The sequence below is a fragment of the Terriglobus sp. 2YAB30_2 genome, assembly GCF_052114765.1.
GTDB lineage: Bacteria > Acidobacteriota > Terriglobia > Terriglobales > Acidobacteriaceae > Terriglobus.
In genome coordinates this window covers 346,030-402,020 of record NZ_JBFRFJ010000004.1, presented here as the reverse complement: position 1 = coordinate 402,020, position 55,991 = coordinate 346,030, and the positions used below count along the sequence as shown (strand labels likewise).

The following is a 55,991-nucleotide window of genomic DNA, read 5'->3' as shown; positions in this document are numbered from 1 at the left end:
CTGTGATGTTTCAAGAGGTTGTTGTCCATCCGTTTGTATCTGGAGATTCTGTTTGTGACGAGCAAATAGAAGTTTCCGGAGGAACGGATGGACTATCACTATCATGCCCGATTGACGGTGCATGGTCGAAGAGCGATGTGTGTAGCCGTGGTGGAGGGAGGGCTGAGCGTGTGCGAGGCGGCAGCCGAGTACAAGGTCAGCCGACAGACCGTATCGAAGTGGGTYCTCCGGTATCGGTCGGAGGGGCTGGGAGGGCTGCAGGACCGTAGATCGCGTCCTCATCGTAGCCCGCGGCGCATCCCGGAGGAAGTTCGGGAACGTGTGATCGAGCTGCGCCGTGGGCGGCGTGCTGGCTGGCTGATCGCCCGGCAGATGGGGCTAAGTACAGCAACCGTAAGCCGTATGCTGCGGAGTGCACGGCTGAGCCGGTGGCGCGATCTGGAGCCGTCCCCACCGGTGGTTCGCTATGAGCACGAGCGCCCAGGCGACCTGCTGCACCTGGACATCAAAGGGATGACCCGCTTCGGAGAGGTGGTGGTACGTGGCGACGGGCGCTTGCGCGGCAAAAAGCAACACCCTGGCGTGCTGGCGCTGCATGTGGCTGTCGACGATCATTCCCGGGTCGCCTTTACCCGCGTACTGGCAGACCAGAAGGCGGAAACCACCATCTCTTTCCTACTGGGAAAACTCAGAACAAAGAGACACCCAACTCGCCCCTTGGACAGACTTCTACAACCAACAAAGACCTCATGCTAGCCTCAACCTACGCCCGCCCATCAGCAGGCTCCAGATGTCAACAACCTCTTGACCTCCTACAGGCACCCAGTGAATGGGCGGCGAATATTCCAACTAGCAACCAGGAACTAGCAACCAGCAACTGCCTTACAGCGCGCTCGCCTTACACAGCTTCACCGTGTCATCACGATGCAGCTTCAACTCGCCTGCGGCCAGCACTTCATTCAGCTGCTCAAGACTCGTTGCACTCGCAATGGGAGCAGTAACAGTACGGCGGCTCAACAACCACGCCAGCGCTACCGTTGCCTGCTTGGCTCCTGTTGATGCGGATACCTCCGCAAGCGCCTTCAGAATGCGCTCTCCACGTTCGTCGAAGTACTTGGTCACATAACCTGCGCGTGCTGCGCCTTCCGCGTCTGCCTTTGACTTGTACTTCCCGGTAAGAAATCCGGCAGCGAGCGAGAAGTAAGGAATGACACCGATGTTGTGCTTGTCCACCACCGGCTCTACGCCCTCTTCGTACTCCTGGCGCACAACCAGGTTGTAGTGCGGCTGGATCGACTCGTATCTCGGAAAGCCGTTGTGTTTGGCGATATCCAGAGCGACGGCAAGACGCTTGCCGCTGTAGTTCGAGGCGCCGATCGCACGCACCTTCCCGGCCTGCACCAGCGATGCGAAGGCCCCAAGCGTCTCCTCCAGAGGCGTCTCTACATCATCCGTGTGCGCCTGGTAGAGATCGATGTAATCCGTCTGCAGCCGCTGCAGAGAGCCCTCTACGGCCTTCACGATGTGTGCCTTGCGCAGACCCTTTCCTTCGGCGACCTCCATGCCGACCTTGGTGGCGAGCACGACCTTGTCGCGTGTGCCGCTGCGGGCGAACCAGTTGCCGAGGATCGTCTCGCTCTCGCCTCCCTTGTTGCCCGGGAACCAGCGCGAATAGACATCAGCCGTGTCGATGAAGTTGAAACCGCGATCGACAAATGCATCCAGGATGGTGAAGGACTTCTGTTCATCGATTGTCCAACCGAACACATTGCCACCCAGACAGATCGGTGAAACCATCAGGCCCGAACGGCCAAGCTGCTTCTTCTCCATCCCAACGTTCTCCTCAGTTCATCCACTTTCTGTCGCGAGGATCGCGGCGCTCGTCATCAGGCGCGATGTAACGGCCCTCTTCATCGAACTTCACCACGCGGTTCTGCTTGCGCATGTAGACCTCAAACTTACGTGCGGCCCGGCGGCGCTTCCAGCGATAGTAGCCATTGCGCAAGCCGAAATACCCCTCGCTGGCGCCATAGACCAACCCACGCGTCGGCGCGAACTTGAAGTAGAGCCAACCGCACAAGGCTCCGCAGAGCTCGGCCAAAGCACCAAGACGATCGCCACCCTGAATCACCGTTGCCAGTTGCAACAGGATAAAGATGGAGACCGCATACTTCGCCTTCATCCGGATGACGAAGAAGACATACATCTCGCTGTCGCCCATCAACGAGGCAAACGCTGTCATCAGCCCCATGACCGCAGGCCATGGACCGGCGGCGACAAGATCCGGGCGCAACCCGAAGACATGCGTGTAGCAGATCGCCGAAGCCAGCAGCCCCGCTCCAACGGCAGTGAATAGATAGAGCTCGACCAGACGCCGGCTGCCGAAGGTTCCCTCCATCCACACCCCGAGGAACCACAGCGAGAGTAGGGCGAAGATCATCCCCAGAAGACCAATCGGGTAGAAGATGAAGGTCAGCAGTTGCCAGACGTGGCCGTGGAAGACGCTCTGCGGCACCAGCACTACATATCCGGTCAGCAGGTGCGCGATATCCCGGGCTGCCCATTCCAGCACAAGGAAACCGAAGAAGGACGCCAGGTGGATGAGGATGAGCTTGCGGGTCGCGCCGGAAAAGTGTGGAAGGTTCAGCGTGATGGGTCCGGTGCTGCGCATGCACTCCATTTCATCACAGCGGCCTAGCCCCCGTCCCGGCCTTCCCGAGGACTCTTCTGCCGGCCGGCCGCCCGGAACGATTCACCGCATCTTCCGGCTTTACCGGGTGTTTATACTCAGTGATATGCGTCGCCCGTCCCTAATTCGCCTTGTCCTCGCCGCCGGCCTCACTGCCGCGGCTGCTCTGCCGATTGCAACGCCGACCGCTGCCGTGGCACAGCAGAAGCAGCGCACTGTGGAAGGCAAGGTCATCGACGGCTCTGACGGCGCCCTGAAGGGGGCCGTGGTCTATCTGAAGGACACCCGCACCCAGTCCGTAAAGAGCTTTATCACCAGTGAAGACGGGGCGTACCGCTTCGGCCAGCTCTCCCAAAACACCGATTACGAGCTGTGGGCCGTGCACGAGGGCAAGAAGAGCAACACCAAGACGGTCAGCTCCTTCGACAGCAAGAATGCCTTCCAAATCAACCTGAAGGTCAACTAGGCAAATCCCCTTTTTAGTTGTCATCCCGAAGGGATCTGCTTTTCAGGTATGCCCGAGTTAGAAATCGCGGTTGAAAAGCAGATTTCCCGCTCCGCTTTGCCCAGACAGCAGAGCTGTCCGGGGACCCCATCGCGACGAAATGACAAACAAAGATTGATAGCCATAGAAAAAGCCCCGCTTTGCGGGGCTTTTGTCATGTTGGCAACAAATCGTCTACCTATGCCCTAATCCACTCTGGCGAAGGGACTTGATGAAAATTCCACCCACTACCGAACGGGCCTGGAAGCCCTCCTGCTTGCCGGTCTTCGTGTCGTACCAGTCGGTCAGCGGGACACGTGTCGGTGTCTCGTCCAGCCACTTCCCCAGTGGATCGACCAGCGTGTGGAAGGTCACATCATCATCGGCCAGCGTGGCGGTCCACAGCTCCCAGTCCAGCTTGGTGTAGTCTCTGCGGCTGTCGAGCGGAAGGCCGTACTGATTCAACTTCGTCTTGTAAAACGCCAGCTCGGTGTTCTTCACCGACGCCGGGAAGAGCTTCAGCCCCAGCAGGTCGTCCCACACCAGGTTGTACTTCTGGCTCCACGTATTGGCCGCATCAAAGGCCAGCTTGTAGTGGTCTCCTTCGCGGGCAAGGTCGCTCCATTTCTTCGCCATCTCCGCCGCCAGGCCGGCATACTCCTTTGCAAGCCTGTCGTCGCCCACGCCTTTGGCCATCTCCGCGAACGCTCCCAGAGCATCAATCGCCTTGATGGACAGGTTGGCGTTGTGCGCCAGATGGCCGGCAAAGTCATCGGTCGAGAGTTGATTCTCCGGGTCCAGACCTTTGTCCTTCAGATACGCCGCCCACTTCACCAGCAGCGGCCAGTACTGTTTAGCAAAGTGCCAGTCACCCTGGGCGCGCCCCATGGCCGCAATCATCAGCAGCATGTTGCCGCTCTCTTCCACCGGCATCTGGTCGTCCTCGGTGCGCTCTCCGCCGCCATAGACCTGTCCATTGGCAAGCGGATACGTTCCCAGGTCATGCGGCGCGAAGGGGAACTTCCACCGCGACAACGCCGCATACTCCATCACCGGCTTGAGTTGAGCCTCCAGCAACGCCGGATTGAAGTACAGAAAGAACGGCGAGGACGGATACAGCACATCCACTGTCGCGATGCAGCCGTTGGAGAAGTTCTCCTTGGGGAACTGCAGCGGCGAACCATCCAGATCGGCTGCCAGCCCATTGGCCGCCAAGGTCTGGCGGAAGGCCAGTGTAGCCAGGCGCGCATACACCGGGCCGCCATCCTTCAGCAGTTTCGCTGTCAGTTTCTCGTCGAAGTCCTTTGAGCGCTTGGCCACTGCGGCATACTCCTGCATCGCCTGGGTCAGCATTGCCTGCGGCGTCTTCCCGTCGCGTGCCCAATAGGGCTTGAGGCGGCGGTTTAGATACTCGATCGCCAACGGCTGCGTAAAGGCGAGGCCGACGTGACGCTCCACCGTCTGCGATGCGGGAACCTGCAGCTTCATCTCCACCGCAAGCTGGGGAGAACGGTCGGCGGCGCGCGGCTGGTCCAGATCATCGTCCTGCGGCAGGTTTCCTGACTTCAGGAACACCGCTGCGCTGTCGGCACCGATCGAGGTTATCGCCTGCGTCTCCGCAGGAACCGCAAGATGGAAGTATCCCCAGTCGGCGCGCAGATTATCGCCCGCACGCGCCAGGGCTCTCTGCTCCACGGAGCCAGCACTCAACACATCCATCCCGCCCACTCGGGCGCGATGCCACGTCACTTGCTGGTCCGGTGAATCCACTGCAATACGCGTATCGACACCCAGATAAAGCTCGACTGCGTGCGGCTTGCTGTCGGTGGCAGAAATCTGCCAGGTCAGATAGGTGACCGGCCGTGCCAGCAGCTCCAGATCATTTGGCAGGCTCGGAGAAAGAAAGATCGCCTGCAGCCGAACTCCGCCACCCTCAAAGGTGTACTCCGTCTGCGTCGGTGTCACGTGCAGAGCCTTCTGCTCCATCGCCGCAACCGATCCCGGGCTCCGCCCCATCCAGCGATACGCGTTACCGTCGACGCGAAGATAGCCGCGCATCGGCATCTCCGTTCCGGTCCAATGCCTGGTGTTCTGGTCAGTGAGATGATCTGCCATCGACCAGACGCTGAAGTAAGGATCAAACGCAATGAGAGGAGTTGCCGGGTTCCGTTCATTCTGGGCGAACGCCGCCGCAGACAGGGGGAGCAGGGCGGCCAGTGCCGCCACAAACGTCTTTATGGCCATGCCCAGCAGGGTACAGGAGCGCTCGCCGAAATGACCACTAGAGCATTTCTCCTGTTGCTGGGTAGCCCGGAAGGGGAGTGCAGCGGCGTTTTCATTGCGGAAAACGCCCATAGATACGGAATCCCTACACTACACCTACAGGAGAAATGCTCTAGCCGACAGAGCCGTACGGCACGCTCACACGAAATTTTTCATGCGAGAGAAACAAAAAGAAAATTCATTCTTCCGCATCTATCTACGGATGATCCTGCGCCCTCCTCCACGCGCGGTCGCCTGGAGCTTGCTCGCTTTCGTAGCGTTTGTCGTCGTCTTCTGGCTGGGACGCCAAAGCCGTGCATACATTCTGCACGCTGACTCCGCGGCTCCTGCGGGCACACTGCCTGCAATGGATGCTCACGAACCTACACGCCTCTACGCGCATAACCTGATCCTTCGCAAAGGCCCGCACTTCCGCGTCTACGTCCGCTGGATCCGTGGGCAGTTGCGCTCTACCCGTACAGGCCAGAATCCTTCCTTCGACCTGCCGGAGTCATTCCTGCTAGAGATTGAAAAAGGCTTCATCCATGTCAAACTGGCCGATATCGCGGACTACATCAACTCCGGAGAGTCGGGAAAACCGCCGCTGACCGGCGTCTCCATTGAAAACAAGGACGGGCAGATTCAACTTCATGGAACGCTGCACAAACTGATGCCACTGCCAGTGCAGCTCCAAGGGGCCCTGTCTCCTCTCCCGGATGGACGCCTGAAGTTCCATCTGAACAAGATCAGTGTCCTCAAGATTCCGATGAAGGGCCTGCTCAGTGTCTTTCACGTCAACGCCGAAGACCTGGTTCCCAAATCCGGTGTCGCCGGCGTTCTGGTCTCGGACAACGATCTCTACCTCGATACGCAACGCTTTCTGCCGCCGCCCCACATTCATGGACAGATCAGCAGCGTCACACTTTCGAACGACGATCTGAAGGTCGTCTACGGCAACGCCAACATGGACGAGGAGAAACTGGCGCAGTGGCATAACTTTCTGCGGCTGGTTGGCGGTTCACTCGACTTCGGCAAACTCACCATGCGACAGGCTGACCTAACCATGATCGACGCGTCCGACGATCCATGGTTCGATCTCGATCTGACCAACTACCAGGCGCAGCTCGTCTATGGAACCACCCGCATGACAGAAAAGGCCGGTATCGAGGTATACATGCCGGATTTGAAAAACCTGCCGCCGGAAAAGAGCTCCGCCAAGGGCGTCACCGTGGAATGGCTCAGGAACCGCACTACGTCCCCGCCACTTGATGTAGCGGAGAAGGTTGCTACGACGAAAAATCCTTAGAGCATTTTCCCTGTAGGTGCAATGTAGGGTCTCGACATCTATGGGCGTTTTCCGCAATGAAAACGCGCTGCACATCCTTTTCGGGCTACCCAGCAACAGGGAAAATGCTTTAAAACAGCAAAAGCCCCGCAGAGCGGGGCTTTTGCTCGACTACGAACCTGGTTAGGCCGAGACAGTCTCAATCGAGACGAAGCGTCCCATGCGGCCACGGTCGGTGAACTTCACGCGGCCGTCGATCTTGGCAAACAACGTGTCATCGCTGCCGCGGCCGACGTTCAGACCGGCCTTCAGCGGTGTACCGCGCTGACGCACGATGATGCTGCCGCCCGTCACAACCTGACCGGCAAACGCCTTGACGCCAAGCCGCTGTGCGTTTGAATCGCGTCCGTTAGAAGAACTACCGCCACCTTTTTTATGTGCCATCGCCTTGAACCTCGTTCATGGGCCGGGCATTCCCGGCCGAAATCAAATCTTAAGCCTTGAAGCTCTTACCGTTCACCTGGATCTCGTTGATCTTGACCTCAACGAAGCTCTGGCGGTGACCCTGCAGCTTCTTGTACTGCTTCTTGCGCTTGTAGTGGAAGACCAGAATCTTGTCGCCACGGCCTTCGCTGACAACCTCGGCCAGTACCTTGGCGCCGTCCAGCTTCTCGAACTTACCCTCTTCAGGGCTCACGGCCAGAACGTCGGAAAACTCAACTGCGCCGTCAACGGCCAGCTTCTCGATCTTTACGGTCTCGCCGGGAGCAACGCGGTACTGCTTACCGCCGGTGCGAATCACTGCGTACATGGTCATACCCTCCACAGACAGTCGCACCCTCTGGCACGCTGCCCGGAAATCTCATTGGTATTGCAAGGGGCGAAACAGGCCTGCTTCCAAGCCGCCTTCTATCCTTCACCAAGTCCATTCTTCAGGACTCCAGCCCCAGGACAAACGGCCGCATCGCCAAACTTAGAAAGTTTACCCCACTTTGGGGCCCGGTGCAAATGGAGATCAGGCCTCAAATCAGGTTGCACCATGCATTGTGCAACCTCTCGGCCCCTTCAAGCCCCGGAACAATCCTGAGCTTCTCTTCCCGCAGTCGAACAAAAGCAACTCTCTGCGGGATGACGAATAAAAGCGTTCGCGCGTAGCGCGAATACCCACGCCCCAAAATCGGGACACCACCCCAACGAAACAAGTTCGTTGGGGACCCCGGGACATGGGGCATCCACGGCATCGGCTCCTCTTATGGTTGCGGCGACGCAATAAACGCAGGAGTCTGCGCATCGCTGCCGAACCTCCACGCCGAGAGATACGCCAGCTTTAGAATCTTCTCCATCTTGGGATAGTCGATCTTCTCCACCGTATCGGAGGTGTGGTGATAGTCCGGATGGAAGCCGGTGAACCACCAGAACGCCGGAATGTTATGCAGCACGAATGGAAACTGGTCGGAGCGGAAGAAGACGTTCAACGCCGACTCACGATCGAAGCGGTCATCCAACACCAGGCCGACCTGCTTGTTCTCTTCCACCACCACGCGGTTGTACTCCGGTGAGTAGAGCGCGCCGATCAGGTTCAGGCGGTTCGACGTATCCGCAGGAATCTCGATAAGACCATCGGTCTGCGGGCTCGGCTTCTCGTCCCGCCCGATCATGTCGAAGTTAATCTGCGCCCGCGTCGTCGCCAACGGACGCACCGGATGTGCCGCCATCCAGTACGCTCCCAACAGACCTCGCTCCTCAGCGGCAAACACCACAAACAGAATCGACCGCTTCGGCCGCGACGGGTTCGCTGCAAACGCGCGCGCCAGCTCCACCACACCGACCGTACCGGAGCCGTTATCGTCCGCTCCATGCCAGACCTGCATGCACTCTGGGCTCGCCGGAGTCGACTTTCCCTGTTCGTCGACATCGCCCTTACCCGCGGCGCACGGCGTTGCTCCATCGTGATCGTGATGTGCCGTAATCAAAATGGTCTCGACAGCCAGCTTTGGATCTGATCCTTCCAGCAGACCGGCAACATTCTCCGTCGTTCCGACATGTTCCCTGGTATTGCGCAGATGGAGCGTGAGCTGTGTGTCCGGCAATGCCCGGCTCTGCGGCTTCAGATCGTGATCGATGGCCGTCTGCAACTCACTTCCCGTTGCTCCCGCTGTCACCAGCAACTGTTGCAGCACCTCATCGCGAATCAGTATTGACGGGATATCGATCTCATCCTTCTCGATCGCTTGCAGCGGAAGCGGTTGGGTGCGAGTTACGCTGCCGCCGATACGGGCAGAGCGTTCCGCATTGGTGAGATGTTTGCGATTTGGCTCGGCGACGACCAAGAGCGCCACGGCTCCGTGAGCCTGAGCATTCTTCAACTTGACGCGCGTCGTCGCATATCGCGTGTTGCCGGTGCCATTGAAGACCGAATGAGGATCATCCTCCTGCGGCTCATGATCGAAGACCAGAGCGATCTTTCCCCGCACATCGATGCCCTTGTAGTCGTCATATCCGAGCTCCGGTGCCGTGATACCGAAGCCCGCAAAGACTACTGGAGCAGTGATATCCACCGCGCGCTTGAACGCCCCCGTCGCCTCGGGCGCATGAAAGGCAATCTCTTTGCCTGCGCGTGTGAGCGTAACCGAACTCGCTGCGCGGTCCGGAGCATACTCGACCAACTGGAATGGCTGGAAGTAACCGCGCGTTCCCGGTTCTTTCGTGATCGGCTTCAAACCAGCGGCAGCGAACTGCTTCGCTATCCACTCGGCAGCCTGATCGTCCCCCGGCTGCAGACTCAACCGCCCTTGCAGGGCATCGCTTGCGATATACGCCAGGTCTTTGCGCACATCGCTCTGCGTGATGCGATCGAACCCCTTGCGTTCCGCGGCGGGAATACCGTTCTGCGCGTAGACGAAGGACGGCAGCAGTAAGACTGCGGGCAGCAGCGCTCTCTTCATGGCGTTATCCTAGGCGGTCTCGACTATTTGGGGTAGTCCAAATCTGGAGTTCGAAGACGTTTGTTTGTCATTTCGTAGCGACCAGCGGGAGCGGAGAAATCTGCTTCTCTAACGTAGAGCCCTCAGCGGCTAAAGCCGCGTCTTTTGCCAGATATTACGGCACGGCTGAAGCCGTGCCCTTAAGCAAAACAAAAGCTCATCCTCATCCCTTGGATCTTGCGATGGACGGAGCACCCGCCGATCTCCAAACAAGTGTTCCGTAACTCACCCCATCGACGTTGCTTCTTGATTCGCGCAACGCGCGAATGCCTTGCTTAAGGGCATGGCTTCAGCCATGCCACACCCCGCCGCGATAAGACGCGGCTTTAGCCGCTGAGGTACCTGATCGACCTTGGCTCAGCGAAGAATAAGCTCAAGTCACTTCACTACGAAACGACTTAAGCAAATCACACTTCAAAGGTTATGCGCGCAGCTTGTCCTGCAACTCCGCGAACGCCACCTTCACCTGTTCACCGGTCGCGAAGGTCTTCACCGTCGCTGTTCCGCTGGCCACCTCATCCTCACCAAGAATCAGGATCGTCCGAGCAACGCGGTCCGCTGCCTCAAAGCTCTTCTTCAGACGGAAGCTTCCATCGCCGACTTCAACCGACAGCCCAGCACGACGCAGATCGCGCGCCAGCTTCAGCGCAGCCGCATTCTGCCCTTCGCCCATCGGGGCGATGTACGTGTCCATCTTCTTTTCCGGAGCCGCATTGCCGGCAGCAGCTTCTGCCTCTGCCTGCGCCTGCAGCGTCAGCACCAGACGGTCTTCGCCGATGGCAAAGCCAATCCCCGGAGCCTTCGGGCCGCCGATGATCTCGCTCAAACCGTCGTAACGTCCGCCTCCCAACAGCGCATTCTGCGTTCCCAGACCAGTCTCGGTCACGAACTCGAAGGTCGTACGCGTGTAGTAGTCCAGGCCGCGCACCAGTCGCGGATTCACGGTGTACGGAACGCCGCAGGCATCCAGCGCCGCCAGCACCTGCGCGAAGTGCGACTTCGAGCTCTCGTCCAGATAATCCGCGATCTTCGGCAGGCCGTTGATCAGCTCCTGATCCGCCTCTTCCTTTGAGTCCAGGACACGCAGCGGATTGGTCTCCGCGCGGCGCTGATTATCCGGCGACATCTTGTCCTTGATCGGCTCCAGCGCGTCTCGGAGCGCGGCCAGATAGCGTGGACGATCGGTGGAGCTGCCCACCGAGTTGATCATCAACTTCCAGTCCTTCACGCCCAGCTCATCGAGGAAGGTGGCCAGCATCTCCAGGATCTCGGCATCGCGCAACGGTGACTCCGACCCCGAGCTCGACGGCCCAATGACCTCCGCACCGATCTGGAAGAACTGGCGATAGCGACCCTTCTGCGGACGCTCGCGGCGGAACTGCGGACCGATGTAGTACAGCTTCTGCAACTGCCCGGTCTCGCCCAACTTGTGCTCGATATAGGCGCGAACAACACCAGCGGTATTCTCCGGACGCAGCGTCAGCGACTGCGACTTCTCGCTCGCAGCACGCGCGCGATCTTCCCAGGTGAACATCTCCTTGGAGACGATGTCGGTCTCTTCCCCCACGCCGCGGGCAAAGAGCTCTGTCGCTTCGAAGATTGGTGTACGGATCTCGCCGAAGCCGTAACGTGCGAAGACAGAGCGTGCGACCGAATCAATATGGTTCCAGAGTGCGGTATCAGGCGGCAGCAGATCGCGCGTGCCGCGGGGTGCTTTAAGCGTTGCCATCAAGGGTTAAGTTTACCGGAAGGGCTTACCCCGCCACAGATTGGGGCACCGGTTTGGTGGCTACTCAAATCTCTCGATCCCGCTATCATGACAATCGATGGCAGCCCCAACCCTCTCGCTCTCCGGCAAAGTCGCTCTCATCACCGGCGGCTCGCGTGGCATCGGCGCGGCCACCGTCCGTATGTTTCGTCAGGCCGGAGCACAGGTCGTCTTCAACTACCGTGCCGCCGCCACCCGCGCCACCCAACTGGTCGAAGAGTGCGGCGCTGACGATACCTGCCCCGTCCAGCAGGAGCTCGGCACCGTCGAGGACGGCCGTGCACTGGTCGAGGCCGCCGTCCGTGCCTTCGGGCGCCTCGACATCCTGGTCGCCAACCACGGCATCTGGCCGCCGCACGACCAACCCATCGCCTCCATGGCCGACGAACAGTGGCGTACCACCATCGGCGTCAATCTCGACTCCATCTTCGGCCTGGTCTCCGCCGCTGCGGCGCAGATGCAGATCCAGCAGCCCGACTCCAACGGAACCCGCGGACATATCGTTCTGGTTGCTTCCACGGCCGCACAGCGAGGCGAAGCGTTTCACGCCGACTATGCCGCCAGCAAAGGCGCGCTGCTCTCGCTGACCAAGAGCCTTTCGTCGGAGCTGGCGCCTCAGGGCATTCTGGCCAACTGCGTCGCACCCGGCTGGGTGCGGACCGAGATGAGCGCTGAAGCCCTGAACGGCCCTTCCGCGTCCAAGTATTTGGCGACCATTCCCCTGGGCCGTGCCGCACGGCCGGAGGAGATCGCCGGTCCGATCCTGTTTCTCTGCACGCCGCTGGCCGGCTTCGTCTCCGGCGAGATCTTCAACGTCAACGGCGGCGCGGTACTTATCGGTTAACCTTTCCTTGGAGTCTGAATGCGCCTGAAGACCAGGTTTGCCACTGCCTTACTCGTCGCCACCCTCGCCGGTCCGTGCGCCTCCATCATGAAGGCGCAGGCCGCACCCGCCACCGATGCCTCCGGCGAGCAGAAGGCCCGTGATCTGCTCGACAAGATGGTGATCGCGCTCGGCGGCGACGGCTGGTTGAACCGCCGCGACTGGCTGCTGGAAGGCCAGGTCGGCTACTTTTTCCGCGGAGCGCCCACCGGCGACGTCTCCGTCTTCTGGGATTTCCATCGGCAGACCAACGGTCCGGAAACCGAGGTCGAGCGCATCGAGTACACCAAAAAACGCGACATCGTGCAGATGTTCACCGCCAACTCCGCAGACGAGGTCACCTTCCGCGGCAAGGTCGCTCTTCCTGAAGATATCTCGCAGGATTACTTCCGCCGCCGGAAGCATTCTATTGAAGTCGTACTCCATGACTGGCTCAAGCTGCCCGGCACCATGGTCGTCTTCGAAGGCACCACCATGGTGCAGCGCCGCGTCGCCGACAAAGTGACGGTCATCTCGCCGACAAACGACGCCATCACCATCGAGCTCGACGCCAACAGTCACCTTCCCCTCGCCCGTACCTTCCAGTACCGCAACGAAAAGTACAAAGACTTCGATATCGACCGGGAAGAGTACGACGGCTACCACAGCGTACAGGGCATCCAAACGGCCTACACCATCACCCGCTTCCGCAACGGAGACATGGTGAACCAGAAGTTCTATACCGACGTGAAGTACAACCAGAACCTCTCCCCGGAGCTCTTCGACATCCAGGCCACTATCGCCGCCAAGCAGAAAGTTGGAAAGAAATAGCCCAGGACCGAGCCCTTCGCGGCGGGCCTGAAAACGAAATTCGGTAGAATCGGGGATGTTATGGAGACCGTAGCCACCCCGGAAGCGCAGGCCGTCGCCACGGCGAAGCGCACTATGGACATCAACGAAGTGATGTCCTTCCTGCCGCATCGCTATCCCTTCCTGCTGATCGATCGCGTCCTCGACCTTCAGATACGCGAACGCATCCTTTGCCTGAAGAACGTCACCCGTAACGAGGAGTTCTTCCAGGGCCACTTTCCCGGCCAGCCCATGATGCCCGGCGTGCTGATGGTGGAAGCCATGGCGCAGGCAGGCTGCATCCTGATGCTGAGCGAGTTCGAAGACCATAGTGACAAGCTCATGGTCTTCACCGGTATCGATGCCGCCAAGTTCCGCCGCCCCGTTACGCCCGGCGATCAGCTTCACATCGAAGCCAAGGTACTGAACTGGCGCAGCCGCGCCGTAAAGATGCAGGGTACTGTCCATGTCGACGGAAAGCTGGTCTGCGAAGCTGTCATTACCTCGCAGATGATCCCCCGCACCAAGAAGCAAGAGGGCGCGGAGTGAGTATTCATCCCACGGCCATCGTCGCCGAAGGCGCCGTTGTTCCAGCAAGCTGCACGGTAGGTCCCTATTCCACCATCGGTCCGAATGTGGTTCTCGGCGAGAACTGCACCCTGGTCTCCCATGTCGTTCTGGACGGCCACACGACCATCGGCTCCGGCAATCGCATCTCCCCCTTCGCCTGCATCGGCGTTCCTCCGCAGGACCTGAAGTACCGGGGAGAAGCGACCCAGGTCATCATCGGCGACAACAACGACATTCGCGAGAGCGTGAACATCTCCCGCGGCACTGCAGGTGGCGGCGGTCTGACCCGCATCGGATCCAACAACCTGTTCATGTGCTTCGCGCATATCGGGCACGACTCCCATGTCGGTGACCACTGCATCTTTGCCAACAACGCCACGCTCGCAGGCCATGTTGTCGTAGAAGACTTTGCCACCGTCGGCGCTTTCAGCGCCGTGCATCAGTTCTGCGCCGTAGGCAAATACGCTTACATCGGCGGCGGCACCATGGCGACGCAGGACGTGATGCCCTACTCGCTGACCAGCGCAACCCGCGAGAACCATGCCTACTCCATCAACAAGGTCGGGCTTGAGCGCCGTGGATTTACGCTCGAAGAGATCAAAGAGCTCCGCGCCGCCTACCGGCTGATCGTCGGTTCCAAGCTGAATATGAGCGATGCCCTCGCGTCGATCCGCGAGAAGGTAGCTGCGGGCGAGTTCGGTGACAAGGTTGCCTACCTGGCGGAGTTCATCGGCCGCAGCCACCGCGGAGTCATTCGGTGAGCGAGAGCGGCAACGGAAAACTTGGATTGATCGCGGGGAACGGAAGGTTCCCCTTTCTCTTGCTCGAAGCCGCGCGTTCGCACGGCCTGACCGTCGTTGTGGCCGCGATCAAAGAAGAAACCGACCTCGAGATGAATGAGATTGCCGCTCGCGACCCTGGTGTGCGCGTGCACTGGCTTTCGCTCGGTGAGCTCTCGAAGCTGATCGAGACCTTCCAGAAGGAAGGTGTCACCCGTGCCGTGATGGCCGGGCAGGTGAAGCATAAGCAGATCTTCTCTTCCATCCGGCCGGACTGGCGCCTGGCCAAGCTGCTGCTGAATCTGCGCACCCGCAACACCGACATGCTTCTGGGAGCCGTGGCCAAGGTGCTGGGCGACGAAGGCATTGAGCTGATCTCCTCCACCACCTACCTCGAGCCTCTTCTCGCCAAACCAGGCGTGCTCACCAGCCGCCACCCCGATGAGCAGGAGCTCGCCGATATCGAGTACGGCAGGAAAGTTGCTCTGGGCATCGCCGGCTTCGACCTTGGGCAAACAGTCGTTGTTGCCGCCCAGGCCTGCGTTGCGATTGAGGCTATGGAGGGTACGGATGCAACCATCGCCCGGGCCGGGGAAATTTTTCGCACGCTCGAGGATGAGTCTTCTACGCTGGCCCGCCGTCTAACAGTCATCAAGGTAGCCAAGCCCCGTCAGGACATGCGCTTCGACGTGCCTGTGATCGGCCTGAAGACCATTCAGACCATGATCGCGGCGGGAGCGACATGTCTTTCCATCGAGGCTGGGCGCACCCTGGTATTCGATCAGACCGCGATTGTTGCCGCGGCCGATGCCGCGAACATTACCATTTCGGTGACATCCGTCTGATAGGGCCAGGAATACACTAGTGACGCTTCACTCAAGGAGAATTGCAGCATGCGTAAAGGTTTGTTTGCCGCAGTCGTCATCGCAGGCCTCGCCCTGTCCGGAACCTTCGCTCTGAAGGCAAGGGCCGCGAGCGATTACCTTCCGGTCGGCTCGAAGGCGCCGGACTTCTCAGCCATCTCGCAGGAAGACAAAGCTGTCCACCTGAGCGATTACAAGGGCAAGTGGGTCGTCCTGTACTTCTACCCCAAGGATCAGACCACGGGCTGCACGATTGAGGCCCATAACTTCCAGCGCGATATCAAGAAGTACGAAGCCGCCAAGGCAGTGGTTCTGGGTGTAAGCCTTGACACCGTGGAGAGCCACAAGACCTGGTGCAGCAAAGACACCTTCGACTTCAAGCTCCTCGCCGACCCGGATCACAAGGTCATCGATGCCTATAACGTCCCCATCGCCGAACGCGGCACCATGAAATTTGCCGCCCGCACCACCTACCTGATCGATCCCAAGGGCAAGGTGGTCAAGGTGTGGGAGGTAAAAGACATCCCCAACCACTCCGAACAGGTGCTGGCCGAGATCGCATCAGCACACAACTAGATCGCATCGTTCCCTTGAAAGAGGCCCGCTTCGGCGGGCCTCTTTTGCTGCTTCAAACTCCCCCTCGCGTTTATCCGACATGTTCGTTTTGTATTTGTTCGGGACTCGGGGCTCCCCGCCCACCCTAACTCCGTGAGGGTGGGGCACCCGGGCGAGATAAGCATTAAGGGTCGGGACCAACGAACCAGCTCGCTTGACGGAGCTGCTCTCTATGCCTACCTGGGTGCCCCACCCTCGGGGTCCCCAACGAACTTGTTCGTTGGGGTGAACGCTCGCAACGCTAGAGCATTTCTCCTGTAGGTGTAGTGTAGGGATTCGTTATCTATGGGCGTTTTCCATAATGAAAACGCCGCTACACTCCACTTCCGGGCTACCCAGCAACAGGAGAAATGCTCTAGGGTGGGCGGGGACGACATAATTCCCAGGTAAGACACAAGACGAATCTGCCGAGACACCGTCGTACAGACGCAAAAAAGCCCGGGCCTCATTCGAGGAACCGGGCTTTTTTGCTTGCCTTAGGTTACAGAGTTACTTCGTGGCCTTCTTAGCGGCCTTCTTGACGGCCTTCTTAGCAGCCTTCTTGACGGCCTTCTTCGCGGCCTTCTTCGCCGGAGCCTTCTTCACAGCCTTCTTAACAGCCTTCTTTGCAGCTTTCTTCGTTGCCAAGGTAATACCTCTCTTCAATGATTTTTGAGCGCCCTTTTTAGCGGCGGCCTTTTTGGGGGTCGCCTTTCCGCCGCGTAGAGCGCTCGACTTCTTCGCGGCAGATTTCGTAGAAACTTTCTTCGCAGCCTTCTTCGGCGCGGCTTTCTTAGCGGCCTTCTTCACGACGGCCTTCTTGGCGGCTTTCTTCGCCACCGTTTTCTTGGCTGCTTTTTTCGCTACAGCCTTCTTAACGGACTTAGCGGCGGTTTTCTTTACCACCTTCTTGACCGCAGCCTTCTTGACCGCGGCCTTCTTCGGCGCGGCTTTCTTAGCAGAAGCCTTCTTCGCCGGAGCCTTTTTCATCGGTGTGGGCGCGGAGGCAGCAGCAATGGCAAGCCCGGGCTCCTTCTCCGCAGGCTCGTAGGTATGAACCGCATCGGCCGGTGCCGTCGGGATGCTTACCTCTTCGGCGTGCAGCACCTCATGCAGCAAAGGCTCGGCGTCATCATCATCAGAGGTCACCTCGACCTCCTCTTCTTCATCGACTTCGTCGAGGTCGTCTTCGGACTCGTCGTCGTAGTTGTCTTCTACAGCCGATGCATGAAGCTTGATGATCTCGTCGTCGTAGGCCATATATCTCCTCCACCCTGTCTGCAGTCATTATGACGCAGCGTCAGCGGAACGAATTCTAGCTAAAGAATGCAACGATGAGGAAGCGTTGGCAAGAAGAAGTTGCGTTAGAGGAACTCTTTTTGCTTACCGTCGCTTCTTGGCAGCCGAGCTCGACGGCTTCTTTGATGTCGTCACAGTCTTCTTCGAAGAGCTCTTTGCTGATGTCGAAGCCTTCGCGTTCGATGATTTCTTGCGAGCTCCACGCCCCTGTGGAGCAAGCCTTACCGGCTCACTCACGATGAGCGATTTGCCTGCGCTTACCTGGCTTGAACGCAATGTATTCCAGCGCCTCAACTGCTCCACGCTGACACCGAAGCGGTCTGCCACGGTGATCAGCGTATCGCCCCTGCGCATCGTGTAACGCTGGATATGGACCGCGCCCGATGCGCTGGTGGTGCTCACCGGGGCAACTGGGATCACGAGCTCGTCGCCGAGATCGAGCGCGCTTCCATCGGCGATGTCATTCACGCTGGCGATCTCGGATGCATGGACGTGGAAGCTCTCCGCGATCGAGTTCAACGTCTCGCCGCCACGCACCTCATGGAAGCGCCAGCTCACGCGCTTGTCTTCCGGAATGGCGCTGATGCGCTTCTGGAACTCGTCCTTCGTCCCCGCCGGGATATGGAGATCGAAGGTCATATCGCGCGGCGTCACCAGCCGCAGCAGACTTGGGTTCAAGCTCACCAGGGTCGCAACCGATGAGTTCGTCACGTCCGCCACCAGGCGAAGGTCCACCTGCGAGCTGACCGATACCGTGTCATACACCGCCGGCGGCTCCGGATTGATCTCCGTCAGGTTGTACTGCTGCGGGTTCTTCGCCATGATGATGGCCGCGATGATGCCAGGCACGTAGTTCCTGGTCTCGCCCGGAAGATTGCCGCGCCGGTACAGTTCCCAGAAATCCGCATAGCCGGTGCGCATCACCGCGCGCTGCACATTGCCCGGGCCCCAGTCATAGGCAGCCAGAGCCAGGTACCAGTCACCGAACTGGTTGTAGAGCTCCTTGATATATCTCGCATAAGCGCGCGAAGACTTCTCCGGATCAAACCGTTCGTCCACCCAGCCGTTGCGTGTAAGCCCGTAGGCGCCCGCAAACGGCATGAACTGCCACATGCCGCCCGCGCCGCTCTTCCCATTCAATGCCTGTGGCTGGAAGCCGGACTCGGCGACCGCCAGATAGATCAGGTCCTGAGGGACACCTTCCTCGCGCAGGATCTTCTGGATCATGTCCTTGTACTTGCCGGCACGCTCCAGCGACCGCAACAGATGCACGTGCCCGCCGGGAGACTTCGTGAAGTAATTGATGAAGCCGGCGACGTAGTCATTCACCGCCAGCGGAAAGTCCGACACCGTGGTGCGCAGCTCGGCATTCAATCTCGCGGTCAGCTCGGGATCGGGGGAGAAGGTCACGTCATTGGCCGCGTCCAGAGGTGCGGCCTCCAGCTTCGGAGAAAAACCGGTGCCCTGCTTCAATGCGTCCAGCTCCAGCGCATTCACTGCGGTGACCACGCGCTCAAACTCGTCATTGAGCTGCTGAATCGACCGGATATCCAGACCGCTGGTCAGCATCATGTCGACCGATGCATCGAAGTCCATGCGTGCCGCATCGAGTCTTCCGGCGCGATAGTTCTGCAGACCGGAGTTATAGCTGCGATCGACCTGGGTGATGAGCTGCTGCACGCGTGTAGCCTGGGCGCGCGCGGCGTAGTCAGGAACCTGAGGAGCCGCAGCCGGCACCGGAGTGGCTGTAATCGTAGGCGGAGCCTGCGGTGTGGGTGCTTTCACCGGTTGCTGCTGCGGACACCCCGTAAGAAACACCACGGGGATGCAGGCCAGGCCCAGAAGTACTTTGCCGAATCGGGTCGGCATGGAGGCAGATTGTCGCACGCGGTTCCTGCTCATTGTATGACGCCAACTTCTCCCAATGGTTGTGGTCCTCCCCTTTCCGCTCGGATGTTAAGATGGAGGTTGAGGCTGTTCCCACCCGAGATGGATCCTAAATACATCCGAAATTTCGCGATCATCGCGCACATTGACCACGGCAAGTCCACACTCTCAGACCGTCTGCTGGAGATGACTGGCTCTTTGACCGCGCGCGAGATGCAGGCTCAGGTGCTGGACGCCATGGATCTGGAGCGCGAGCGCGGCATCACCATCAAGGCCCACTCGGTCCGCATGATGTACACCGCACGCGACGGACAGACCTACCAGTTGAACCTGATCGATACACCCGGCCACGTGGACTTCAGCTACGAGGTTTCGCGCTCGCTGGCCTCCTGCGAAGGCGCGCTGCTGGTCGTCGATGCCTCGCAGGGCGTGGAAGCCCAGACCCTGGCGAACGCCTACCTCGCCATCAACAATGGTCTCGAGATCATTCCGGTCATTAATAAGATCGATCTTCCCAGCGCCGATATCCCGCGCACCAAGGAGATGATCGAGCAGGCCGTTGGCCTGCCAGCGGACCACGCAGTCCCCGTCTCCGCAAAGACCGGCCTCGGTGTGGATGAGATCCTGGAATCCATCGTTCATCTGCTGCCGCATCCGAAAGGTCACAGCGATGCTCCCCTGCAGGCGCTGATCTTCGACTCCTGGTTCGATGCCTACCGCGGCGTGATCGTACTTGCCCGTATCATCAACGGCCGCATGTACAAGGGCCAGAAGATCAAGCTGATGTCGAACGGCAAGGTCTTCGACATCGAGAACCTCGGTGTTCTCACCCCCAAGCCGGTCGAGATCGAGTCCCTCGGCGCCGGCGAGGTCGGCTTCTTCGTCGCTACTATCAAGAACGTGGCCGATACCAAGATCGGCGACACCGTCACCGACGCAGCTCATCCGGCGACGGGAATGCTGCCCGGCTTCGAAGACATCAAGAGCATGGTCTTCGCCGGTCTCTACACGGTCGACTCGCATGAGCACACCCTGCTCCGCGACGCTCTCGAAAAGCTGCGCCTGAACGACTCCAGCTTTTTCTTCGAGCCCGAAAGCTCGGCCGCCCTTGGCTTCGGGTTCCGCTGCGGCTTCCTCGGTCTTCTCCACATGGAGATCATCCAGGAGCGCCTGGAGCGCGAGTTCAACCTCGATCTGATCACCACCGCCCCTGGCGTGCGCTACAAGATCACCATGACCGACGGTTCGGTGCTTGAGGTGGACAATCCATCGCGCTGGCCCGAGGTCACCTCGATCGAAAAGATCGAAGAGCCGATCATCACCGCGATGATCATGACCAACGAAGAATATGTCGGCGGCATTCTGAAGCTGGTGGAAGAGAAGCGCGGCAAGCAGAAGAACTTCGAGTACATCACACCGACACGCGTCATGCTGACCTATGAGCTGCCGCTGAACGAGATCGTGCTCGACTTCTATGACCGCCTGAAGTCCGTCTCGCGCGGCTACGCTTCGCTGGACTATCACCTCACGGGCACATGGGTCTCGCCGATGGTGAAGATGGATATCCTCGTCTCCGGCGAACCGGTCGATGCGCTCTCCATCATCGTTCACCGCGATGTCGCCTATGAACGCGGTAAGGCGCTCGTGCACAAGATGAAGGAGCTGATCCCGCGGCAGATGTTCGAGGTCGCCATCCAGGCTGCGATCGGTTCAAAGATTGTCGCCCGCGAGACCGTCACCGCCATCCGCAAGAACGTGATCGCCAAGTGCTACGGCGGCGACATCAGCCGTAAACGCAAACTTCTGGAAAAGCAGAAAGAAGGCAAGAAGCGGATGAAGCGTATCGGCAAAGTCGATATCCCGCAGGAGGCCTTCCTCGCCGTCCTCAAGATCGGGGAAGACTAAGGGCCTGCCCTAGAGCAATTCTCCTAATACCTGTAGCGTTGGATAAATCTGCGAATACCGTTTTCTCGAAGGAAAACCGCGCCTACCAGTCAAAGCGCTTCGGCTCTACACCATCAGGAGAAAACGCCTTAGCCTGCGAGAGCCGTCTCTTTAGATTCAGCAGGATCGTTAACGGTGGTGTAACACGATCTGTGGAAAGCCTGTTTCGGGTCCGTAACGGGAAAAACTCAAAACCATCTCTGTCGCGCCGTCAAACAATCTCTATAACTTATTGAAAATAATATAGTTATCGACCTACAGCGAACCATAGATAGTGCATTCTTCAAAAGCGGATCCGCGTTTTCCCGCCAATACCCAAAAGTGATCCACAGAGTTTTCCACAGAAATGCCGAAGAGCCGGAGGATGTTCCTCCGGCCCTTCAGTTCGTTTCGCGGAATTGGTTTTTACTTTTTCGGGGTCGTCGAAGGACGCGGCGTCGTCGGTGTCGTTGAAGGACGCGGCGTCGCCGGCTTAGTGGCCGACGGAGCAGACGGCGGAGGAGCAGCAACACCGGACTGGGTGTTGTAAGCATCTACAACGGCCTGCGAGATATCGGTGTTCGGAGTCGCCCACATTACGTTGCTCTGCTGGCTGCCGATGTCGATCAGAAGCGTGTAGCCATTCTTGGCGACATACTGCTGGGCTACCTGGCTCACCTTACCGGCAATCTTGCTGATTGCTTCCTGCAGGTCCTGGTTGTAAGCGGCCTGTGCATCCTCGGCATCGCGGTTGAGCTGCTTTTCCTTCGTGTCGATGGTGCGGGCGCGGCTGGCCTTCTCATCGTCCGAAAGGCTGGTGCCGCTCTGGAGCTGCTTCTTCAGCGAATCGACTTCGTTACCCGCAGCTTCGATCTTGGCCTTGGTGGGCTCGTACTTCTTCTGGACGGTGGCGACCGCCTGCTGGCCCTCGTTGGTGGCGAGAACCACCTGCTCGAAGGCGATCAGGGCGATCTTCGCGGGAACGGCTTCGGGCTTCACCTGCTGCGGCGCCGCAGCGGGAGCAGCGGGCTGCGGAGCGGCGGTCTGTGCCAGAGCGGGAGCCGCGATGCCGGCGGCGATCGCGGAAATGAGAAGAACGTTACGATTCATGCGGATGGTGAAACTCCTTGATGGTCGATGTGACCCGTATACCTCTACACCTTGGTTCCTGCGTGCATGCGATGCGGCGATGTGGCCGCTCTCCATCGTTCAGCCGGTTGTCGCGGGGGTGAAACGAGATGGCGCTGCTCTCAGGGAACTGACGAAATTATAGGCGGGCCGTTAGCACGGTGCAAGATAACGAGCGCGCTCACGGAGCTATTTCACCGCTCGTCAAAGATTCCCCCTGAACCCCGCCAAACCCCTTTAATCTCAGACTTCGCCGAGGTACTACCCTATGATTCGCTTCAGGAGTCTGGTGATGTTATTGATTGCGCTGGTCATCTTTCTGGCGGGCTGCCTTCTGCTTGCCGAGAGTTTCCCGCGCGCGGCCGCCCTACTGGAACGCAGAGCCGGCGCCGCCGTGGCACACCTTGTCCTGGAGGACAGCCACCACGACTTCCGTGTCCTCAATGCGATGGCGCGCGTTAACAGGATCCTGGAGGAGTTCTTTGGCCGTACGGCGAAGTAGTCTTACGCGGCGTTACCTCTGGCTGCAGCTCGGCGGCTGGGGAATTCTCTGCCTCATCCTTTTCTCCATTGCCCTGGTCTATCTGCAGTACAGCCACCACCCCCTTACGCGAAAACTCTTCGGACAGGTAGCTCTGTCCTATGGGCTCTACCTTATCTACGGCATCGTAGCCTCACACCTGCTACATCTCGGCCTGCGCCGTTGGATCACGCTGCCGTTGCGCGCACTCTTGCCGCGTCTGGTGCCGCTGTTTCTCGCTATGGCAGCGCTCATGAGCGCCTTGATGATCGCGATCAACGACCGTCTTCTCCATATCACGCTGGGCAAGGTCGACCGCGGCATCGCTGTCTCCCTCTACGTGAACAACTGCATCATGCTCTTCGGTTGGGTCATCGTCTACGCCTTGATCCACACTGTTCGCGAGCGCCGCCGCGATGAGGCTCGCCGCCTTGAGCTCGAACTTGCTGCGCAGGAGGCACAGTACCGTAGCCTGAGCGCCCGCGTGAATCCGCACTTCCTCTTCAACGCGCTCAACACCATTCGCGCCCTCATGTATGAAGACCGCGCGCAGGCTGACCTGGCCCTTACCCGCCTTGCCGGTCTGCTGCGTGCCGGCCTGCGAACCGAAGAACGTCGCGAGATTCCGCTCAAGGACGAACTCGCTGTCGTCGACGACTACCTTCAACTCGAACAGATGCGCTTCGAACACAGACTGAGAGTGCGTTGCGAGATCACCGACGAAGCCCGGCAGGCTCTCATTCCTCCGATGGCGGTCCAGCATCTGGTCGAGAACGCCGTAAAGCACGGCATTGCGCGCATCGAGCAGGGTGGCGAGGTTGTCCTGCGCTCCAGCATCGCGGACAACACCCTGCAAATCATGGTCACCAATCCTCTCCCGACAGCAATCTCTACTGCGATCGAGGTCTCCGGAACCGGACTTGAGAATTCGAGGCAGCGCCTGCGCCTGCTCTATGGAGCGGATGCGGAGCTCCACCTTCGTCTCGATGACTCGATCGCCACTGCAACCCTGACGCTGCCACTCAAAGAAGAGGAGACCGATCATGCGCGCACTTCTGATTGATGATGAGCGCCGCGCGCGCGCCGAGATGCGCCGCCTTCTGGAGGCCCATCCCGATGTGACCATTGCCGGCGAGGCAGCCAACGTCTCCGAAGCCAAGGAGATGATCGCCCGCGAACGGCCTGACCTGCTGTTCCTCGATGTAGAGATGCCCGGAGCTACCGGCTTCGATCTGCTCGATGAGATCGCAGGCCGCGAGCAGACACCCGCCGTGATCTTCACCACGGCATTCGATCGCTACGCGCTGCGAGCCTTTGAGGTTCGTGCAGCCGACTACCTGCTGAAACCAGTTACACCGGAGCGCCTGAAAGCCGCCCTTGAACATGTCCTCACCGAAGATCGCTCCGAGCCGCAGAGGCTGACTCTCGACCAGTTCTTTATCCGGGAAGGAGAGCGCGCCTGGATGGTGCGCGCGGTGGAGATCAAGCTGATTGAAGCGGAGGGCAACTACGCCCGGCTTCACTTCGGCGAGAATCGCCCTCTCATTCTGCGCAGCCTGCAAACACTCCAGGCGAGATTGGACGATCATTTCTTCCGTGCCAACCGCAGCCAGATCGTCAACCTGCGATGGATCGCACGCATGGAACTGGAAGTCGACGGAGCTGTACGGGCAGTGCTGAAGGACGGGACCGAAGTGATCTTCTCGCGCCGCCAGTCACAGGCGTTGAAAGAACGTATGGCGCTTTAGGATTTGATAAGTGGGTCTCGGCCATTTTTGGGAGGGATCTGCTCTGCGGAAATGGCTTGGTACCTCAGCGGCTGAAGCCGCTTTCTTATTACTCCCCGGTACGGGACGGCTAAAAGCCGTCCCCTTAACCACCCCAGCCAGCAAAGCTGGCCAGGGACCCCGGAGCAAGGCATTCGCGCGTTGCGCGAACGTGGAAGCGCATCTCGTAGGATTGTGAGGCAGCCTTTCTAATAGTCATTGCTAATCACTTCGAATGAACTTGTTCATTCGAGTGATCTATCGCGCAATGCGCGATCGTCTTGCTTAAGGGCATGGCTTCAGCCATGCCGTACGAGAGCTCGAAAGAGGAGCGGCTTCAGCCGCTGAGGGCAATTTACCGGAAAAGCAGATCAGTCCGAAAATGACAAACAAAGGACTCTGCATGCTCGAGAAAGCCGTGCGTCCTTTCGCTATTTGTCTGTCGATACAGTTCTAAGCCTGTGCGATCGGCGTGCTGGAGGGATCAGGTACCGCAATCGCGGCGGCTACCGGGCGCTTCTGCTGGAAACACTGACGGCAGAGGACCGGACGTCCCTGCGTCGGCTTGAAGGGCACGGTCGTCTCCACGCCGCACTCGCTGCACTGCGTGCGAGTCTCAGTCCGAGTGTTAGGTGCAGAACCGGATCCCCGCGCCGCCCGCTTCGCCTTGCACGGCTTGCAGCGCTTGGGATCGTTCTTGAACTGTTTGTCGAAGAAAAATAGCTGTTCCCCGGCAGTGAAGACGAACTCACTGCCACAGTCGGAGCACTTCAGAATACGGTCCACAAACTCCATGGGGGGCTTCTTTCATTACGTACGTAAAAGAAGGCATCACGCCAGACAGCGCGTAGAAACCATAAACCTATTTCTTTGTCAGTGCTTGGGCCCGGAGAGCCGTGGAACCGGCTCCGTATATCTCGTTAGACGACTTAGGTACGCCGAACGCCGCCGGAAAAAGAAGACCTCGGCGGAGAAGTACATCCTGGATGGCAGGACCGCCGGCATCCGTGCCGCGGTCCTGCCCGGTACTGCTGTTAGTCCTGCTCCTTGCGCGACTTCTTGCGGTTGCGCTTGCGGGCCAGGGCTTCCTTCACGCGCTTCTTCTCACCCGGCTTCAGGTAGAAGGAATGACGCTTTACTTCCTTGATAATGTCTTCCTGCTGCACCTTGCGCTTAAAACGGCGCAGGGCATTTTCAAGGGGTTCGCCTTCTTGAACTCGAACCTCTGCCAATGGAGATACACCTCACTCCCGTCCCGGTAAGGGATCGTCTAAGAATATCTGATTTTCGGCCAATTGCCAGCAAATCCAGCTTTCTGCACCGCAAATAGTGCAACTGAATCATGCCGTTCGCCGGGAAGAGAGCCACAGGGTCAGCAGTGCCAATTCGCCGATAAAAATCGCCTCCGCCACGATGAAGTTCGACGGCCTGGAGGCAGCCACCACCAGCAGAACCACTGCCAGTAACGCCACGCACACCATGGCCAGCCGCCGCGAATAGGTGTAGCGGAAGGCCGGCATCACGGACCGCGCTGGAGCCTGCTCCGGCAGACGGGATACAAGACGAGCCGCGAACCCATCAGGCACCGGGACCTGCGGTCCGCGATCGAGGGCCTCCGCGATGCGGAGATCGAGACTCTGATTCCGGTCGAGATCTTCGGTCATACCCTTACCCTTTCGTGGATCGTAACTGCGGGCTTCACTGCTTCCGGCTTCATCGCCTGCTCGACTCTCTGTTTCAGACGTGTCCGGGCGCGATGCAGATGCGTCCGCACCGTATTAATCGGAAGATTCAGGGTCAGCGCAATCTGTTCGTAGGTCTGCTCTTCCTGATGGAAGAGGGTGAGCACGGTCCGCTCCACCGGAGTAAGCGTCATCACCTGCTGCTGCACCATCGACCAGAACTCTCCAGAGAGCAGCTGCTGCTCTGCCCCCGGATCCCGATGCGCCAGGCGATCTTCGAGCGTTGGACCGCCATCCTCTTCTCCCGTCGACATGGGAAGCAGTGGATCGTCGACACGGCGGCGGCGCTTCCATTCATCCTGCGCTACGTTCACCGTGATGCGGTACAGGTAGGTCGACAGCATCGCCTCTCCTCGAAATGTGGGCAGCGCTCGATAGAGCCGCAAAAACACCTCCTGCGCCAGATCCTCCAGATTTTCCCGGCGGTTCACCAGCCGGGCGAGGGTACGGAAGACCTGCTGCTGGTGCTCCTGCACGATCTGTTCGAATTGGGCGTTAGTCTGCAAAGGCGGTAGGACTGAGATTGTCGCCGAAAGTTTCACCTCATCGCCTGAAACTTTCTCTGCGACCTGCAGTCTTACGCCCGCAGAACACAAGGAGGTACAACAGATGCACGCATTCTTCAGCCCATTCGTCGTTCCTGTGGCCATCTTCGCAATGATCGCCATCCTGGGCGTCGGAGGCATGGTCTCTGGCTATCACGAGAAGAAACTCAGGGTCGAGCAGCGTATGGTGGCCCTGCAGCGCGGTATTCCCCCGGACCAGATCGAAAAGATCTTCGGCGCCGCCGAGCGCGCCGAGGAGCGCGGCGACCCTTTGCGCAGCATGGGGAACGCACGCCGTGCAGCCCTGATTCTGATCGCCTGCGGTGTCGGCATCATCGCCACATGTCTTCTGCTGACCCTGATCCTCCAGGTTCGGGAGATCCTGGCAGGTGCGGCCGGCGGTTTGATTCCGGTAGCGATCGGCATCGGATTTTGGATCGACTACAAGATTCAGGCGCGTGAGATGGAGCGCCTGGGTCTTGTTGTCAGCGAAGAGTGAGTAGAATCGAGCGCATGATCCGCTCTTACCAGGGAAAGACGCCCATTATTGGCCAGGGCTGCTATATCGACCAGTCCGCGCAGGTGATCGGCGATGTCGTCTTCGGAGACCAGTGCTCGGTCTGGATGAACGCCGTCGTTCGCGGCGACGTCAACGCGATCCGCATCGCATCGAAGACCAACATTCAGGACTGCGCCGTGCTGCACGGCATGCGCTACGTCCACCCGGTCCATATCGGTGAGCTGGTCACCATCGGCCACTCGGCCGTTGTCCATGGATGCACGGTAGAGGACGCTGTCCTGGTCGGCATGCACGCCACCATCCTCAACGGCGCGCGTATTGGCGAAGGCTCCATCATCGCCGCGGGAGCCCTGATTCCTGAGGGCACCGTGATTCCGCCGCGTTCCCTGGTGGCAGGCCTGCCAGGAAAGGTCCGCCGTCAGCTCGACGACAAAGACCGCGAGATGATTCTGCAGTATGCCAACAATTATCTGGACTACACCAAGATTTATCTGGAAGAAACGACCTAGTTGCTGGTTGCTAGGACGTATCGACAAATTCGGTTTGTGTTGATTCGTATTTTTGTTAGAGATTTTGGGTATTCCTAACCCACCCTAGCGTTGCGAGGGTGGGGCACCCGGGCAATATAAGCGCTGAAGGCGCGCTCTATATCAGCCTGGGGCAACGCCCCAGGTCTCCGGCATATTGAATGGATCAAGGGCTGAAGGCCCGCTCTATAACTCTCATGCCACGTGGCTCGAAAATTCCGCCTTGGAGAGGAAACCGGCCCCTTTCCCCGAGGGACATGGCCCCAGGGTATGGGCTGAATTTTTCCGATACTCCCTAGGCCAGCGAGTTCCACAATGCGAGGCGGGCGTGCAGCGCCGCCTCAGCTGCGTCTGCGGCTTCCAGCCAGCGTGCCCGATCGTTCCCACACAGCTTGGCCACCATCTTCAGAGCCATCGGTCCGTGTTCGCCGCCATCGACTTCAATGTGGCGGTTCAAATACCAGAGGAAGGGCTCGAGCTTCGGCTGCAGCTCTGGTGCGAGCCGCTCGAGAAAGCCCTGGAACATTTCCGGGATCAGGTCTTCGCGTCCGAAGGTAAACGCCGACGCGATGGTATGCAGCTTTCCGGTCTCAATCAGCGCAAAGGTGTGACGCACGAACGACGCTGCTCCCATGGGAGCAACAGCCGCTACCAGCCCTTTCTGCACACCGCTGCCGCCACGAAGAAGCGCAAGGAAGGCATCGATGGACTGGGTCGAAGCTCCGGCCGAACGCATTGCCAGCAGATAGAGCTCAAAGTGCGACATGTGCTGATGGGCATAGACATCGCTCTCCTCACCGAGAACGATCTGGTTTACGAGATGGCAGGAGACGGGGTCTCGCGAGGGCAGCCAGGGAACCTCGACACATGTAAGACCGCGCTGCAGCGCCTTCAGCAGCGACATGAAATCCCAGACCGCGTAGACGTGCGTCTCCATGAAGCGATGCAGGTCGTTCATGGTGCGGAAGGAGGAGAAGAGAGGATGGGCGGCCAACTCATTGTGCAGCGGCTGAATCCGTTGCTGAAGTTGCGCTAACTGCTCGGCGGCAAAATCTACATTCACGTGGTTAAGCATCGCATGTTATGTCAACTTCTTCTCTGCCACTTTTAGTGCTTCCTCCACGGCCTTGCGGGCTCGCTTCTCGCGGCTCTCCGGGGTGCGGTAGTAGAAGATGCCCAGCAGGTGGTTGCGCCGCTGCACCTTCGTCATCAGCTTCCAACCCCTCTCCGACAGCGGATTCTCACGGAAGAGCATAACCAGGATCGGTGGCGTGATCTGTTCACCCTCCATGGTGAGCATCACGCGCTCAAGGAATCGCTCCGTGCGCTCTTTCAGCGCCTCCGGCGTCTTGGGCTCAGCCATATGGCGCGCAATGTCATGCTTGGCAGAGTCAGAAAACTCGTCGTAAAACTTCTTGAGCGCACGGTCTTTCTTCAGATAGGGCACAAGGGTAGGCGGCACACCGAAGTCACGCTCCTCCAGGTCAGGCTCCATGGTGATGGTTACCACCGAACCCGGCACGGCGTTTGCCCCCTTCTGCATCGCCTTGTTCACCAGGAGAAAGAAACCGCCTCCACCGCCTTTGGGAAAGAGCGAGCTGCGAAAAGCATACCCATTGACATCGCCTCGCACCCGCAGCCGCTTCCGCTCCGGCCAGGCCTTCGACGGGTCAAACGGAAGATACGCGACAACCCATCCCAGATTTCCCTGGAGATGCTCCAGCTTGGCTTTGAAGGTCCTGGGTTTGTTCTTCGACGACGGCATGCAGGCCATTATATGAACGGCTTGCTGGAAGCGTGAGAAAGAAGTTGTACCTCAGCGGCTAAAGCCGCGTTTCTTCCGTAGCCGATACGGGACGGCTGAAGCCGTCCCCTTAAGCAAGGCATTCGCGCGTCGCGCGAACGGAAAAGCAAGTCGCGGAGTGCGCTACAAAATATGTATTGAAATCAGCGGACCCTTCGTCCATCGCGAGATCCAAGACTTGAGGATGCTTTTCGTTTTGCTTAAGGGCACGGCTTCAGCCGTGCCGTATCGGCGTGGCAAATGACGCGGCTTTAGCCGCTGAGGTACCGCTTGCCACGCCAGCCCTGAGCGAAGAATGGAACAACAAAAGCAGATTTCTGCACGACTCTACGAAATGACAAAGCAAAAAGTCGAGCGTTATCGACTCAGCGATAGCCCATGCGCCACCGAAGTGAACTCGTTGCCGGTGCGCAGCTTGCCCTCGCCGATCATGCGATGAAAGATAGCCCGCACCGCGGGGACAAAGCTGGTGCCGCCGGTCAGGAAGACTCGGTCGATCTGCTGCGGCTGCACCCCGGTACTCTCAAGCAGGCTCGCGACCGCCTGCTCGATTGCCTCCAGCTCATCGGCGATCCATCCCTCGAACTCGCTGCGCTTCACCATTGCACGCAGTTCAAGATCGTCGTCCCGGAAGAAGAACTCGGCGGTCTCCTCCAGCGATAACTGCACCTTGGTCCGCTGTACAGCCTGGTGCAACTGGTAACCGAGATCGCGATCGATGAGCGTGATGAGCGCCGTGATCTTCTCTGGCTCGAGCGCGGAGCGTTCTGCCCGCGACAGGATCTCCATGACATTGCGTGTCCGCAAGAACGAGAGATAGTGCCAGCGTTCCAGGTTGGCGAAGATCCAGTTCGGCACAGCGGGCAGCAGCTTCTTCAGCGAGCGAGCCAGCGTATCTGCCCCCAGTGCCGGAGAGACCAGCTTGCGCACGATCTTTGCATCGAAGGCATCACCCGCGAGTCCCAGGCCCGAGGTCCCAAGCATCGATTTACCGCGGTCTGTCTGCGTGCGAAACGATGGCCCCACATGCAACAGCGAAAAGTCCGAGGTGCCGCCACCGAAGTCGCCGATCAGGATCAGTTCGTCATGCTCCAGGGAGGACTCATAGCTATAGGCAGCGCCGATCGGCTCCAGTTGAAAGTGCACCTCTTCGTATCCGGCGAGCTCAAAGGCGTGACGCAGACGCGATTCGGCGAAGGCATCATCCTCCTCCGACTCCGAGCCGACAAAACGTACGGGGCGGCCCGCCGTGACGCTGCGTATGGGATGACCAAACTGCCGCTCGGCTGCGACCCGTACGTCGGTCAGGATGCGTGCGATCAGGTCTTCGAGGGTGTATCTGCGGCCAAAGACCTCGGTGCCGGTCAGCGACCGCGACGGCAGATAGGACTTGAGCGACTGGATCAGGCGCCCTTGCGTCCCCGATGCCTCGTGGTCGGCAGCAAGGTAGTGCTCAATGCCGCGCGGCCCGGTGTAGGAGTGCACCAGCGGACGCCCCTTCTCCCGCACCTGCTCCAGATACAGCAGCGACCGGTACGACGGCGTCTCTCCCGCCGGTGCAGCGAAGTGCGCGAGCGTTACCTCGGCACCGTCTGCACGGGCGATGGAGGTATTGGTTGTGCCAAAGTCGATACCGATGCGAAGCGGACGCATCCGATCATTATTTCGTGAAATGCGGATTGGGTGGGGTAGCTCCGGATTAAGGAGCTAGTTTCCTATTGCCAGAACCGGAAACGAAGAAGCTCGGACCCTAAAAAGAAGTAGTTGGTCGGTTTGATTTCTGAGAGTATGGACGCAGTGCGATGAATATCAGACGGAAAACCTCGGCAGCACTTTATTTCGCGGGAGCAACAATTGTGTTGCTAGTACGTTTAGGATCGCCGCATTTCTCAATAATGGCACCAGTAGACACTGCTTCCATTAGTTATGACATCTTCTCCGCAATTGGCTATTTGGCTGGAATCGGATTAGTTATTTGTGGCTTCAAGAGACTACGGAAGCCCGAGATTTCAAACTGACCCATTCCCGATTTTCAAAACTGATACGCAGGTTGAGGAGATTAGACAAAGGGTTCGCGCCCAGCGCGAATACCCATGTCCTTTAAAGGGACATGGGGTACCCGGTCTTGTGGAAGCTCACGACTTCAATCCTGCCACCAGCTTCTCCATGTGGGAGACGTGGTGCAGGTCGTGGCCGGCGATGGTCGCTAGTTGTACAGAGAAGGGTGTGAACCCGCGCTCTGGATGCGAAGCTCCGCGCTGTTTCTGCTCGTCGGTCACCGTCGAGAGGAACCTCAGGTTCCAGTCACGGAAGGCCTCGTAGAACGCCACTGCGGTCGTATAGTCGTACGCCGCGTAATGCTCGGCCCACTTGTCCTGATCGAAGGGCTGCAGTTCAGGATTGTCGACGGCCAGCGTCTGGCGCAGGCGGAAGCCGAAGGCCATCTCGCAGTCGGCCAGGTGCGCGAAGATCTCGCGGATACTCCACTTGCCCGGCGTGGGCGGCGTGTTGACCTGCTCAGCACTGAGACCTGCGACCAGAGCCTTCAGCTTCGCCGGCGTGGTGGCCAGCACGGTTGCGGGATCGTTATCTCCGAGGGCGGCAGCATAAGGATTAGGAGCCATGGGGGAAGCATAGAGCATTTTCCCTGTAGGCGTAGCGCAGGGATTCCGCATCTATGGGCATTTTCCGCAATGAAAATGCCGTCACACGCCTCTTCCGGAATACCCGGTAACAGGGAAAATGCGGTAGCTGGTGACAACGATGATTGAATAAGAAATATGGCCAACATCGCCGGCAGCGAACAACAGACGTCGATTCGCCTGCCATGGAAGATCTTCTGGGTGGGACTCATCGTCCGCGTCCTCTACATGACCCTGGCCCACACCTACCGCATCCGTCTTTTTGAAGACCACTTTCAGTTCGGGTGGGAGGCCGGACGCGTCGCGCGTGCTCTGGTTACTGGCTACGGCTATGCCGATCCCTTCCAGGGACATACTGGTCCCACCGCATGGCTGCCTCCGCTTTATACCTTCCTCATCGCCGCGTCGTTCAAGCTCTTCGGTATCTATAGTCCGCTGTCGGCATGGTTCATCCTCACGATCAACAGCTTGTTCTCTGCCTTGACGGCGCTCGCTGTCTACGAGATCGGTTACCGCTGCTTCAACCCGAGGGTCGCTCTGTGGTCCGCATGGTTGTGGGCTCTGTACCCCGCAGCCATGCAGTTCGCTGTGAAGTGGGTTTGGGAGATGACCCTCACCTGCTGCCTTTTCACCTGGATCTTCGTGCTCGCCCTGCGCATGCGCGAAAACGGCGGCGGCACATGGCGGCAATGGACCATCTTCGGCATCTTGGGTGGCCTGCTGGCGTTGACCAACGCCACCCCCACGGTCTTTCTCCCGGTAGCGGCGCTGTGGGTGCTTTGGGGTGTTCCCGGACATCGGCTACAGGCGTTCAAACGCGCCGTCGTTGCCGGTGTTGTTGCAGGTTCCCTGCTGGCTCCATGGGTGATTCGCAATTACCTGGTCCTGCACGCCTTCATCCCTATCCGCAGCAACTTCGGGGCGGAGAACTATATGGGGAACTCTTCCTGGTCCGTTGGTTTCCCCTGGGGCACGACTGTTCCACTCGAAAACACACGCATCATCGACGAGTACCGCGCCAAAGGCGAAGTGCAATGGGTAAGAGACCGCGGCGCGCTGGCTGAGGAGTGGATTCACACCCATCGCCCCGAATTCTGGAAACTAAGCGCACTGCGTGCCTACATGTTCTGGGCGGGCGTGCCCCAACCGGTCATTCCGCACAAGGAATACGTCGAGTACGGCCGTGAGTTGAACTTCACCTTCGGAACCGTGGTGGGTGTGCTGGGATTGCTGCTGGCGATCAAGCAACGGCGCAAGGCAGCCTGGCTAATGACGCTGGCGTTCCTGATCTACCCGCTACCGTATTACTTCGTGACCGTGCAGGCGAGGTTCCGGCACATTCTGGAGCCGCTGATCATGGTGCTGGCGGTAAACCTGTTCCAGAGCGCGGAGAAGCGGAAGCCGGTGTTCTGAGGAGCCGTACAGTTGCACCATTTGCAGTGCAGCGTTTATGTGCTTAACACAGAAAGCCCGGCACGCTGCGCGCCTGCCGGGCGACTGAAACTTATTCTTTTGAAACGGCTTAGGCCTTGACGACCTTACCGGACTTGATGCAGCTGGTGCACACGCGGATGCGCTTGCTGGCGCCGTTCACCACAGCCTTCACGGCCTGCAGGTTTACGTTCCAGCGGCGGCGGGTAACGTTGTGCGCGTGCGAAATGTTGTTACCAAACTGCGGTCCCTTGCCGCAAAACTCACAGGTCTGTGCCATGACAAATCTCCAGGTCGTCTCCCGACAATCAGGTTTGACGAAGGTGTTTTCGCGCAGTGGGAGGGCGTTTCGCCTCGCTTTGGGCCGCCAGGCCACCAGAACGGGGCCGCGGGCTTGCTGCGGAAGTTAAAGAATACCGTATTTTTGGCCTCCGGGCAATCAAGAGGACAGCCATACGGAGCAGCCCGTATGCTTATCCCCAACAGGAGAAAGCACAACGCATGAAAGCCCTGATGCTTGAGGCGTACGAACATCTGCAGGTCATCGATATGCCCGTCCCGGCCGTTGCCGCCGACGAGGTTCTGATCAAGGTCGCCGCCTGCGGCATCTGCGGAAGCGATGTTCACGGCTACGATGGCGGTTCCGGCCGCCGGATTCCACCCATCGTCATGGGCCACGAGGCCGCAGGCATCATCGCCGCGGTCGGCTCTGAAGTACAGGGCTACAAGGCCGGCGATCGCGTCACCTTCGACTCCACCGTTTACTGCGGTAAGTGCGAGTTCTGCAAACGGGGCGAGGTCAACCTCTGCGACAACCGCCAGGTGATGGGCGTCTCCTGCGGAGACTATCGCCGCCATGGAGCCTTTGCCGAGTTCGTTGCCGTGCCCGAGCGCATCCTCTATCAGTTGCCGGAAAACTTCCCCTTCGAAGAGGCTGCCATGTTGGAGGCCGTCGCCGTTGCGCTGCATGGCGTGCGTGTCTCGCAACTGAAGCCGGGTGACTCTGCCCTGGTGATCGGTGCCGGCATGATTGGCCTGCTGACTGCCCAGGCCGCGCGCGCTGCCGGAGCACGCTCCGTTACTATCGCCGACGTCGATGCTGCTCGCCTGCAGATGGCTGTCGATGTCGGTATTCCGGACACGCTGCATCTTTCGGGCAACGACCTGGTCGCCGAGATCCTGCGCCGGACCAGCAATCTCGGCATGGATGTCGTCCTCGAAGCCGTCGGCCGTGCGGAGACTGTCGTTGCTTCTATCGAATGCGTACGCCGCGGCGGTACGGTCGGCCTGATCGGCAATATTCAGCCTGAGGTTCCGTTGCCGTTGCAGCGCGTGGTCACGCGTGAGGTCCGGCTGCAGGGTTCTTGCTCCTCCGCAGGTGAGTACGTCGAAGCCATTCGCCTGATGTCCGAAGGCGCCATCACGGTAAAGCCCCTGATCTCCGCCGTCAGCACGCTGGAAGAGGCTGCCGACTGGTTTGCGCGTCTGCATGCGCGTGAGGCGGGTCTGCTCAAGGTTGTCGTTGCACCCGGTAAGGAGAACTAAGCGTTGAGCGAGAACCTCTTCGATCTGACAGGACAGGTAGCCGTTGTTACCGGGGCATCGCGCGGCCTGGGACAGTACTTCTCTCGCGCCCTCGGACGTGCGGGCGCAAAGCTGATCGTCACCAGCCGCAAGGCCGGCGACTGCGACGCCTTCGTGGAAGAGCTCGCCGGCATGGGTGTCACGGCTCACGCGTTAACTCTCGACGTGCGCGACGAGAAGAGCATCACCGCCTTCGGCCCGGCTGCCGATGCCGTCTACGGCAGGGTCGACATCCTGGTGAACAACGCCGGATGCAACATCCGGAAGCCGGCGCTTGAGGTCACCTGGGAGGACTGGAACACCATCCTCGACACCAACCTGCGTGGAGCCTTCTTTGTCGCACAGACCATCGCACGTGGCATGATCGCCCGAGGCTACGGACGCATCATCAATATCGGCTCGGTCACCAGCGTGCGTGGATCGGCAGGTCTTGGACCCTATGGCGCCAGCCGCGGCGGCATTAAGCAGTTGACGATGAGCCTTGCGGATGACTGGGGAGAGCACGGTGTGACGGTCAACGTGCTGGCTCCGGGATGGTTCAAGACCAGCCAGAACCGCGTGATGTATGAAGATGAGGGCTGGGTACAGTATCTGGTCGAGCGCATCCCGCTCAAACGTCCGGGAGCTCCGAATGACCTGGACGGTGCGGTGGTCTTCCTGGCCAGCGAGGCTTCCCGATACGTGACCGGGCAGACGATCCTGATCGATGGCGGTATTTCGGTGGGTGCGACACGAGCTTTGGTAAAGAAGAGTTAAGGCGGGATCTACACGCTGGGTGCCCCGGGTCCCGCTTCTGGGACCTGGGTATCGCGCTAAGCGCCACCGCCTTTGAACTTGGAACCGCGAGTGCGGAAAAGCAGATTTCTCCGCTTCTACTGGTCGACCACCCCAACCAGCAAGCTGGTCGGGGACCCCGGCCCTACAAAATGACAAACAAAAAGCGGTTCGAGCTTCGCTCGAATTTCCCACATAAGCTTCGCGTATCCACCCCAACGAACTTCGTTCGCTGGGGACCCCGGTATGTGGGGCACCCGGCCTGTTCTACGCCTCTAACGCCCGCCGGACATCGATGGGCTGAATCCGCCCAAGCAGGAAGGCGTACGACAACACGCCGATCACCAGGTACGCCGCGGCGATCCCGAAGGCCCAGGTGAAGTTATGTGTCGCCTGCACGGTATATCCGGTCAGGATCGGCGCCGCAATGGCAGAGAGCTGGTTCGAAAAGTTCATGATGCCGCCCACCTTGCCGGTGCTTGTATTCGGCACCAGCAGCGAGGGCAGGCTCCAGCAGATGGGTGATGCCGCGGAGAGACCTCCGATCGCAATCGAGATGGGCACCAGCGCCGAGACAACATCGTGGGCAAAGGCCGCGCCGATCAATCCCAGTCCACAGGTTGTCCCGATCAACAGAACTGAACGCCGCACCGTGCTCGCATCTTTGCCGCGACGGATCAGAAAGTCGACCAGCACACCGCCGATGAAGAAGCCGCAGGCCGTGGCGATCAGCCAGGGCGCAGAGGTGAAGAGGAACGACTGCCGCAGCGAGATATGCAGTGTCTCTGCAAGATAGGTCGGCAGCCACGTCAACAACAGATAGAAGACGTAGTTGTACGACCCCGCGCCGATTGCCAGACCGATCACTTTGCGCTCGCGTAACAGGTGGGTCAGCGGAATCGGCGGAGCCAGAATCGCAGCCGCATCCTCTGTCTCGGAACTCGGATGGAGTACGTTTCGCATGGTGAAGCGATCCGGTTCGCGGTAGAGCAGCGCAAACAGCCCGAGATACCCAAACGAAAGCGCCGCCGTAAAACCAAAGGACATTCGCCAGCCGACGCGTAACAGCAAGAGCCCGAGCAAGGGCACACCGATCCCGTTGGCCAGCTTTGCTGCGCTGTCAAAGATCGCCGTCGCCAGCGACCGTTCATGCTGCGGGAACCATGCACCGACAGCTTTCGCATTCGCCGGAAAGGTGGGAGCTTCACCAATACCCAGCAGCAGCCGCGCCGCGAAGAACAGCAGCACGCCGGGTGCAAATGCGGCCGCAATCGAAGCAATGCCCCAGATGGCAATCGAGTAGAGCGAGACCTTACGCACGCCGAAGGCATCGAGTATTACCCCGGTGGGTAACTGACACGCGGCATAGGTCCACGAATACGCCGCTGAGAGCTGGCCAAAAACCGATGGCGTAATTCCAAAAGTCTGCACCAGAGCATCGTGCGAGACCGAAAGATTGACACGGTCGAAGTAGTTCACCAGGACGCCGACGCCAAGCAGTATTCCAACGGTCCAGCGATACGACGCAGCATTGCTGTTTTCAATTTTCATCGGGCATCGCGACTCTATCACGCCAAAGCTACAGCTTGCTTACTGCCTGGATCACCGCTCTCCGGTGTAATGCCGAATTCGGCCATGCGTTCTCCCATGCATCACCCATGCGGCGGAACGTCGCATAATCGAGGAGATGGCGATGGAGCACGAACACTACGGCAGCAGTCACCAGGGCGCGAAGTCGTCCCCTTTCAACATCGTCAGTCAGCCGGCGCAGAAAGATCCGGTCTGCGGCATGATGGTGAATCCGGCCACCGCTCCTGCGAAGGCAGAGCACCAGGGCAAGACCTATTACTTCTGCTGCCCGAACTGTGCTGCAAAGTTCAAGGCCGATCCGGAGAAGTATTTGAACCCAAAGCCCGCGGCTCCTCCGACCGCTGCTGAGACCTCGGCGGAATACATCTGCCCCATGGACCCCGAGGTTAGCCAAAAGGGACCTGGCAGTTGCCCGAAGTGCGGCATGGCGCTTGAGCCGGCAGTGCCTGTAGCTCTCACACGCACCGAGTACACCTGCCCCATGCATCCGGAGGTGGTGAGTGACCATCCCGGTAACTGCCCCAAGTGCGGCATGGCGTTGGAACCCCGGACGATCGAAGTTGAAGAGCAGGAAAACCCTGAGCTCACTGACATGCGCCGCCGCTTCTGGATCTGCGCGATCCTCACGGCTCCGGTCTTTGTGGCCGCCATGAGCGGCATGCGCGCGGAGCATCTTTTCGGTGGGCGTACGCTTCACTGGCTGGAGATGGCGCTCAGTACACCGGTCGTGCTGTGGGGAGGATGGCCCTTCTTCGAACGGGCGGCGCAGTCCGTCCGCACACGCAACCTGAACATGTTTACGCTCATTGGCCTTGGGGTCGCTGCTGCCTATGGCTATAGTGTGGCCGCGCTCTTCTTCCCAGATCTCTTCCCTGCTGCCTTTCGCGATGAGATGGGAGAGGCGCCGGTGTACTTTGAAGCCGCCGCTGTCATCGTGGTGCTGGTGCTGCTGGGTCAGGTGCTTGAGCTGAAGGCGCGTGCGCGCACCGGAGAGGCGATCCGCAGTCTGCTTGGCCTTGCGGCGAAGTCGGCGCGGCGCATCAAGACAGACGGAACCGAAGAGGATGTTCCACTCGACATGGTTCACGCCGGCGATCTTCTCCGCGTTCGTCCCGGCGAAAAGATTCCCGCCGATGGCGTGGTCACGGAAGGTGCAAGCTCTGTCGACGAGTCGATGATGACGGGCGAGCCCATACCGGCAGAGAAGCATGCAGGCGACCGCGTGACCGGAGCTACAGTCAACGGTACGGGAACGCTGGTGTTGCGTGCCGAGCGCGTTGGTCGCGAGAGTCTGCTCTCCCAGATCGTGCAGATGGTCGCCGAGGCACAGCGCAGCCGCGCCCCGATTCAGCGTCTTGCCGACCAGGTCGCCGGCTACTTTGTTCCCGCCGTCATCCTTGCCGCTGTACTCGCTGCCGTTGCGTGGGCTCTCGTGGGACCCCAACCGCGGCTGGCGCATGCACTCGTCTCTGCTGTCGCCGTCGTGATGATCGCCTGCCCCTGCGCTCTGGGACTGGCGACGCCGATGTCCATCATGGTCGCCAGCGGCAAGGCCGCACACATCGGTGTGCTCTTCCGCAATGCTGAAGCGATCGAGACACTGCGCAAGGTCGACACCCTGGTTCTCGACAAGACCGGCACACTTACCGAGGGCAAACCGCGCGTTACCGCGATCAGGACCTATGGCATAGAGGAAGCTCGTCTGCTGCGGCTGGCGGCCAGCCTGGAGAACGCCAGCGAGCATCCACTGGCAGCCGCGATCGTTGCCGCGGCCAAAGAACGCGGCCTTAGCTTGCTGCCCGTCACGAACTTCTCCTCGATCACCGGTAAAGGCGTTCGCGGCCATGTCGACAATGCCACCATCGCACTCGGCAACACCGCCCTGATGCAGGAGCTGGGAATCGATACCTCTTCCACTGAAGCCGACAAGCTGCGCCGCGAAGGGCAGACGGTCGTATTCCTGGCGCAGGACAACATATTGCTTGGCACTCTCGCTGTCGCGGATCCCATCAAAGCCACTGCCCGCGAGGCCTTACGCCAACTGCACAACGAGGGTCTTGCGATTGTGATGCTGACCGGCGACAGCCGAGCGACGGCAGAGGCCGTGGCCTCACAGCTGGGAATTGACCAGGTCATTGCCGAGGTATTGCCCGCCGGCAAGCGCGAGGCGATTGAGAAACTGCAGCAGGCGGGGCATGTTGTCGCTATGGCAGGCGACGGCGTCAACGATGCGGTCGCCCTGGCAAAGGCCGATGTCGGCATCGCCATGGGAACCGGCACCGACGTCGCCATGCAGACGGCGGGAGTCACGCTTGTGAAGGGCGATCTCAACGGCATCCTGCGTGCCTACCGGCTCAGTGAAGCAACCATGAGCAATATCCGGCAGAACCTGTTCTTTGCCTTTATTTACAACGCGTTGGGCGTACCGGTTGCCGCGGGAGCACTGTATCCCATCTTTGGCATTGTGTTGAGCCCGATGATTGCTGCGGCGGCGATGAGCTTCAGTTCGGTGTCGGTGATTGCGAATGCGTTGCGGCTGCGGATGGCGAAGATTTAGGGTTTATCGACAGATTCGGATCCCGTACTCTGGGTGCCCCATCCATCGCTTCGCGATGGGTGGGACGTTCGAGCGAAGCTCGAATAAAGTAGGAGCCGTGCAGTTCATAGCCGCCATCCCTCGAACTATCTCTCACCTGATAAATCTGTCGATACAGCAGAAACTTGATTCGCGCAACGCGCGAATCTCCCACCCATCGCGTTGCGATGGATGGGGCACCCAGGGTCTAGGCTACTCAGAGCGCTGCTTTCACTTTCTTCGGCAGCTTCTCGAAGACGCGGTTATGAGCCTGGCGCAGCAGGTCTTCCAGCTCGGCCTTGCGGAAGACGTTCCAGCCTGCCAGAGCAATCCACTTTGCCCGTGCCAGGTAAGGCGCGGGTAACACTCCTTCAATCTCCAGCAGCTCGTGAAACCGCTCCGGATCGGCGGCGAAGCTGAAGACCACCGGCTGCCGGCCCAGGCGGGACTCGTCGTCCAGATTGATCAGGGCGAACATCTTTCCGCCTTTGGTCTTATCGCCCACCCAGAAGACGAGGTTGTCGCCCCACTGGCGGGTCTCCGCGACGTGAGGCAGGGAGCGCAGGAACTTACGGACACCTTCGACATCCATGCCCGCAAGTATCCCACGCCCGCCTTCTATACTTGAAGGTGCGACATCATGACCTTTCCATTACTGCAGGAACAGCTTGACCTCATCACCAAGGGCGCGGCGGAGATCATTCCGCTGGAGGACCTGGCCAAACGCATCGAGAAGTCGATCGCGACCGGTACCCCTATGCGCATCAAAGCCGGCTTCGACCCTACGGCGCCCGATCTGCACCTTGGCCACACCGTGCTGATGCGCAAGCTGAAGCACTTCCAGACCCTGGGCCATACCGTCATCTTCCTGATCGGTGACTCGACCGCCCTGATCGGCGATCCCACCGGTAAGAGCCAGACGCGCAAGCCGCTCACGCGCGAAGAGATCGACGCCAACGCCGAGACCTATAAAGAACAGGTCTTCAGGATTCTGGACGCGGACAAGACCGAGGTCCGCTACAACTCGGAGTGGCTCGACCAGCTTGGCTACGCCGGCATTGTCAAGTTGGCAGCGCAGTTTACCGTCTCGCAGATGCTGGAGCGCGAAGACTTCCATAAGCGCTTCCAGGAGGAGCAGCCCATTCACGTCCACGAGCTGCTGTACCCCATGGCGCAAGGCTATGACTCGGTTGCACTGAAGTGTGATGTCGAGCTGGGCGGCACGGATCAGAAATTCAACCTGATGCGCGGCCGCGACCTGCAACGCACTCACGGACAGGCTCCGCAGATCATCCTGATGACGCCCATCCTCGAAGGCCTCGACGGCGTGCAGAAGATGTCGAAGTCGCTCGGCAATGCCATCGGCATCAAGGAGCCGGCGGGTGAGATGTACGGCAAGCTGATGAGCATCTCCGATGAGCTGATGTGGCGGTACTGGGTCTTCCTCACCGACCTGCCGCAGTCTGCCATCGACCAGATGCGCGCCGATGTCGCTTCAGGGGCGCTTCATCCCATGCAGGCGAAGAAGAACCTGGCACGCACCATCACGGCCGGCTTCCACTCAGAAGCGGAAGCGGTACACGCCGAGGAGAACTGGGCGCGCACCTTCCAGCAGAAGGCCATCGCGGACGACCTGGAGGAGGTACAGATCTCTCCGGAAGCGCTCGCCATCACGGACTCCAGCGTGCGCGTCGCGAAGCTTCTCGTCGCTCTGGGTCTCGCCGCTTCTGCTGGAGAAGCGACGCGAAAGGTTGCCGAGGGCGCTGTGCGGATCGACGGCAATGTCCATAAGGATGCCTTCCTTACGGTCACCGAATTGCCCGCACGTATCCCCGTGCGGCTTGGAAAGCGCGCGAAGCTCGCAGTGATCGCCTGACTGTGACTATTCCGCAACCCGGGAGCCCCGCTTTAGACGGATCCCGGGTTGCCTTCTTCTCCCGATATAGCCCAATATAATCAGCAGCTTGCACGCATCCTGTAAACCAGCCGCGACAAAGATGCATCCAACTGGGTCAGCAAGCTCAAGGAGGAACCCGTCCTGATGGGTACCCGATCGATTGCTGCTGTTGCAGCGCTGACTATTTTTGCTTTTCCTGCTTTTGCACAACAGGACACCGCCGCCCAGAACCTGGCGCGCCAGGTCATGCAGACGGAGATCGTCGCCGACCACGCTGACCATACACGGTGGCAGTACCGTTCGCACTATCAGAAGCCCGGCGAAGATGCCCTCTTCTACGTCATTGAGACGGATAGCGGAGCGATAAAGAAGAAGATCCGTACCGATGGCCGGCCCTTGACCCCAGCCGAACTCGCCACAGAAGACCGTAAGATCACCGATTTCGTCTCCAGCCCCAGCGAACAGGAGAAGCAGCGCAAGAGCGGCCGCGAGGACGATAAGCGTGCCGAAGAGATGCTGCGCATGATGCCGGATGCCTTCTACTGGTCAGTAAAGTCCGATAGTCCAGAGGCGACTACTCTCGCTTTTGTTCCCAATCCGAACTTCACGCCGCCCTCGATGGAATCCCGTGTCTTCGCCGCCATGTCCGGCGAGATCGTCCTGGATAAGGCACAACATCGTCTGAAGCTGATGCACGGCACCCTCACCAATGACGTCACCTTCGGCTGGGGTCTCTTTGGCCGTATGAAGAAGGGCGGCACCTTCTCGGTAGAACGCCGCGAGGTCAAGCCTGGCGTATGGCTTATCGTCGAAACCCACATCCACATCGATGGGAAAGCGCTGCTCTTCAAGTCCATCTCCGAGCAGGAAGATGAGGTAAAGTCCGGCTTCCGCCTCACACCCGACGCCATGACGCTGCAGGAGGCCGCCTCTGAACTGAAGTCACAGCCACCGGATACGCTCGCTCGGCGATAACGAGAAATACATGCTCACTCGATAGAGCATTTTCCGGGATACCCAGCAACAGGGAAAATGCTCTAAAGGGCGCGGTCACCTCCGCGCCCTTTATGCTTGAGGGGACGATGGCAGGCCGAAACTATCCCCAGACCGACCGCGAGCTCCTCCGGCTGATCGAACGCTCTCCCGGCGGACGCGCAGGCTATAAGCAACTCATCCGTGAGCTCGGCCTCGGCGGAGGCCGCGAACGCCGTCTGCTACTCGAACACCTTGCCCGCATGACGGCGAGCGGCGCGCTGCAGAAGGTCGATCACGATCAGTGGGCGGTGCCGAAGCCGAACGACCGCGGGACGCCTGGCGGAGCGACCTCCACCAGGCGCGGCAGGTATCCCACTGCCGCATCGTTCAATCGCGACAATCTCGTCTCCGGCAAGCTCGACCTGCATCGTGACGGCTTCGGTTTTGTTCGGGTACCCGGTGAGGACGACATCTTCATCCCTCCGCCGGAGATCAACGGAGCCATGCAGGGCGACCAGGTGCTGGTGGAGGTTGGCCCACCGCAACGCGACGGCCGTCGGTCCGGACGTATCGCCCGCGTGCTCAATCGCAAGCACCCAACGATTGTCGGCATCTTCCACTACGCCCGTCCGCAGAAGCGTCACGACTCTCCGCTGGTGCGTGGCAACTATGTCACACCGCTCGATGAGCGCATGACGCAGCCGATCCTCATCCCTGACGGGTTGGAGGTCCCTCTGCAAAAAGAGGGCTCGCCACATCGTGTGCTGGGAGAAGAAGCACGCGCACAGCTTGAGGAAGACTGGCGCAACCTCGAAGGCATGGCTGTCGATGTGGAGATCACCGACTTCCCCACGACTGCCCGTCCGGCAACCGGCCGCATCATCGAGGTGCTGGGCGACAAAGACGCCTTCGGTGTCGACGTCGAGATCATTATCCGCAAGCATCATCTGCCGCACGTCTTCCCTGACGACGTCCTCGAAGAGGCGCGCGCGCAGGCGGCAGAGCTCAATGGAGCGTACATTCACGAGCTCGAATCGACACCCTGGAATGGATTCGGAACGCACCCCAGGGAGAGCGGCCGCATCGACTTCCGCAGCTTCCCGATCGTCACCATCGACGGCGAAACTGCAAAGGACTTCGACGACGCCGTACACGCCCGCCTTCTGCCCAGCGGCAACTGGGAGTTGCAGGTCCACATCGCGGACGTGGCTGAGTATGTCCTGCCTGGAGGCGCACTCGATCTTGAAGCGCGCCTGCGCGGCACCAGTGTTTACTTTCCTGACCGGGCCATTCCAATGCTGCCGCAGGAGCTCTCCAGCGATATGTGCTCGCTGCGGCCGCACGAGAATCGGCTGGTTCTCTCCTGCGTCATGGAGATCGACCAGCGTGGCGAGGTACTGCGCTACCAGGTGATGGAAGGCATCATCCGCTCCGCACAGCGCATGACCTACACCAACGTGCAGCGTGTGCTCGATGACGACGCCAATGCTCTGCGCGAGTTCGCCGACCTGGTGCCCGAGTTCAAGCGCATGGAGGTGCTCTCGCGCCTTCTGAATCGTAAACGCGTACGGCGTGGCTCCATCGACTTCGATCTTCCTGAGCCTGTGGTGCAGTTCAACGAAGCCGGCGAGATGCAAGGGATCGTGCGGTCCGAACGCATCTGGGCGCATCGCCTGATCGAAGAGTTCATGCTTTCAGCCAATGAGTGCGTGGCTACCTGGATTGAGTCACAGGGCGTGCCGGGCATCTACCGTATTCACGAACCTCCTGATGCGCGGCGCGTTGTCGAGTTCGAAGAGACGGCGGCCGGCTTCGGCTACTCACTCGGCATCGGCAATCTGCCGGTACGCAAGATCCAGACACGCGGAGACCGGCGCGATGCACGCGGCAGCGGACGCGCCGCCAAGACGCACGAGGTCACCGAAGCGATTCCGGTGACGCCGCGCATGTACCAGATGCTGACCGAGCGCATTGCGGGCAAGCCCGAGGAACGCATCCTCGCCTACCTTATGCTGCGTTCACTGAAGCAGGCTGTCTACTCCGAACAGAACGAAGGCCACTTCGCGCTGGCCTCGCCGACTTATACGCACTTCACCTCGCCGATCCGCCGTTATCCAGACCTGATCGTGCATCGCATTGTCAAAGACCTGCTCCAGAGCGGAGCCAATCCCATGGGCAGCGCCGTGCTGAGCGACAAGCCGGCGCCGTGGGGCAATGCCCGTTTCACGAAGCATGCTGCCGATCTGGAAGGCCCCATCATGGCCAGCGAGTTGGCCTCCATCGCGCAGGAGTCGAGCGAGCGTGAACGCGGCTCCGAAGATGCCGAGCGTGAGCTGATCGAGTGGAAGAAGATCAAGTTCATGCAGGACCGTGTCGGCGAAGACTTCGACGCGATGATCCTGTCGGCCACCAAGTACGGCCTCTTCGTCGAGCTCGATGGTCTTTTCGTGGAGGGCCTGGTCCCGATCGACTCGCTGCGCGACGATCGCTATTACTTCAATGAGGGCTCACGCCGCATCTGTGGAGACCGTAACGGGCGCTGCTATGCCATGGGGCAGAAGGTGCGAGTGCTGCTCGATCGCGTGGACCGCGTGAATCGGCGCCTGCAGTTTGCCATTCTGGAAGACGAGAGCGGTCCATTCGCGCCTGCGGACGGAGAGCGTCCGGCAAAACCCGGTGCCCATCCGTACAAACCGCCGAAGGGCGCGGGGAAGAAGCGGTCGAAGAAGTCGATTCAGCGGGAGAAGAAGGCGAAAAAGAAAAGACGTTAGTTGATGTGAAAGATGAAATTCGCTCGATAGGGACGGGGTTGTCCATTCTCCATCAGCGGGCTGAAGTGCCATGAACGCATGGCGTCATAGCAAGGTCCCCATAGCTCATGTGGACCATCACCGGTCATCGCTTCGATAACCTGGCCATCAGAATCAATGGCAGCCCACAGGCTATACGTCGTTCCCTTTGGATACTTGCTGCCGTCGACCTTGGGCTCAACAATGTTGGTTGCCAACTTCCGCACCTCGGCATCGGTCAGCGGTTCTTTTGGACCCCATTTCCTGGTATCCACGGTGAACGAGAGAACACCCTCCATCTGTTGAGGCACACCATCCTTGAGGTAAGGGCGGAATGTCCATCGCATAATCTGCCGTACGGCGGAGTCGTTTGTACGTTCATTGACGGTGTAGAGCGGTAATACCTCACGGACCTTGCCTGTCCTATCCGTGGACATATAAAAGCTGGCTTCGCCGTGTTCCCCTCCATCCAGAGGTTGCGGCCAGATGATCTCAGGATCTGTGTTCGCTTGCTTCCGCAGGTCATTTTCTCTCATAACATCAACCTGCAGTTTTTGTTTGGCTGGTGTCGAAGGTGCGTTAATTGCCAGCATGTCTGGCTTGGGATTCTTCAAATCTTCGAGTCCAACCACGTGCAGGTCCAGTCGTTTTTCTCCGAGGCGCGCGGCATTCGTAATAGTCCGGGCAACAAGTGTTCCGCGGAAGTTCTGATAGTCGCTGAATTCAACCCCATGTCCGGAAGCGGCCACAATCTCATGTAAACCATCCGGGTACCGTATGCACATTTTCCGGGCTTGGTCGAAGCACTTGATTCCTGATGCGTCGGCAAGCTTATTTGCTTTTGTTTCCAGGCGGTCTCCGTCGCGAATTGTATTTGTAATGAAAGACGAATCCACGACGGCCATAGCGAAGGTATTCCATTTCAACGGAAGGTAGTCTCCCGAATTTTTCTCCAATGTTCTGTCACCGTTCACGATCAGATCCTGCGAGAATTCAGCCGACCTGATGAAACGCCGGTAATGCGTAGGGTCGATCCAGAGCCATTCGATCGTGCCGATCGTCTGCTGTCCATCGAGTACTACAGCATCGAGATGGAAGGGCTTGCTTCCAGGAGCAATCAACACAGGCTGCACAACTCGATGGTCAGCGCTTGTTACACTTGGCCCGCGCTGGGCAAACAGAACACCATAAAAAGTGACGAGACCCAGAGCCCTTGCGGCACGACGCATCGAATCAACCTCAATTTTCGGAATGTTGCGATTGTATAGTCGCCTGCAGTTCGCCAACATTCAACGATGATTACTTCCTTCAAGGCGCAATCGTGTATGCCGATGAATGCCATCGCGAGAATGGTGGATTTATCCTCTTGTAACACGCCCATTCGCGCCCGATAATGAGAACAGTCGTTCTCCGTTTTACAGTTCAGACGTAAGAAAGAGGCCATTCCATGAGCCCTACCCGTCGTGTCTTTATCCAACGGATGGCGCAGCTCGGAGGCTACTCCGCTGCTTATTCCACAATGCATCTTCTCGGCCTGATGCCTGCCTCCGGCGCGTCTCCTCTGCCGGAGCTACCTGCGGACTTCGGCAAAGGGAAGAAGGTCGTCGTTCTCGGAGCGGGTATCTCCGGCCTGGTAACAGCCTATGAGCTGCGCAAGGCAGGCTTTACGGTCACGGTGCTGGAGGCTCGTCATCGGCCCGGTGGTCGCTCATGGTCGGTGCGTAACGGCACGACCGTCGAGTTCCTGGACGGCACGAAACAGGAGTGTACCTGGGAAGAAGGTCACTATCTGAACGCCGGCCCGGCACGCATTCCCTCGCATCACACGCACATCCTCGACTACTGCCAGGAGCTGAACGTCCCGCTGGAGATAGAGATCAATTTCTCCCGCTCTGCACTGATGCAGTCAGATTCGCTGAATGGTGGAAAGCCCGTGGAAGAACGGCAGGTAGTGCATGACACCCGCGGTTACATCGCGGAGCTGCTTTCTAAGGCTATTAACAAACATGCGCTAGACCAGGAGCTGACAAAGGACGATGCGGAGCGCATGTACTATTTCCTGCGCGGCTTCGGCGACCTTAACCAGCAAAGCAAGTACTCCGGCACCACCCGGGCAGGCTTTGTTACACCGCGCGGCGCCGGGCCTGCCGTTGCGAAGCTGCATGATCCTCTCAAACTCAGCGAGTTGCTCGCCGCCGACCTCTCCAAGGGCGTTTTGTACGAAGAGCAGATCGACTGGCAGGCGACCATGTTCCAGCCGGTCGGCGGAATGGACCGCATCGGCTACGGCTTCGCCAAAGTGCTGGGCAACATCATCGTCTACGAGGCGCCGGTCACCGAGATCACAACCGGTCCCAACTCAGTTACCGTGGCATACACAAAGAAAGGCTCGGCACAGACCATTACGGCTGATTGGTGTGTCTGCACGATGCCAATCCCGGTACTGGCGAAGACGAAGAACAACTTCACTGCTGCGACACAGAACGCCTTCACCGGCATCCCCATGACAACCAACTACAAGATCGCCTGGGAGTCTCCGCGTTTCTGGGAGAAGGAAAACCGCATCTACGGCGGCATCAGCTTCCCTCGCCAGACCGTCGACCTGGTGTGGTATCCCTCCGACAAGCTCTTCTCGAAGACCGGCATCATCATCGGTGGCTTCAACGCCGAACGCGACGATGTCACGCGCCAGTTCACGCCGTTTGGTGCGCTCTCGCGGCAGGGCAAGCTCGATGCTTCCCGTGCTGCGGTGGAGAAGCTGCATCCGGGCAAGTCTTCCCTGCTTACAAAACCCATCTATGTGAGCTGGGAGAACATTCCGTATTCGCTTGGCTGCTTCGCTAACAATCATCTCGATGGGACTGAAGCTGCCTACAGCCAGCTCGATAAACCTGAAGGCCGCACGATCTTCGCGGGTGATTATCTGTCGCATCTGGTGGGATGGCAGGAGGGTGCGGCGCTCTCAGGGCATCGCGCGATTGAGAGGATTGCTGCGGGGATGAAGGGATAGGTTTTTTTGTTATCCGATAGGGCAGAGAAAGCAGGTCCTTCGCTTACTCTCAGGACCACAAAAAAAAAGACGGTTCGCGCGTAGCGCGAATACCCACGTCCCAGAAGCGGGACATGGGGCACCCGGTGTATGGGTTAGTCGCAGCCGGCGCCCAGGGCTTCCAAGGTCGGCTCTTCGGCGACTTCTTCGGTGACCGGCTTCATCTTGCCCTCGAAGAAGTCCTCGACGGCAATCATGACGTCTTCGCCCACCTTGGCCTCGTAGATCGCCCTGCGCAGTGAAGCTCCGCCGGCTACGCCGTGCGTGAACCAGCTTGCGAACTGCTTCATCTTGCCGATGGCATCGCGGCGGGCTGACTCTCGATCACGCTTGCGGCGCTTCTCTTCGTCGGTCTCAGCACGGCCAGGAGTTGCGAACTCAATCTCCGGATGCTCCTGCTCAATCTCTTCGAGCAGCATCTCGAAATAAGTCCGAATCATGCGGTAGCGGTCCATCTCGGTCGGCTGATCGTAGCGCCCAGTCGCGGTGTACTGTGCGATCTGACGGAAGAGCCACGGATTCGCCGGAGCGGCGCGGCCGATCATCACGGCGTCGCAGCCGGTCTCCGCCACCATGGCGGCAGCATCCTCCGGCGTGCGGATATCACCGTTGCCGATGACCGGAATCTTCACCGCGTCCTTGACCTGCGCGATCCACTCCCAGCGCGCCTGGCCGCTGTAGCCCTGCTCGCGCGTACGGGCGTGCAGCGCGACGGCGTTCAGCCCGCAGTCCTCGGCCATCTTCGCCAGCGGAACGCACACGATATTGGCGTCGTTCCACCCCATGCGGAACTTCACCGTAAATGGAATGGTGACGGCAGCCCGGACCGCCTGGAAGATCTCACCGATCAGCGGCAGATCGCGCAGCAGGCCGCTGCCACCGTTGCAGGAGGTGACGCGCTTGGCCGGGCAGCCCAGGTTGAGGTCGACGATATCGAAACCGGCGTCTTCCACGATGCGGGCAGACTCGGCCAGCGTGACCGGATTCGATCCGAAGAGCTGGGCCGAAATCGGGTGCTCGTCCTCGTAGTAGGTCAGGTAGCGCTTGCGCTTGGTCTCGCGCATGCGGGCCAGACCGTCAGCCGAGGTGAACTCGGTCATGATGAGACCACAGCCCGACTGCTGGTTCGTGACCGTCTGATTCACGTCGCCGGAGGAGTCCGGCGTAAACATGCTGGCGTTGCGGATGAAACGCCGGAAGACCGTGTCGGTTACCCCCGCCATGGGGGCAAGCACCGTTGCGGGAGCCACCCGAACCTTGCCGATGGAGAATTCGGCAGGAACGACGGCACCGTTGTCGGGCATGACATACTCGGTCGGGTTGTCCCAGTTCTTCTTCATGTGTATCTACAGAAAAGCCAAAGGCCCTCGCCGTAGCAAGGGCCTCGGCCTTGATGCGTTTGTATTTACTTGGCGGCCGCGCCAGACTTCTCGAACTTGCGGCGGAAGCGCTCTACGCGTCCAGCCGTGTCGATCAGCTTCTGCTTGCCAGTGAAGAAGGGGTGGCAGTTGGCGCAGATTTCGACCGTCAGGTCGCCCTTATGCGTCGAGCGGGTCACAAAAGTGTTTCCGCAGGCGCACTTTACGTTCATATCGGTGTAGTTGGGGTGAATTCCCTGCTTGGGCATTGAAAATAAATCCTTTTCGTGTGTTGCCGGGCTGTATTGCTATAAACCGGCTTGTTTTTGTCCAGCTCCCGGGGGCGGTTCGCTTGCTGCGGCAAAGATCACGCAACATCGATGTGCCTGTCGACTACGGGTGCTCTGTTAAGTATAACCCGGGTTAAACTGGGACTGCACCACGGGTGGTGCAGTGGTTCAGGATGATCCGAATCCGGGAACCCGGAAGTCCCTCAAAAGCAGGTCCTTCGCTTCACCACCCCGTTTGCTCAGGATGACAAGACATCGGAGTCGGAAGTTTTCCTAGATCGATGGGGGTTTTCCTAAGCCTTGCGGACAAGCATACTCATCTCATAGGTATGAGCGTCGTTTGCCCCATCTGCGAAGGAGCCGGTCTCCGCATCCTCACCCGGCCGGACGGGGAGCAGTACGCCACCGCTTGCGGTTGTCAGACGCAGCGTCGCGCTTTGGCGAATTTGGAACGCGCCCGTATCCCCCGCCGTTACGAGCACTGCACCCTCGACAACTACGAGACCAGCTTTCCCAGCTCTCACCGTTCCCTACTCAAGGCGCACTTGGCGGCGAAGAAGTTCGTTGAAGGGTATCCGATCGAAACGGACGGTTCCGGTCTTCTGATCACGGGGAACATCGGTGTGGGGAAAACCCATCTGGCCGTCGGCATTCTGCAGTCGCTCATCATGGAGCGCGGTGCCACCGGACTCTTCTACGACTACCGTGAGCTGCTGAAGGAAGTGCAGCACAGCTACAACCCGAAGGTTTCGGCCACGGAACTGGAGATTCTGAAGCCGGTCTTCGATGCCGAGATTCTGCTTCTGGACGAGCTCGGCGCCTCCAAACCCACGGACTGGGTCTGGGATACCGTCGCGCACATCCTGAACACTCGCTATAACGACAAGCGCACCACCATCATCACRACGAACTACGCTAATCAGGCTCCGCTCGGCGCAGAGGCAAGTACCCCGCGCAACGTAATGCGTGACGAGACCCTGGGTGACCGCATCGGCGAACGCATGCGCAGCCGCTTGCAGGAAATGTGCGTCATTGTGGAGATGCAGGGCGAAGACTTCCGCCAGAAGATCAAGCGGGCCACGCTGGCATAAGAATTGTTGGGGCGTGCGAAAAGTGTCCAACTTACGGGGACACCAAGGCGGCTGGAGTATTTCTCCTAATGGTGTAGAGCGGAGTTATCGCCGTTTGCGCCGTTTTCCGCGAAGAAAACGGCATTCGCAGATTTTTCCAAGGCTACAGTGTCAGGGGAAATGCTCTAAGCTACCAGAACTCCAATCACAATCAATACCGCGGCGGCGATGGCTACGGTGCGATAAATCGCCTCGTCTACTCGCTGTCTGCGGGTCGTCTCGGTCTGCATCGGTGCACTCCTGAAAAAACTGCAAATGGGGGAAAGCTGGACGTGCGCTCTCTATATCTCTTTGAACGCAATCTTCCCTCGTTTAGATGCGCTTGCTTTGCAAAAATTTCGTGAGAATTTCCCAAGGTACCTGGGCGCATCCGACATACAGCTAGAGCATTTTCCTGTAGGTGTAGTGCAGGGCCTGTGCATCTATGGGCGTTTTCCCCAATGAAAACGGCGCTGCACGCTCCTCCCGGGATACCCAGCAACAGGAAAAATGCTCTAATCGATGCTTCTAGACTCTGCCTGGTCTCGTCATTTTCGCAGCGATAGTCAGGCTGGTGAAAAAGACGACCGCCGGCAGTGCGGTACCCACGCTAACCCAGACTTGCGGTCTGTTGGAATTCATCGCTACGCCCTACAATCGGTTTCATGGCTGACGACGCACTCTTCACACCTCCGCCCACAGAACCTCGCAGCTCAATGCGTACGCCGCTGCTGATCGGTGGCGGTGTGGTGCTATTGGCTGTTGTCCTGATGCTCATCTTCGGCCACCACAAGGTGCAGGCGCCGACCACGGTAGCGCCGCTGGACAGCTACGCCGCCAACCTTCCCTTGAGTGGGATCGAGATGTCTGAGGCGACCTCGCCCTTCGCCGGCGGCCGCTCCACCTATATCGATGGCAAGATCACCAACACCGGCACCCGGACCATCACCGGGGTGACCGTGCAGACGATCTTCCGGTCGGACGATGGACATACGGTCTCACTCCAGACGGTCCCCCTGATGCTGATCCGCACCCGGATCCCCTACGTGGACACACAGCCCATCTCGGTAGCGCCCATCGCTCCCGGCGCGACGGCGGAGTTCCGACTGATCTTTGAGGGACTGCCACAGAGCTGGAACCAGCAGCAACCGGAACTGCACATTACAGGTGTGCAATCCAAGTAAACCCCGTGAATTTACTGCAGTGTAGGGAATATTTTTCCCACGGTAATTGTTCGCGGTGCGGACGAATCGACGGAATTTTCTCGTAAGTTACAGATTCTAAATAGGCCACCGTTTTGGCACGATAGCTGCTCTAAGAAGAGTACGAAAGCGTTGTGACGGTGTTTGTTTTAGTTGAACCGCCGCGACTCTAAAAGGAGCTATCGATATGAAATACGCTCGTGCCTTTTCCGGTTTGTCTGCCGTCGTTCTGACCGGCGCTCTTGCTTTTCCGGCTTACGCTCAGCAGAACAGCACCGCTTCCCCAGCTCAGGGTCAAAAGCAGGACGCAACGGATAACACAACGTACGCCACCGGTCAGCCGCTGCAGTCAGAGTCGAAAGAGGGCTTTTGGGGACATGTGAATCCCTTTGCCCGCAAGAAGTGGGTACATCGCCAGGTTGACCCGGTCAAGGACCGTGTCAATGAGCTCGATCAGCTTCAGGCCAAGAACGCAAATGACATCCGCGACGTAGACTCCCGTGCAACGGCAGGCATCAACAAGGCCCAGTCCGCTGCCGACTTGGCCGACCAGCATGCAGCAGACGCTGGTAACCGTGCCGATAAGGCCAACCAGGTTGCCTCCACTGCCAGCACCCGTACGGATGCTCTGCATGGCACCGTCCAGAACCTCGACCAGTTCAACAAGGTAAGCGACTCCGCCATCCCGTTCGCCAAGGGCAGCACGAAGCTCGGACCGAAGGGCAAGGCTGAACTCGATGCCATGGCCGAGAAGCTCGCCACCGAGAAGGGCTACATCATCGAAGTGCAGGGTTACAGCGGTTCTGGTGTATCAAGCTCGCAGGCAATGGCTGATTCTGTCGTACGCTACCTGGTCACCGAGCACCAGGTCCCGGTTTATCGCATCTATAGAAGTGGCCTCGGCCGTAACACCGCCAAGGCTGAAGAGGGTCAGGAGAAGCCAATCCGTAACGGCGTATACGTATCGCTGATGCACAACAGCATCGCGAGCATGGATTCGACGTCGGCGACCGCTGCTCCCGCAACACCGGTTACCGGAACCTCGACGCCGGACACCTCAAACCGCTAAGTCTCTCCCCCAGAGCGCGGCGGGGCTCCTAAAGCCCGCCGCGAACCATCAGGATCGTTGGAACGCTGCCAATCAAGAGCGCGTCCACACCAAGCTCTCCTAACCAGAGAGAACCAAGGCAGATTGGCCCTCCTCCCGGAGGGCCGTTTTTTTGCTTAAAACAAGTTTCTTGCTACGGCAAGCCTGGGCGCCAGGATAGCGCAGCGGGCGCATGAGAGTTGCTCCGGGGCTGCCGTTAGAGCCTTTCCCTGTTGCTCTGGATATCCCGCAGGGGAATGCTCTGTCACCTCAAAACACAAAGACCGGCGCGCAGTCGCGAGCCGGTCTAAAATTCCTCTGCTTTTAACGAGCGTTTGTCCCGTCGACTTAGGGGCGACCCAGGACGCGGTCGTAGACGTAGCGATCGCTGGTGGTGCCCAAAGCCTCGTTGTATAGCACCAGAGCGCCCATCGACTCCTTCAGCTCCTCGCTGAAGCGGTGGAGATCGCGCAGATTGTCCGCCGTGGCGGGAATCTCGACGTGACCGGCCTTCAGGAACTTCTGGTAGCCCTTGTCGACCAGGCGGGCGATATTTCCCTTGAGCAGCCAGCCCGGACGGGCCGTAATCTCGGCGGTTCCGTCGGCTGCAGCACGAATCTCGGCGGCGCAACCGTACTTGGAGATGCGCTTTGCACCGTTGGCGCCGGCGGAAACATCAAACTTGTGGTTCCCCAGCGTGGACAACACGGTGTCGAACCTGGGCTGCTGCTGTGTCTTTCTGGCCATAAGCGGATAAACTCAACAACAGTGTCGCATATTGCTGCCCGCCTCGGAGCGCCCGGCGACAGGAACGGAAACCAGAGTTTTGCTGACGGAAACCAAAATCTCCGGCGCCAACACCTCTACCCTTGGCACCTCTGTGCTCGATCGGGTTGGGAATACACCACTCGTCCGTCTGGACCGCCTGACAGCCAAGCTGCCCGGCATCGTCCTCCTGGGCAAAGCCGAGTGGGCAAACCCCGGCGGCAGCGTGAAAGACCGTCCCGCCTCGAACATTGTTCTGTCCGCACAGCGCGAGGGCAAGCTCACTCCCGGAAAGCACCTGCTTGACGCCACCAGCGGCAACACGGGCATCGCCTATGCCATGCTGGGCGCGGCCATGGGCTTCCCGGTGACGCTCTGCCTGCCGTCAAATGCCTCTCCGGAGCGTAAAAAGATCCTCGCCGCTTACGGGGCGAACATTGTTCTGACCGATCCGGCAGATGGCTCCGACGGCGCCATTCGCAAGGCGCGGGAGCTGGCCGCCAGCGACCCCGACAAGTATTTCTACGCCGATCAGTACTCGAACAATAACAACTGGCAGGCGCACTACAAGACCACTGCGAACGAGATCTGGCAACAGACCGAAGGGCGTCTGACGCACTTCGTTGCTGGCCTCGGCACCTCCGGCACCTTCATGGGCACCACGCGCCGGTTGCGTGAGCTGAACCCGAAGATCCAGTGCATCTCGATGCAGCCGGACTCGCCCTTCAACGGCCTCGAAGGTCTGAAGCACATGCCCACCGCTATCGTTCCGCCGATCTACGATCCCAAGCTCGCGGATCGCCTGGTGGAAGCCTCCACCGAAGAGGCCTACGTGATGGCGAAGCGCATCGCCCGCGAAGAAGGCATCCTGATGGGTATCTCCTCGGCCGCCAACGTCGCCACGGCGCTGCACATCGCCGAGGAAGAGGTTGCCGCCGGGCGCGAGGCCATTATCGTCACCATCCTCTGCGACTCCGCAGACAAATATCTCAGCGAACGGTTCTGGCAGGAATGAAACTCCACATCACCCAAGCCGACTACGATGCCCTCCGCGCCCACGGCGAGGAGACGTATCCCCATGAGTGCTGCGGCGTTCTGCTGGGCCATGCCAAGGATGACGGCAACCATGTCTCCGCGATCGTCCGTGCCGGGAATACCCGCACCGACAGCGCGCACAATCGCTACAACATCAGCCCCATGGAGCTGATCAAGATTCAGCGCGAA

General features: G+C 59.4%; 52 protein-coding genes and 1 pseudogene (1 of these 53 running past the window's edge). 28 read left to right on the top strand and 25 right to left on the bottom strand.

The window, feature by feature from the left end; translation table 11 throughout:
- Positions 1-87 precede the first annotated feature (87 nt).
- A pseudogene (locus AB4Y89_RS09325) lies at positions 88-808 on the top strand (helix-turn-helix domain-containing protein).
- 74 nt (positions 809-882) lie between these two features.
- Here the strand turns inward: AB4Y89_RS09325 and AB4Y89_RS09320 are convergent.
- Positions 883-1,830 carry an aldo/keto reductase gene (locus tag AB4Y89_RS09320; RefSeq protein WP_442300642.1) on the bottom strand — a complete coding sequence of 316 codons (948 nt, stop codon included), beginning with the start codon at positions 1,828-1,830 and terminating at the stop codon, positions 883-885.
- Between the two features lie 13 nt (positions 1,831-1,843).
- On the bottom strand, positions 1,844-2,671 hold the full coding sequence (locus AB4Y89_RS09315) for a rhomboid family intramembrane serine protease (RefSeq protein WP_442300641.1): 828 nt from the start codon (positions 2,669-2,671) through the stop codon (positions 1,844-1,846).
- A gap of 124 nt (positions 2,672-2,795) precedes the next feature.
- On the opposite strand from AB4Y89_RS09315, the gene AB4Y89_RS09310 reads away from it, so the two are divergent.
- Positions 2,796-3,155, top strand: a complete 360-nt coding sequence (locus tag AB4Y89_RS09310) for a carboxypeptidase-like regulatory domain-containing protein (RefSeq protein WP_442300640.1) — start codon at positions 2,796-2,798, stop codon at positions 3,153-3,155.
- A 213-nt stretch (positions 3,156-3,368) separates the two neighbouring features.
- Here AB4Y89_RS09310 and AB4Y89_RS09305 read toward each other — a convergent pair whose 3' ends face one another.
- Entirely contained in the window at positions 3,369-5,417 is a 2,049-nt protein-coding gene (locus AB4Y89_RS09305; RefSeq protein WP_442300639.1) for a glutaminase domain-containing protein, read from the bottom strand.
- 193 nt (positions 5,418-5,610) lie between these two features.
- Here AB4Y89_RS09305 and AB4Y89_RS09300 point away from each other — a divergent pair, with 193 nt between their 5' ends.
- Complete coding sequence (locus AB4Y89_RS09300; protein ID WP_442300638.1) at positions 5,611-6,741, top strand: hypothetical protein; 1,131 nt, start codon at positions 5,611-5,613, stop codon at positions 6,739-6,741.
- A 162-nt stretch (positions 6,742-6,903) separates the two neighbouring features.
- On the opposite strand, the gene rpmA is transcribed toward AB4Y89_RS09300, so the two are convergent.
- The 4 genes from rpmA to hisS all read right to left on the bottom strand — a co-directional run bounded on the left by rpmA (position 6,904) and on the right by hisS (position 11,433).
- A complete protein-coding gene (rpmA, locus tag AB4Y89_RS09295; protein ID WP_442300637.1) occupies positions 6,904-7,164 on the bottom strand; it encodes a 50S ribosomal protein L27 in 261 nt (86 codons plus the stop codon).
- Between the two features lie 49 nt (positions 7,165-7,213).
- The gene (gene rplU / locus AB4Y89_RS09290; RefSeq protein ID WP_147645736.1) at positions 7,214-7,531 is read right to left on the bottom strand and encodes a 50S ribosomal protein L21; all 318 of its coding nucleotides are present in this window, start codon (positions 7,529-7,531) and stop codon (positions 7,214-7,216) included.
- Between the two features lie 439 nt (positions 7,532-7,970).
- Positions 7,971-9,665: a M20/M25/M40 family metallo-hydrolase gene (locus AB4Y89_RS09285; protein ID WP_442300636.1), complete on the bottom strand. Its 1,695-nt coding sequence runs from the start codon at positions 9,663-9,665 to the stop codon at positions 7,971-7,973.
- 460 nt (positions 9,666-10,125) lie between these two features.
- On the bottom strand, positions 10,126-11,433 hold the full coding sequence (gene hisS / locus AB4Y89_RS09280; protein WP_442300635.1) for a histidine--tRNA ligase: 1,308 nt from the start codon (positions 11,431-11,433) through the stop codon (positions 10,126-10,128).
- A 97-nt stretch (positions 11,434-11,530) separates the two neighbouring features.
- Between hisS and AB4Y89_RS09275 the strand changes: the two genes are divergently transcribed.
- Genes AB4Y89_RS09275 through AB4Y89_RS09250 form a run of 6 tightly spaced genes read left to right on the top strand, consistent with a single transcriptional unit; the run spans position 11,531 to position 15,971 of the window.
- On the top strand, positions 11,531-12,316 hold the full coding sequence (locus AB4Y89_RS09275; protein ID WP_442300634.1) for an SDR family NAD(P)-dependent oxidoreductase: 786 nt from the start codon (positions 11,531-11,533) through the stop codon (positions 12,314-12,316).
- Positions 12,317-12,334: 18 nt separating this feature from the next.
- Entirely contained in the window at positions 12,335-13,165 is an 831-nt protein-coding gene (locus tag AB4Y89_RS09270) for a hypothetical protein (RefSeq protein ID WP_442300633.1), read from the top strand.
- Positions 13,166-13,225: 60 nt separating this feature from the next.
- Complete coding sequence (gene fabZ / locus AB4Y89_RS09265; RefSeq protein ID WP_442300632.1) at positions 13,226-13,732, top strand: 3-hydroxyacyl-ACP dehydratase FabZ; 507 nt, start codon at positions 13,226-13,228, stop codon at positions 13,730-13,732.
- Positions 13,729-14,514 carry an acyl-ACP--UDP-N-acetylglucosamine O-acyltransferase gene (gene lpxA, locus AB4Y89_RS09260; protein ID WP_442300631.1) on the top strand — a complete coding sequence of 262 codons (786 nt, stop codon included), beginning with the start codon at positions 13,729-13,731 and terminating at the stop codon, positions 14,512-14,514. Before fabZ ends, lpxA begins: the two co-directional genes overlap by 4 nt.
- Positions 14,511-15,377: an LpxI family protein gene (locus AB4Y89_RS09255; RefSeq protein ID WP_442300630.1), complete on the top strand. Its 867-nt coding sequence runs from the start codon at positions 14,511-14,513 to the stop codon at positions 15,375-15,377. The genes lpxA and AB4Y89_RS09255 overlap by 4 nt, the downstream gene beginning before the upstream one ends.
- A gap of 48 nt (positions 15,378-15,425) precedes the next feature.
- Positions 15,426-15,971: a peroxiredoxin gene (locus tag AB4Y89_RS09250; protein ID WP_442300629.1), complete on the top strand. Its 546-nt coding sequence runs from the start codon at positions 15,426-15,428 to the stop codon at positions 15,969-15,971.
- A 528-nt stretch (positions 15,972-16,499) separates the two neighbouring features.
- Here AB4Y89_RS09250 and AB4Y89_RS09245 read toward each other — a convergent pair.
- Both AB4Y89_RS09245 and AB4Y89_RS09240 read right to left on the bottom strand, forming a co-directional pair.
- Positions 16,500-17,249, bottom strand: coding sequence for a hypothetical protein (locus AB4Y89_RS09245; protein ID WP_442300628.1), 750 nt, complete (start codon positions 17,247-17,249; stop codon positions 16,500-16,502).
- Positions 17,250-17,372: 123 nt separating this feature from the next.
- On the bottom strand, positions 17,373-19,175 hold the full coding sequence (locus AB4Y89_RS09240) for a transglycosylase SLT domain-containing protein (RefSeq protein ID WP_442300627.1): 1,803 nt from the start codon (positions 19,173-19,175) through the stop codon (positions 17,373-17,375).
- 102 nt (positions 19,176-19,277) lie between these two features.
- Between AB4Y89_RS09240 and lepA the strand changes: the two genes are divergently transcribed.
- Entirely contained in the window at positions 19,278-21,080 is a 1,803-nt protein-coding gene (gene lepA, locus AB4Y89_RS09235) for a translation elongation factor 4 (RefSeq protein WP_442300626.1), read from the top strand.
- 444 nt (positions 21,081-21,524) lie between these two features.
- Here the strand turns inward: lepA and AB4Y89_RS09230 are convergent, their stop codons facing one another.
- On the bottom strand, positions 21,525-22,208 hold the full coding sequence (locus tag AB4Y89_RS09230; RefSeq protein WP_442300625.1) for an OmpH family outer membrane protein: 684 nt from the start codon (positions 22,206-22,208) through the stop codon (positions 21,525-21,527).
- 310 nt (positions 22,209-22,518) lie between these two features.
- On the opposite strand from AB4Y89_RS09230, the gene AB4Y89_RS09225 reads away from it, so the two are divergent.
- The 3 genes from AB4Y89_RS09225 to AB4Y89_RS09215 are packed head-to-tail and all read left to right on the top strand — an operon-like array spanning position 22,519 to position 24,494.
- Positions 22,519-22,728 carry a hypothetical protein gene (locus AB4Y89_RS09225; RefSeq protein ID WP_442300624.1) on the top strand — a complete coding sequence of 70 codons (210 nt, stop codon included), beginning with the start codon at positions 22,519-22,521 and terminating at the stop codon, positions 22,726-22,728.
- Positions 22,709-23,809 (top strand): sensor histidine kinase, encoded by a 1,101-nt coding sequence (locus tag AB4Y89_RS09220; RefSeq protein ID WP_442300623.1) that lies wholly within the window; start codon positions 22,709-22,711, stop codon positions 23,807-23,809. Before AB4Y89_RS09225 ends, AB4Y89_RS09220 begins: the two co-directional genes overlap by 20 nt.
- Positions 23,790-24,494, top strand: a complete 705-nt coding sequence (locus AB4Y89_RS09215) for a LytR/AlgR family response regulator transcription factor (RefSeq protein WP_442300622.1) — start codon at positions 23,790-23,792, stop codon at positions 24,492-24,494. The genes AB4Y89_RS09220 and AB4Y89_RS09215 overlap by 20 nt, the downstream gene beginning before the upstream one ends.
- 471 nt (positions 24,495-24,965) lie before the next feature.
- Here AB4Y89_RS09215 and AB4Y89_RS09210 read toward each other — a convergent pair whose 3' ends face one another.
- From AB4Y89_RS09210 to AB4Y89_RS09195, 4 genes are all read right to left on the bottom strand, one after another.
- Positions 24,966-25,307, bottom strand: a complete 342-nt coding sequence (locus AB4Y89_RS09210; protein WP_442300621.1) for a zinc-ribbon domain containing protein — start codon at positions 25,305-25,307, stop codon at positions 24,966-24,968.
- A gap of 239 nt (positions 25,308-25,546) precedes the next feature.
- Positions 25,547-25,744, bottom strand: coding sequence for a 30S ribosomal protein S21 (gene rpsU, locus AB4Y89_RS09205; RefSeq protein WP_147645753.1), 198 nt, complete (start codon positions 25,742-25,744; stop codon positions 25,547-25,549).
- 108 nt (positions 25,745-25,852) lie between these two features.
- On the bottom strand, positions 25,853-26,176 hold the full coding sequence (locus AB4Y89_RS09200) for a hypothetical protein (RefSeq protein WP_442300620.1): 324 nt from the start codon (positions 26,174-26,176) through the stop codon (positions 25,853-25,855).
- The gene (locus tag AB4Y89_RS09195; RefSeq protein ID WP_442300619.1) at positions 26,173-26,760 is read right to left on the bottom strand and encodes an RNA polymerase sigma factor; all 588 of its coding nucleotides are present in this window, start codon (positions 26,758-26,760) and stop codon (positions 26,173-26,175) included. The genes AB4Y89_RS09200 and AB4Y89_RS09195 overlap by 4 nt, the downstream gene beginning before the upstream one ends.
- Before the next feature lie 103 nt (positions 26,761-26,863).
- Here AB4Y89_RS09195 and AB4Y89_RS09190 point away from each other — a divergent pair, with 103 nt between their 5' ends.
- Both AB4Y89_RS09190 and AB4Y89_RS09185 read left to right on the top strand, forming a co-directional pair.
- Positions 26,864-27,298: a hypothetical protein gene (locus AB4Y89_RS09190; protein WP_442300618.1), complete on the top strand. Its 435-nt coding sequence runs from the start codon at positions 26,864-26,866 to the stop codon at positions 27,296-27,298.
- A gap of 14 nt (positions 27,299-27,312) precedes the next feature.
- Positions 27,313-27,828: a gamma carbonic anhydrase family protein gene (locus AB4Y89_RS09185; RefSeq protein ID WP_442300617.1), complete on the top strand. Its 516-nt coding sequence runs from the start codon at positions 27,313-27,315 to the stop codon at positions 27,826-27,828.
- A 313-nt stretch (positions 27,829-28,141) separates the two neighbouring features.
- Here the strand turns inward: AB4Y89_RS09185 and AB4Y89_RS09180 are convergent, their stop codons facing one another.
- The 4 genes from AB4Y89_RS09180 to AB4Y89_RS09165 all read right to left on the bottom strand — a co-directional run bounded on the left by AB4Y89_RS09180 (position 28,142) and on the right by AB4Y89_RS09165 (position 32,325).
- Positions 28,142-28,921, bottom strand: a complete 780-nt coding sequence (locus AB4Y89_RS09180; RefSeq protein ID WP_442300616.1) for a DUF3050 domain-containing protein — start codon at positions 28,919-28,921, stop codon at positions 28,142-28,144.
- A 6-nt stretch (positions 28,922-28,927) separates the two neighbouring features.
- Positions 28,928-29,611, bottom strand: coding sequence for a YdeI/OmpD-associated family protein (locus AB4Y89_RS09175; RefSeq protein WP_442300615.1), 684 nt, complete (start codon positions 29,609-29,611; stop codon positions 28,928-28,930).
- A gap of 396 nt (positions 29,612-30,007) precedes the next feature.
- Positions 30,008-31,303 (bottom strand): Hsp70 family protein, encoded by a 1,296-nt coding sequence (locus tag AB4Y89_RS09170; RefSeq protein ID WP_442300614.1) that lies wholly within the window; start codon positions 31,301-31,303, stop codon positions 30,008-30,010.
- Positions 31,304-31,785: 482 nt separating this feature from the next.
- Complete coding sequence (locus tag AB4Y89_RS09165) at positions 31,786-32,325, bottom strand: DinB family protein (RefSeq protein ID WP_442300613.1); 540 nt, start codon at positions 32,323-32,325, stop codon at positions 31,786-31,788.
- Between the two features lie 105 nt (positions 32,326-32,430).
- Here AB4Y89_RS09165 and AB4Y89_RS09160 point away from each other — a divergent pair, with 105 nt between their 5' ends.
- Complete coding sequence (locus tag AB4Y89_RS09160) at positions 32,431-33,705, top strand: ArnT family glycosyltransferase (RefSeq protein ID WP_442300612.1); 1,275 nt, start codon at positions 32,431-32,433, stop codon at positions 33,703-33,705.
- A 109-nt stretch (positions 33,706-33,814) separates the two neighbouring features.
- On the opposite strand, the gene rpmB is transcribed toward AB4Y89_RS09160, so the two are convergent.
- Positions 33,815-34,003, bottom strand: a complete 189-nt coding sequence (gene rpmB, locus AB4Y89_RS09155; RefSeq protein WP_147645762.1) for a 50S ribosomal protein L28 — start codon at positions 34,001-34,003, stop codon at positions 33,815-33,817.
- A gap of 221 nt (positions 34,004-34,224) precedes the next feature.
- Between rpmB and AB4Y89_RS09150 the strand changes: the two genes are divergently transcribed.
- Positions 34,225-35,268, top strand: a complete 1,044-nt coding sequence (locus tag AB4Y89_RS09150) for a galactitol-1-phosphate 5-dehydrogenase (RefSeq protein WP_442300611.1) — start codon at positions 34,225-34,227, stop codon at positions 35,266-35,268.
- Positions 35,269-35,271: 3 nt separating this feature from the next.
- On the top strand, positions 35,272-36,063 hold the full coding sequence (locus AB4Y89_RS09145; RefSeq protein ID WP_442300610.1) for an SDR family NAD(P)-dependent oxidoreductase: 792 nt from the start codon (positions 35,272-35,274) through the stop codon (positions 36,061-36,063).
- 285 nt (positions 36,064-36,348) lie between these two features.
- Here the strand turns inward: AB4Y89_RS09145 and AB4Y89_RS09140 are convergent, their stop codons facing one another.
- The gene (locus tag AB4Y89_RS09140; RefSeq protein ID WP_442300609.1) at positions 36,349-37,632 is read right to left on the bottom strand and encodes an MFS transporter; all 1,284 of its coding nucleotides are present in this window, start codon (positions 37,630-37,632) and stop codon (positions 36,349-36,351) included.
- A 142-nt stretch (positions 37,633-37,774) separates the two neighbouring features.
- Between AB4Y89_RS09140 and AB4Y89_RS09135 the strand changes: the two genes are divergently transcribed.
- Complete coding sequence (locus tag AB4Y89_RS09135; RefSeq protein ID WP_442300608.1) at positions 37,775-40,228, top strand: heavy metal translocating P-type ATPase; 2,454 nt, start codon at positions 37,775-37,777, stop codon at positions 40,226-40,228.
- Positions 40,229-40,463: 235 nt separating this feature from the next.
- Here AB4Y89_RS09135 and AB4Y89_RS09130 read toward each other — a convergent pair whose 3' ends face one another.
- Positions 40,464-40,838 (bottom strand): MmcQ/YjbR family DNA-binding protein, encoded by a 375-nt coding sequence (locus tag AB4Y89_RS09130; RefSeq protein ID WP_442300607.1) that lies wholly within the window; start codon positions 40,836-40,838, stop codon positions 40,464-40,466.
- A 48-nt stretch (positions 40,839-40,886) separates the two neighbouring features.
- Between AB4Y89_RS09130 and tyrS the strand changes: the two genes are divergently transcribed.
- From tyrS to AB4Y89_RS09115, 3 genes are all read left to right on the top strand, one after another.
- The gene (gene tyrS / locus AB4Y89_RS09125; protein ID WP_442300606.1) at positions 40,887-42,122 is read left to right on the top strand and encodes a tyrosine--tRNA ligase; all 1,236 of its coding nucleotides are present in this window, start codon (positions 40,887-40,889) and stop codon (positions 42,120-42,122) included.
- Between the two features lie 165 nt (positions 42,123-42,287).
- Positions 42,288-43,118: a hypothetical protein gene (locus AB4Y89_RS09120; RefSeq protein ID WP_442300605.1), complete on the top strand. Its 831-nt coding sequence runs from the start codon at positions 42,288-42,290 to the stop codon at positions 43,116-43,118.
- A gap of 107 nt (positions 43,119-43,225) precedes the next feature.
- Positions 43,226-45,889 carry a ribonuclease R family protein gene (locus AB4Y89_RS09115; protein WP_442300604.1) on the top strand — a complete coding sequence of 888 codons (2,664 nt, stop codon included), beginning with the start codon at positions 43,226-43,228 and terminating at the stop codon, positions 45,887-45,889.
- On the opposite strand, the gene AB4Y89_RS09110 is transcribed toward AB4Y89_RS09115, so the two are convergent.
- Positions 45,886-47,136: a hypothetical protein gene (locus AB4Y89_RS09110; RefSeq protein WP_442300603.1), complete on the bottom strand. Its 1,251-nt coding sequence runs from the start codon at positions 47,134-47,136 to the stop codon at positions 45,886-45,888. The genes AB4Y89_RS09115 and AB4Y89_RS09110 overlap by 4 nt on opposite strands.
- A 218-nt stretch (positions 47,137-47,354) precedes the next feature.
- On the opposite strand from AB4Y89_RS09110, the gene AB4Y89_RS09105 reads away from it, so the two are divergent.
- Positions 47,355-48,917: a flavin monoamine oxidase family protein gene (locus AB4Y89_RS09105; protein WP_442300602.1), complete on the top strand. Its 1,563-nt coding sequence runs from the start codon at positions 47,355-47,357 to the stop codon at positions 48,915-48,917.
- A gap of 134 nt (positions 48,918-49,051) precedes the next feature.
- Here AB4Y89_RS09105 and dusB read toward each other — a convergent pair whose 3' ends face one another.
- Positions 49,052-50,296 carry a tRNA dihydrouridine synthase DusB gene (gene dusB, locus AB4Y89_RS09100; protein WP_442300601.1) on the bottom strand — a complete coding sequence of 415 codons (1,245 nt, stop codon included), beginning with the start codon at positions 50,294-50,296 and terminating at the stop codon, positions 49,052-49,054.
- A 65-nt stretch (positions 50,297-50,361) separates the two neighbouring features.
- A complete protein-coding gene (gene rpmE / locus AB4Y89_RS09095) occupies positions 50,362-50,583 on the bottom strand; it encodes a 50S ribosomal protein L31 (protein WP_147645775.1) in 222 nt (73 codons plus the stop codon).
- A gap of 350 nt (positions 50,584-50,933) precedes the next feature.
- On the opposite strand from rpmE, the gene AB4Y89_RS09090 reads away from it, so the two are divergent.
- From AB4Y89_RS09090 to AB4Y89_RS09080, 3 genes are all read left to right on the top strand, one after another.
- A complete protein-coding gene (locus tag AB4Y89_RS09090; protein WP_442300600.1) occupies positions 50,934-51,695 on the top strand; it encodes an ATP-binding protein in 762 nt (253 codons plus the stop codon).
- Positions 51,696-52,378: 683 nt separating this feature from the next.
- Positions 52,379-52,897 carry a DUF2393 family protein gene (locus tag AB4Y89_RS09085; RefSeq protein ID WP_442300599.1) on the top strand — a complete coding sequence of 173 codons (519 nt, stop codon included), beginning with the start codon at positions 52,379-52,381 and terminating at the stop codon, positions 52,895-52,897.
- Between the two features lie 205 nt (positions 52,898-53,102).
- On the top strand, positions 53,103-53,984 hold the full coding sequence (locus AB4Y89_RS09080; protein WP_442300598.1) for an OmpA family protein: 882 nt from the start codon (positions 53,103-53,105) through the stop codon (positions 53,982-53,984).
- Positions 53,985-54,350: 366 nt separating this feature from the next.
- Here the strand turns inward: AB4Y89_RS09080 and AB4Y89_RS09075 are convergent, their stop codons facing one another.
- The gene (locus tag AB4Y89_RS09075; protein WP_442300597.1) at positions 54,351-54,749 is read right to left on the bottom strand and encodes a hypothetical protein; all 399 of its coding nucleotides are present in this window, start codon (positions 54,747-54,749) and stop codon (positions 54,351-54,353) included.
- Positions 54,750-54,828: 79 nt separating this feature from the next.
- On the opposite strand from AB4Y89_RS09075, the gene AB4Y89_RS09070 reads away from it, so the two are divergent.
- On the top strand, positions 54,829-55,782 hold the full coding sequence (locus AB4Y89_RS09070; RefSeq protein ID WP_442300596.1) for a PLP-dependent cysteine synthase family protein: 954 nt from the start codon (positions 54,829-54,831) through the stop codon (positions 55,780-55,782).
- Positions 55,779-55,991, top strand: partial view of a M67 family metallopeptidase gene (locus AB4Y89_RS09065; RefSeq protein ID WP_442300595.1) — the 5' end (the start) only. 243 nt of this gene lie beyond the right edge of the window; only the first 213 of its 456 coding nucleotides appear in the window; it begins with the start codon at positions 55,779-55,781; the stop codon falls past the right edge of the window. The genes AB4Y89_RS09070 and AB4Y89_RS09065 overlap by 4 nt, the downstream gene beginning before the upstream one ends.

Excerpts from the sequence above, each read along its gene's own strand:
- rpmA (WP_442300637.1), bottom strand. The coding sequence starts at position 7,164 with ATGGCACATAAAAAAGGTGGCGGTAGTTCTTCTAACGGACGCGATTCA.
- AB4Y89_RS09300 (WP_442300638.1), top strand. The coding sequence starts at position 5,611 with ATGCGAGAGAAACAAAAAGAAAATTCATTCTTCCGCATCTATCTACGG.
- lepA (WP_442300626.1), top strand. The coding sequence starts at position 19,278 with ATGGATCCTAAATACATCCGAAATTTCGCGATCATCGCGCACATTGAC.
- AB4Y89_RS09310 (WP_442300640.1), top strand. The coding sequence starts at position 2,796 with ATGCGTCGCCCGTCCCTAATTCGCCTTGTCCTCGCCGCCGGCCTCACT.
- AB4Y89_RS09250 (WP_442300629.1), top strand. The coding sequence starts at position 15,426 with ATGCGTAAAGGTTTGTTTGCCGCAGTCGTCATCGCAGGCCTCGCCCTG.
- AB4Y89_RS09075 (WP_442300597.1), bottom strand. The coding sequence starts at position 54,749 with ATGGCCAGAAAGACACAGCAGCAGCCCAGGTTCGACACCGTGTTGTCC.
- AB4Y89_RS09190 (WP_442300618.1), top strand. The coding sequence starts at position 26,864 with ATGCACGCATTCTTCAGCCCATTCGTCGTTCCTGTGGCCATCTTCGCA.
- AB4Y89_RS09120 (WP_442300605.1), top strand. The coding sequence starts at position 42,288 with ATGGGTACCCGATCGATTGCTGCTGTTGCAGCGCTGACTATTTTTGCT.
- AB4Y89_RS09200 (WP_442300620.1), bottom strand. The coding sequence starts at position 26,176 with ATGACCGAAGATCTCGACCGGAATCAGAGTCTCGATCTCCGCATCGCG.
- AB4Y89_RS09180 (WP_442300616.1), bottom strand. The coding sequence starts at position 28,921 with ATGCTTAACCACGTGAATGTAGATTTTGCCGCCGAGCAGTTAGCGCAA.
- AB4Y89_RS09080 (WP_442300598.1), top strand. The coding sequence starts at position 53,103 with ATGAAATACGCTCGTGCCTTTTCCGGTTTGTCTGCCGTCGTTCTGACC.
- fabZ (WP_442300632.1), top strand. The coding sequence starts at position 13,226 with ATGGAGACCGTAGCCACCCCGGAAGCGCAGGCCGTCGCCACGGCGAAG.
- AB4Y89_RS09210 (WP_442300621.1), bottom strand. The coding sequence starts at position 25,307 with ATGGAGTTTGTGGACCGTATTCTGAAGTGCTCCGACTGTGGCAGTGAG.
- AB4Y89_RS09320 (WP_442300642.1), bottom strand. The coding sequence starts at position 1,830 with ATGGAGAAGAAGCAGCTTGGCCGTTCGGGCCTGATGGTTTCACCGATC.
- AB4Y89_RS09140 (WP_442300609.1), bottom strand. The coding sequence starts at position 37,632 with ATGAAAATTGAAAACAGCAATGCTGCGTCGTATCGCTGGACCGTTGGA.
- rplU (WP_147645736.1), bottom strand. The coding sequence starts at position 7,531 with ATGTACGCAGTGATTCGCACCGGCGGTAAGCAGTACCGCGTTGCTCCC.
- AB4Y89_RS09150 (WP_442300611.1), top strand. The coding sequence starts at position 34,225 with ATGAAAGCCCTGATGCTTGAGGCGTACGAACATCTGCAGGTCATCGAT.
- AB4Y89_RS09110 (WP_442300603.1), bottom strand. The coding sequence starts at position 47,136 with ATGCGTCGTGCCGCAAGGGCTCTGGGTCTCGTCACTTTTTATGGTGTT.
- AB4Y89_RS09230 (WP_442300625.1), bottom strand. The coding sequence starts at position 22,208 with ATGAATCGTAACGTTCTTCTCATTTCCGCGATCGCCGCCGGCATCGCG.
- tyrS (WP_442300606.1), top strand. The coding sequence starts at position 40,887 with ATGACCTTTCCATTACTGCAGGAACAGCTTGACCTCATCACCAAGGGC.
- hisS (WP_442300635.1), bottom strand. The coding sequence starts at position 11,433 with ATGGCAACGCTTAAAGCACCCCGCGGCACGCGCGATCTGCTGCCGCCT.
- AB4Y89_RS09185 (WP_442300617.1), top strand. The coding sequence starts at position 27,313 with ATGATCCGCTCTTACCAGGGAAAGACGCCCATTATTGGCCAGGGCTGC.
- AB4Y89_RS09275 (WP_442300634.1), top strand. The coding sequence starts at position 11,531 with ATGGCAGCCCCAACCCTCTCGCTCTCCGGCAAAGTCGCTCTCATCACC.
- AB4Y89_RS09315 (WP_442300641.1), bottom strand. The coding sequence starts at position 2,671 with ATGCGCAGCACCGGACCCATCACGCTGAACCTTCCACACTTTTCCGGC.
- rpmE (WP_147645775.1), bottom strand. The coding sequence starts at position 50,583 with ATGCCCAAGCAGGGAATTCACCCCAACTACACCGATATGAACGTAAAG.
- AB4Y89_RS09285 (WP_442300636.1), bottom strand. The coding sequence starts at position 9,665 with ATGAAGAGAGCGCTGCTGCCCGCAGTCTTACTGCTGCCGTCCTTCGTC.
- AB4Y89_RS09160 (WP_442300612.1), top strand. The coding sequence starts at position 32,431 with ATGGCCAACATCGCCGGCAGCGAACAACAGACGTCGATTCGCCTGCCA.
- rpmB (WP_147645762.1), bottom strand. The coding sequence starts at position 34,003 with ATGGCACAGACCTGTGAGTTTTGCGGCAAGGGACCGCAGTTTGGTAAC.
- AB4Y89_RS09170 (WP_442300614.1), bottom strand. The coding sequence starts at position 31,303 with ATGCGTCCGCTTCGCATCGGTATCGACTTTGGCACAACCAATACCTCC.
- dusB (WP_442300601.1), bottom strand. The coding sequence starts at position 50,296 with ATGAAGAAGAACTGGGACAACCCGACCGAGTATGTCATGCCCGACAAC.
- AB4Y89_RS09115 (WP_442300604.1), top strand. The coding sequence starts at position 43,226 with ATGGCAGGCCGAAACTATCCCCAGACCGACCGCGAGCTCCTCCGGCTG.
- AB4Y89_RS09085 (WP_442300599.1), top strand. The coding sequence starts at position 52,379 with ATGGCTGACGACGCACTCTTCACACCTCCGCCCACAGAACCTCGCAGC.
- AB4Y89_RS09105 (WP_442300602.1), top strand. The coding sequence starts at position 47,355 with ATGAGCCCTACCCGTCGTGTCTTTATCCAACGGATGGCGCAGCTCGGA.
- AB4Y89_RS09135 (WP_442300608.1), top strand. The coding sequence starts at position 37,775 with ATGGAGCACGAACACTACGGCAGCAGTCACCAGGGCGCGAAGTCGTCC.
- AB4Y89_RS09175 (WP_442300615.1), bottom strand. The coding sequence starts at position 29,611 with ATGCCGTCGTCGAAGAACAAACCCAGGACCTTCAAAGCCAAGCTGGAG.
- AB4Y89_RS09270 (WP_442300633.1), top strand. The coding sequence starts at position 12,335 with ATGCGCCTGAAGACCAGGTTTGCCACTGCCTTACTCGTCGCCACCCTC.
- AB4Y89_RS09215 (WP_442300622.1), top strand. The coding sequence starts at position 23,790 with ATGCGCGCACTTCTGATTGATGATGAGCGCCGCGCGCGCGCCGAGATG.
- AB4Y89_RS09130 (WP_442300607.1), bottom strand. The coding sequence starts at position 40,838 with ATGGATGTCGAAGGTGTCCGTAAGTTCCTGCGCTCCCTGCCTCACGTC.
- AB4Y89_RS09165 (WP_442300613.1), bottom strand. The coding sequence starts at position 32,325 with ATGCGGAATCCCTGCGCTACGCCTACAGGGAAAATGCTCTATGCTTCC.
- AB4Y89_RS09245 (WP_442300628.1), bottom strand. The coding sequence starts at position 17,249 with ATGGCCTACGACGACGAGATCATCAAGCTTCATGCATCGGCTGTAGAA.
- AB4Y89_RS09305 (WP_442300639.1), bottom strand. The coding sequence starts at position 5,417 with ATGGCCATAAAGACGTTTGTGGCGGCACTGGCCGCCCTGCTCCCCCTG.
- AB4Y89_RS09225 (WP_442300624.1), top strand. The coding sequence starts at position 22,519 with ATGTTATTGATTGCGCTGGTCATCTTTCTGGCGGGCTGCCTTCTGCTT.